Origin of the sequence: Paenibacillus sp. PAMC 26794, from assembly GCF_000316035.1 — a bacterium.
In the GTDB taxonomy this organism is placed as follows: domain Bacteria; phylum Bacillota; class Bacilli; order Paenibacillales; family Paenibacillaceae; genus Paenibacillus.
Genome location: NZ_ANHX01000078.1, coordinates 1 through 42370 on the forward strand (window position 1 = coordinate 1; position 42370 = coordinate 42370).

A 42370-nucleotide genomic window follows, 5' to 3' on the forward strand; every position below is an offset into this window, starting at 1 on the left:
GCCTGGCTCGCCAGGGTCCAAGCCGCGCCAGGCGCGTGCGCCCAAGGCGAGCGGCGAAGACGCTGCCCGCGGTACATCCGGGCAGCGACCCGCGCATGCCAGCCGCAGTCACGGGGCTGGCACGGATGGCCGCCCCCGCCGCCAGACCCCGTCGGTCCCGGTGGCCATCGACCCGGAAGATCCGGCTTCGCTCCGGACCAACCGGCAAGGCATGGTACGGATGAGGGGCAAGACGGACAAGGGTAGACGTTGGCATCAAGAAGTGGACATGGAGCTTGCGGCCACGCTGGTCAAGGAAAAAGCAGCTGTGGTGGTCAATCGGTACACGATTCGCCGATTGTTCAGCAACAAGGATTTCAAGCGGTATATTTTGACCCGGGATCACTACACTTGTTACTTCTGTGGATCGTATGGAGATACGATTGACCATCTATTGCCGCGTGCCAAAGGTGGACATACCACCCCGCTCAACTGTGTCTGCGCCTGTAATCTGTGCAACCAGTCCAAAGCAGCGATGGATGCCGAAGAGTTCATGCGTTCCGGTATTCCCGAATGGAATGCTGCCCATCAGGCAGAATTGATTGAACTGGCCATGCAGGAAGCGCAACTGGAAGAAGGATAAATGCCCCCGAAGATGGAATTGGGGTTTTGATATAAAGAGCACACCAAGACCACAGAGGTCGAGGTGTGCTTTTTTGATTTAATTCTGATTTGGGTGGGAGGTGAGTTCGCTGTGCAATAATTTCTTCAAATTGACAACGGTGTTCATCGAAGATGTACGTTATACTGGGAGGGAGTTGCTAAAGAAGCTTCATCATCCATATGAATGATGAAATGTATAGTGAACATCAAACCTAAGAACTTAGACTGTATAGATTGGATGGATGCAGATGACCCCGGCAGCATTGGACATTATGTCATATATTACGGAAGAAAATATTCGTTTCTGGCTGGAGAAGTTTCGCTCCCTGGGCCCGTTACCGGGAATTTTGCTTACGTTTATGAAATCATTTGTACCGCCACTTCCAACGCTATTAATTGTAGGCGTGAACGGTGCGGTATACGGTCTGTGGGCAGGGTTTTTATATTCATGGATCGGTATGGTCCTCGGTTGTACCGTTACGTTCCTGATCGTACGTGAGATTGGGAAATCCGCTTTTGTAGAGCGATGGGCACGAAAACCTCGTGTGCAACTCAGCATGGTATGGATTCGAAGGAATGCATTCAGTTATGTTTTTCTGCTGAGTATCTTCCCGGTAGGTCCGTTCGTCATTATTAATGTGGCGGCAGGTATCGCACGAATGCGATTATTATCCTTCTTGCTTGCGGTGGGCTGTGGTAAAGCGATCATGATCTTCTCAGTTACGTATATCGGTTCCAATGTGGAACAATTTCTGGAGCACCCTGTACGCTGGGTAGGCGTATTACTGTTTATTGCGGTATCCCTGTGGGCAAGCCGCAAACTGGAGCGACACTTTACACGGTCATCGTCAGATGGTGAAGAGCTGAATAATCTGAATCAACCCTCTGGAAAATCGATTTCTTCATAAATATAAGAACTATCAGTGCGCAGAATTGATTCTGACAATATTGACGTTGGCAGGAAGGAGGACCCAGCATGAATGATAATATCTATGCATTCAGCCGAACGATAAATCGTATGAGTGAAGATGAACTTCGTTCAGTACTGCGTGTGCTCTATCTGAAATCAGCACAAGTGGTCAAGCGGCAGGAAGAGCAAGGCGAAAAGGTGGATTTTGCGGAAGTGGTACAGTCCCTGTTTCGGAATATGGATACCCCTTTTGATCTGGGGCGTCTAGAACAACAAGCTCTTGCCGAGGTCGACAAGCCAAATGAAATTCATATCACGTTTGGAGAATCACCTCTAGGTAGTCTGAAAATGGGGATGAGTACATTACCTGATCAGGAAAAACGGAGTTTTTTCTCTATGGATGATAATTATGCGGTAGGGCCGTTAGGTGATCTCACCCGGCGTGCAGACTTGCAACGTAGGCATCTCTGGCTGACCGAACGAATGTGTCTCAATGACCGTCAGGCATATGGCTTGCATGAACTGGAATCATTATTTGATCTCAAAGCCACAATACAGTCCTTTGATTCCAAGACGTCGATCATTATCTGGTATGCGAATAATGCACATGAGAATACAGGACTGCTCTATGCCATGCATTTATTACGGAGCAGCGAGAACCCCATATATCTTATCGAAACGAGTGGCTTATATCAGCAATTATTCAATAGACCTGACGTTCAATACGATGTGCTTCACACAGGCGAGATTCTTTCGGAAAAGCTTCTGGTGATGTGGCACGTTTGCTCTGAGCAAGAGCCATTGTCCAAGCAAGAACGCCTCCAGCTGGAACAGGATTGGCTGGAACTTTCGGTACAGCCTGGGCTATTACGTATGATGGAGAATGGCGTGATTCGGAGTCTGCCTGAAGATGCGTTGGACGAGTACATTATGCAGAAGGTAAGGGAACTGACACCGAACTGGGAGCAGGGCACGTATATCCGAGCAGCTCGTATTGTAGGTGAAGTGATTGGTACGAGCAGCCAGCATATAAGTGATGCGTTCGTGGAGTATCGTCTACGACAACTGGTGCTGCAAGGCCAACTTGAAATGGATGGAAAGCCACTTGCCATGAGGTATTACAGTGTTCGGCTTGCCGAGCGCTGAAAGGGACTAAGGCTGAAACGCACAGATAGAAAACAAGCGATGAGATCGCAAAGTCTGAAATAAGACGGAAGATATGAACAGTTCCTTGCGCATACAGGAATATAATCACGAAGTGTCTCCGATACCAGCTGTTCAGACTTAACACTTAAATAGACTGTACTCCGGCATAATTCTCCTACATGTCCGGGAAACAGTCTATTTGTTTCTCGTTAAGTACTGAACCAGCTTCGCTTGTGCATTGTCCAATAACATTCTTCTTTATGATCTTCATTTGTATTATGACTTCTTCCCATTCCAAATTTCCATGAGTGGCCCGTTCTGTCCATAGACCGGATCAGTCCGCGGAATCGGAACCTCTCGGATTTCCTGAAGAGTCTTGTGTCGCTCGCCTTCTTCACCTGTGTGTGTGTTGTAACTCATACCGCCCGGATAGGCACCGGCAATACGAAAATCAGTGCTGGACTCCAGACGTTTATGCCCTGTTCCAGCGGGAAGCACGACAACGTCGCCTGTTTGAAGGTAAACTTTCGGTCCATTTTCTCCGCCTAAAATCAGTTTCACGAATCCACTCACCACAGCAAGAGCCTCATGAGCATTACTATGATAATGATGATAATTGAACACACCATTCAACCAGCTATTTCCCCATCCATTACGGTTCAGCAACGATTCTGCGTGAAGGGCCTCTTCAGCCCATACGTTCTTATACAAAAGCACAGGCAGGGTCGGATGATTGGGAATTACACCGTCATCCTGAAGGAATAACGTCTCTATATTTTTTTTCCGTTCATTCATCTCATCTCACCTCTTCTATAACTTACCCGGGAACCACAAGTGTGAACAAAAATATGTAAAATGATAGAACATGTACCATCTTAAGGTCACAGTCGGCACGAAAAACTCTAAAACACGAGAAATGCAAATTATCGATATGGCAAGATACGTAGTTCCAGCAATTTAATATACACAAAAAAAGCCAGGGAAGGGTGTATTGAGTAACACCTTCCTTGGCTTTTTTGCGCCTCCGTCTCATCTTCGGATAGCTTCCGAACACGGACGGTTAGGCTATTTTTAAACGATCTATTGCACGAAATCTTCGTGCTTTCTGACTTTTGAATCAAAAGGCTCTAGTGATCTCTTTTAACGTCGGCAATTTTATCCTGTACAGCACCTTTGGCTTTGTCTTTTTTACCCTCAGCCTGAAGGGATCTGTTGTTGGTTGCATTACCGATCTGATCCTTCACTTCGCCTTTGGCCTTGTTTACGCCTGCTTTGATTTTATCGCTAGTTGAATTACTCATATCGAACATCTCCTTCGTTTCTGGTGTAGTCCTTATTAACCGGGATGTCCGCATTCTAAACGTTCATTATTTCATGGCGGTCAGAACTTTGTTCTGGATATTCTGTCAGAAATGATCTGTACGAAGAGTCAGTATAAGTATAGGCATTGCATAATCGCGTGCTTCATTAAAGGAATGAGAGGATGTTATGATATGAGCAATTATATTGGAAATGGTGCGTATTGTTACGCTAATTCAGCTTCAATGCTGCTGTCGTCCATTGGAGAAAAGGTTGACCCGAGTGTCCTTGAAGCTATAGGTGGCTTTTCCCTAGGAGCTTTCCGCACGCAGGAAGACCTTCTATTTTTTGATGACTGTACATCTAGTCCTGATCTGGCCATCAGCAAGGCGATGAGCATTCTGGGATTTAGTGTGCGCGAAAGTGTGCAAGCACGGGGTACAGAGATGCCTGTAGATGAGCTAAAGGAGGCTTTGAAGCAGGGCCCTGTGATGATGGGGCCGCTGGATATGGGCAAACTCGTCTACAATCCCAACTCTCCCAATCTGGGTGGTTGCGATCATTATGTAGTGGCGCTCAATATGAGGGGCGATGAAATATGCCTGCATGACCCGGCTGGCTTTCCGAATGTCTTCCTGACACTCGATAAACTTGAGGAAGCATGGAAGTCTGAATTCCCATGGAGTAGCGGTGTGTATCGACGATGGTGGAGTCCTGAACGCATTGAACATCCTGATCTGGAGGAGATTAACCGCCGGGCTTTTACTTGGTTCAAATCAACCCTTACAGAACAGACCCATGATATTGCTGCACAGGAAGGACGAACCGGAGCTTCAGCCATTCTGCATAAGGCGGAACAGGTTCGTGCTGGAGCAATCGATGGTAATGAGTGGGCTCATTATGTGTATTTTGCTCTGCCAGTAGGCGCGCGTCGTGCCCATGATTATGGTTTGTTTTTTAACACAATCCATCCTGACCTTTCTGCTTTGAAATATGCACAATCCCGCCAATTCGGGGAATGCCAATCCCGTCTTGTCTCTCGGAACTGGGAGGCTGCTGCGACAATCATGGTGGCACTCGCAGAGACGGAAGCCATGATCGAAGCTTCTATTTTGAAGATGGAGTAATGAAAGTGAAGCAACGTTATAAGAAAGGGAGATATACATGGATGGATTAACCAACAATCGCCATATCAGGCTAGGGGAAGATGAGACATTAGAGGATCGGCAAAAGGAGCCGGATATCGCGCTTATCCAGCGAGCCCAAACTGGGGATACAGAGGCCTTTGGAGAGTTGATTCACCGTTACCGTGGGCAATTGTTTCGTTATGTGCGAGCACTTACGTATGATTCTTATCTCGCAGAAGACATTTTACAGGATGGGCTTATTCGTGCGTTCATTCATATGGGACAGCTTCAGAATGCTGAGCGTTTTATGGCCTGGATGCAGCGCATTGTGCGTAATCAGGCGTACTCACATATGCAGCGCCAAGAGCAGCAGCGGGAACAACATTTTTCTTCGTTCTTTGCATTTGGATTTGGAGCCGATGATGCCTCATGGAGCGATCAAGACTCGCTCGACATGACGCTGAATCATCTTTTGAACGACACCAATCGGAGATCGCAGGAGACAGACTATGATCCGTATCAAGCTGTTGCTCAGCAGGAAATGAGGAACAATCTCCACAGGCTGTTGGGTTGTCTAAATGAAAGAGAACAACAGGTCTTCACATCATATTGGATGGAGCAGCTGTCACCGCAAGAAATGGCCTACAAATTCAACCTGACAAGTGCCAATGTGTATCAAATTCTGTCCCGTTCACGTAAAAAAGTGTCTCAGCTTCATATTCATTTATCTGTAGAAGAAATGCTGACAGAGTGGAATTCACTCGGGCAAAATCGAGTGACTCTGGAGGAACCCCTTTCGTTTCGGGCTCCCCAAACCTGGAACTCGGCAGCAGCATCCATTCACGAGATGTTAGGTTATATCGGTCCATCTCCGTCTCTCCCCATGATTATGGGGATGAGTGGACTTTCTTTTCGTTTGACCACCCTGCCTCAGGACATACATATCGCTGGACCCACCGCCTATAACTTCAAAGAGGTGCTTACAAGAGGATTGCAACATATGGGTTATCGTTCCCATGCGGTTGAGGCTTTGGCGAGCGAAGCGGGACTCAATGCCAATCTGGTCGATCCTTCGATGCTAGAGGAGAAAGCGAAGGGGAAAAGGTTGCTTAATCCAAGACTTGTTCAGGCACTCTCCCTGATACGTTACTCCATTCATCGGGGAATTCCGGCCGTCGTGTGGGACCTGAATATTCCCGAATTCGGGTTGATATATGGCTATGATGACGCAGCCCGGACCCTACACGGTACCGATTTCACTAAATCAGGAACAATTCCCTATGATCATGTAGGCCGGGGTGTGAATCAGGAAGTATTTGTACTGGCAGCCGAATCAGATGGCATGATACGAGAAATGAACTTGCGCGCGGCACTGACAGCTGTGTTGGCTCATTATCGTGGAGAGGACCCGTATACCTTGCCGAACACAGTCAGTGGTGTGGCTGCCTATGCAGTCTGGAGAGAAGCCCTAGAATATAGACGGGTAGAACCAAACGGTCACGCCTATAACATTGCGGTTTTGTGGGATGCAAGACGTTATGCAAGTGAGTTTTTCAAAGAACTTTCTCTAAAGTGGGCTTCGACTGCCTGCTATTCCAGCTTGATTCCATTCTGTCTTCAGGCAGAAGAGTTATATCGAAACATGTCCCAAAAGTTAAATACACTCGTGGCATTATTTCCTTTTCCAGATGGAGGACTTCCTAATGAGAAGCTTCATGCCGATCAGGCTATCTCGATACTTCTGGAAGTGGAGGAATTGGAGCGAGCCGCCGTCGTTGCAATAAAAGCATTGCTTGAAGAAATGGATCAGCATTCCCCAGAAATAGTTATGGTGTGACCTAATTGTAACGATCAGATCGGGCAAACAGTGAAAACATATATCAGGGAGGCAGGACGATCCGTCAGGCCTTCTTTCTGTCTTTTTTGCATTCGTGCTGCAAGAGGTTCATACTTGAAATAGAAAAGATGTCTCAATGATGGAATAAGGCTGAGCCCAACGCTGCATAATAACGACAGTGACCAATTTCGTTGCATGAAAATTGTGATATTGGAAAACAATTCCTGAAATTTTGGATAAACGAATCCTTCCTTGTGTACATATCGCACATCTGGTCATATGTGATCTTGTCTTAATACCACATGTGGTAGGAATACGGATCTTGGACAGGAGGATCGACGGCGTTAGCTTGCCTTCATGGGTTGACAAAAAAATCGATTTTGTTACAATGTTCACAATATCTTCACAAGTGTAAAAAATTTCTTTTTCATGTTCATGTGTAAGAGGTGTAATATAAGGGTATAGAGTTCGGTTTCGGCCTGCTTGTCGTTTTGTGCGTCAACACATGTTGTCCGCAATAGATCCAAGATACAATGCATGATATGGGAGTGGCCCTGAGCTACGCTCATCCTATTGTGTGAAATTTGGTACATTTAGATGTATTCGATGTATTTTGTGGTTCGGCTCTGCTTGACAGGCATCATGAAAGTCGCGGACTTCTATCCCAAAGTAAAGGAGGACTTTCTCTTATGTCACAATCGCCTACTCAACAAGAGGTGCCAGTTACAGAAGGTGCCAACGTTTCCGAGCGCCAGTCCTTGGACGTTCTGGATCAACTGATGAAGCCTGAGGTACAGGAGTCTTTAACCGTTCTGGTGGAGAACCTGCCTAAATTGGCTGAAATGGTTACTGCTATGACAAAAGCTTATGACTTTGCACAAAGTGTAGCAACAGACAAAGTTCTGATCAGCGACACAATGAGCGCAATGGGCGAGTTCGCTAAGCCTGTTGTAGACAAAGCTAAAGGTGTAGCTTCTGCTGCTATCGAAGCCAATGACCGTGCGCAAACAGAGCAAACTTCAGTTGGCTTGTTCGCTATGCTGAAAATGCTTAAAGATCCAAACGTACAACAATCGCTTCGTTTTGCTCAATCTTTCTTGAGCATCTTGAACGAGCGTCAACAACCGAAACGTTAAGACTTAGAAGAACGGAGGATGGATATGTCGAAGCAAATTTTGATCTTGGGTGGAGGATACGGCGGTCTGTTGACTGCATTGACTGCGCGTCAATACTTGTCTCCGGAAGAAGCGACAATTACTGTCGTGAACCGTTACCCTACACACCAAATTATCACGGAACTGCACCGTCTTGCAGCGGGAAGCATTGCTGAACAAGCAGTTGCTCTTCCACTCGAAAAATTGCTGCGTGGCAAAAACGTGAACTTGAAAATCGATACGGTGGATACAATCAAGCCGGACGAGAAAAAAGTTCTGATGACCAGCGGCTCCACATACTCTTACGATGCACTTGTCGTTGCCTTGGGCAGCGAAACGGCATTCTTCGGAATTCCGGGATTGCAAGAGTACAGCTTCACGCTCAAATCGGTTAGCGATGCAAACCGTATTCGTGCACACGTTGAAGCGCGTCTTGATGCTTACAAACAGTCCGGCAACAAAGCAGACGCTACGTTTGTTATTGGTGGCGGCGGCTTGACTGGTATTGAGCTTGTTGGCGAATTCGCTGACCTGCTTCCTGCAGTATGTCAAGAAAAAGGGATCGATTTCAAAGAAGTATCCCTGCACACGGTTGAGGCAGGTCCTTCCATCCTGGCAGGATTCCCGCCAGAGCTGGTTGAGCGTGCTAAATCAAGTCTTGAGAAACGTGGCGTTAACTTCATCGTTGGCGTAGCGATTACTGAGATGAAAGAAAACGAAGTTCTGCTGAAAGACGGCAGCTCCATCCCTACGAGCACGCTCGTATGGACAGGTGGCGTACAAGGCAACGCGGTTGTTGCTAACAGCGGAATTGAAGTGGATCGTGGCCGTGCGAAAGTTACGGAAGTTCTGCAATCTACTTCTCACAAAGACGTGTTTGTTGCTGGTGACAGCGCAGTGGTCTTCCCTAGCGAAGGCGCTCGCCCGTACCCTCCAACAGCACAATTGGCTTGGCAAATGGGTGAAACCATCGGTCACAACTTGGGCGTAATGTTCAAAGGTGGCGCAATGGAATCCTTCACACCAGTATTCTCCGGTACGCTGGGAAGTCTGGGTCGTAAAGATGCTGTCGGCATGATCGGTGGCAACCAGACTCGTCTGAAAGGTCTGCCTGCAACCATGATGAAAGAAGCAAGTAACATCCGTTACCTGGCTCATATTCACGGTTTGTTCGCACTGGCTTATTAATCTTAATGCCATTCAAGGGCGCCCTTTTGGGCGTCTTTTTTGGTTGTAACTTTTATAGAGAATTGCAGATATCCAGATGTAAATGGGCGCGGCAGAAGTGGTCGATGTGAGGTGGCGTATAAACCACCTAGGGTATATGGCATATTAATGGGACAACGGAAGACTTCACATTTCATAGATGTACTGAACGGGCATGGACATGAAGCCGGCGCTTAGAAGCGCCGGCTTTCGTTTAAATTATAGGATGAGCATCTTTAAATAAAAGGAACGGGGAGCCGCAACAAACGGTCCGTTCAACTGAGAGGAGAAATGACGTATGAACGTTTTAGTTATAGGAGCAAATGGACAAATCGGTAAGTTTGTGGTGGAGCAGCTGGTACAGGAAGGCAAACATAAAGTAACGGCCATGATCCGCAAACCGGAGCAGGCGGACGCACTGAAGGAACTCGGTGCCGATGTAGTGATCGGTGATCTGGAGGGTAGTGTTCAGGACTTGGCTGAGGCAATGAAGGATCATAATGCCATTGTGTTTACGGCGGGTTCTGGCGGATCTACCGGTCAGGACAAAACACTGCTTATTGATCTCGACGGTGCGGTCAAGACGATGGAAGCCGCAGAGCAGCAAGGAATCTCCAGATATATTCTGGTCAGTGCGTATGGAGCAGATCAACGAGAGAAATGGTCAGAGTCCATTAAGCCTTATTACGTGGCGAAACATTATGCGGATCGTGCGTTGTTTGCAAGTGATCTGAATTACACGATTATACGTCCAGGTGGTCTCAAGAATGAACCGGGCACAGGCAAGATTGCAGTTGGAACCGATCTGGAGCCAGGAAGCATCCCACGTGAAGATGTAGCTCGTGTCATCGTGGCTTCTTTGCAGGAAGAGAAGACTTACCGAATGGCCTTTGATCTGATTGCCGGGGAGCATCCGGTTGAAGATGCCTTGGGCAAATTGTAGATGTTATTGTAAGATAACGGGAGAATGAAATGATGGGGATGAGGGGGAGCGCTGCATGAACGAAGCCGTGCTGGTCATAGAGGATGAGCCCAAAATAGCACGTCTGCTGGAACTGGAGCTACAGTATGAGGGATATCAGGTAGGCAAGGCTGGTAGTGGAACAGAAGGACTGGAGAAGTATGCAGAAGGACAGTGGGATCTGATTCTGCTGGATGTAATGTTGCCTGGTCTGAGTGGAATTGAAGTGTTGCGGCGAGTTCGGGCCAAAGATGCTACAGTACCGATCATTATGCTCACTGCCAAAGATTCTGTAGAAGACAAAGTATCCGGCCTGGATCTCGGAGCCAATGACTACATCACTAAGCCGTTCCAGATTGAAGAGCTGCTTGCCCGAGTTCGGGCTGCATTGCGGCTTAGTGCAGTGGCGTCTGTTGTTTCTTCCGCTTCTTCGTCTACACCTGCTGACACGGGGAATAACTCTTCTGGGCATCAGGATGAAGCTGAGGCGGGCTGGTTGACGGCTGCCGGGTTGAAACTAAATGAAGGAACGCGAGAGGTATCCCGAGATGGTGTGGCCATTGAGCTTACTCCACGTGAGTTCGACCTGCTCGTGTATCTGCTGCAGAATCAACGTCAGGTGCTCAGTCGTGACCAGATTGTGCAGGCCGTGTGGGGATACGATTATTATGGAGATACCAATGTGGTGGATGTGTACATCCGTTATGTGCGCAAAAAGGTGGATAACGGATTCACACCGCCCTTAATACATACCGTACGGGGCGTTGGATACGTCCTGAAGGAACAGTTATGAGCCTGCGCAGTAAAATCTACGGATATTCGTCTGTATTATTTGCTGTGCTGTTAATCGCGGTGAACCTGTCGGTCTACATCGTGTTTGAGCGGATGTCGATTGATAACGAGGTTAATCGGGTGGAAGCGGAAGCAGAGTCTATTGTCAAAGGAGTGCGTCAGTCTGCCGGCTCCATTCCGCCGGATGACTTGTTGCGGGCCTACGCGCCTGTGAACGGCATGCTTCGGATTGTTAATGAAGACGGCACCAGTTCCCCGGTGACGACAACAGCAGCTTCCGAGCAGTTGAGCAAGCTGCCTTATAAGTACGAAAGTGAGAAGAAATCGGAGTATACCCAAGTTGAGCAGATTGGTTATGTGTGGGTATCAGTCCCGGTCATCTGGCCTGATGGCGAGGTGGTGAATGTACAGGTCACCGAGAGCATTGCAGAGACGGAGAATCGTCTGTCTGTACTGCGAACTGTGCTTGTGGCGGTCACGATTGTTGCTCTCATTCCAGCCATTATCTCCAGCCGAATTCTGGCGAACCGGATGACCAGACCGATTCAGCAGATGACACGTACGATGACTGACATCCAGTCCAGCGGCCAATTCAAGCGTCTTCCACTGGAGGAAGGATCGAAGGATGAACTGAAAACGATGGGACAGACGTTCAACCGGATGATGGATCTGCTCGAATCCAACTTTGAACGACAGGAGCGATTTGTATCGGATGCATCTCATGAGCTCAAAACACCGCTGACCATTATTGAGAGTTATGCCAGTCTGCTACAGCGGCGAGGAAAAGAGCGGCCCGAGGTATTTGATGAAGCGGTGGAGGCTATTCTGTCCGAATCGGTTCGTATGCGAGAGATGACCGAGCAACTGTTACTGCTCGCGAAGCAGCCAGAGCAGTGGAATGTACAGTTGGAGCGTGTGGATATCACAAGACTGGCTACAGACTCCACACGTGCGTTTCGCGAAGCCTATCACCGTGAAGTCCGGTGTGTAGATCCAGGTCCAATCTGGGCGATCAGCGATGAGAGCAAGCTGAAGCAGCTGTTGTTTATTTTGCTGGATAATGCCCGGAAGTATAGTGAAGATGCAATTGAAGTCAGGCTGGAAGCCAAGGGGCAAGAGTGCCGAATTCGGATCGTGGATACCGGGATTGGTATGCGGGAGGAAGAGCTGGAGAAGGTATTTGACCGATTCTACAGGGTTGATCCGGCCAGGACACGCAGCTTAGGCGCAAGCGGTTCGGGTCTGGGATTGTCACTTGCCAAAGAGCTTGCAGGAGCAGTGGGAGCACGGATCGAACTGACCAGCACCGAGGGTGAAGGCACCGAGGCTTCGATTATTTTGCCTTTATCCGTTCAGAACGGACCGCTCTCATGAAATTCTCATTCTTCTCTTATATACTGATAAGCATCAGATCAACTGGGGATGATAAGAGAGTGCATAGGGGGAAACGTGATGACAGAGCATGAGCAGCGACCACCGGAGATGAAACGGCATGAACAGACGAACAGTGGATGGGCGAAATCGCGAAAATCACTCTGGTGGGGTTCAGGGCTTCTCGTTGTGCTAATTGTGGCAGCTGTTGTGTGGTGGAAGCCGTGGCAATCGACTGGTGCGGTACTTACTGCAGATGCGGCAGCCCAATCTATACTGGATCAATATCCGGGTGAGATTGTGAATTCCACGTTGAAGGACGGGACGTACATCATGCAGCTCCGCTCGGAGACCGGACTATATGACGTGCAGGTGGATGCCGTGACGGCTACCGTCAATTCCATCAAACGGCTGGAGTCGAACCCGCAAGCGGAAGAGAAGACGTTATGGAGCCGCGAGCAGATCAAGACGGCGTTGTTAAAACAACAAACAGATAACCAATTGGTCTCGCTTGAACTTGTGGAGCAGCAAGGCAGTCCGGTATACACCGCGGTAGTGAAGGCAAAGGATAACAGCCGTCAAGAACTCACGATTGATCCATATACGGGAGAGACGATAGCTTCCAAAACAATAGCAGCCCCGACAACTGAACCAACCAAGAATGATCCCAAACCTCAGTTTCTAAGCGAGAAACAAGCCAAGCAGAAGGCACTTGCGGAGATCCCGGGGGAAGTAGATGACATCGAACTGCGTGGAACCAACAGCGGGAATCCATATTATCTGGTTGAAATTGATCTGGAGGATGGCCGGGAAGCCATTGTGCAGGTGAATGCCATCTCGGGAGCGATTCGTTCGGTGACTTGGGATGAGGACGATGATTAACATGTTGCAAGGAACACATTAAATATAGTGTTAAATTGCTTTAGAGAGATGATTCCTAATTTAGGGGTCATCTTTTTCATTTCTTTTAGATTACATACATAATGAACACTCATTAAATGAGCATTCTCTTCATTTTCTCATCAAATTCTAATCTAACTCTCGCTGATCTCTCATTCCTGCAGGTTATTCTATAAATGTAGACGAGAACGAAAACAACAACAACGAGGAGATGGATGATGATGATGAACAAACATAAACTTTGGATTGGTAGCTTGTCAGCAGCAGTATTACTTGGTGGATCAGCCGTAGCGGCTAGCGGGAATGTGAACGGACAATCGGTGCAAACTACACCAACGTCAACAACACAATCTGCAACACAGAATCAGAACAGCACAGGTAAAATGCTGAATGCATCACAAGCGAAAGCGTTGGCGTTAAAAGCAGCTGATGGTAAAGTGGATGACGTGGATCTGGAGCGTAGAAACGGCCAAACGTTCTATGAAGTTGAGATCGACAGAAAAGGAACCCATGATGTTGTTGTTCGTCTGGATGCTTATACAGGCAAAATTCTTGCGGTCGTGGATGATGAAGACTACGATGATGACGATGATTATAAAGGTACTGTAACAGGCAACACATCTAACACCTCTGCTTCCAAGGAGGTCAAATTGACGGCATCCCAAGCTTCAAACATTGCGTTGAAACAAGTGACGGGTGGTAAAGTAACCAAAGTCGAGCTGGATCATGATGATGGTCGCTATGTGTATGAGATCGAGCTGAGAACCGCTCAAGGTGAAGCAGATGTAGATATCGATGCCAACACAGGTAAAGTGTTATCGTTCGACCAGGATTTTGACGACCAAGATTAAGCAATAAGGGCGAGTATATGCCGATAAAACATCATATAAAAACCTGCCTATGAACAGCCGCACACAGCTAGGGATCGTTACATCATGGAGGGGCAGGGCAGGTATAGCAGAGGACGCTTCGGGGGAAGCGTCTTTTTGCTGTTTATGGAGAGAGCGGAGTATGAAATTGTACATCTTCCGCCGGATTGTTCACTATTCGAGCAGGAACGTGGCGGATACAATCGGAATCAGGGAGGTGAACGCCCAGCCAGTAATACCAGGAATTCTATTGCTGAAATGCATCATCGATCGGAGGCAGATAAGACATATCGATTTTATTTTATGTAAGCGCTTCATAAAAAACATGGAGGTGCATTACGATATGGCTATGAACGATGGATGGTTGAAAAAGAATACACATTCACATCGCTTTACCCGCCGCTTAAGTTATCTGCTTGCTTTGGTTTTGGCGCTGCAATCAATAGGTATGCTGCTCGCACCCGGACCGAATGCTTCAGCTGCTCCGCTCAGTGTAACGAACGGGGTACAGTTCAAGGATACCAATGGCAATGTCGTTCATGCTCATGGGGGCGGGATGATCAAGGCAAATGGGTATTATTACTGGTTTGGGGAGAACCGTAATACGAATGGAACGTTCAAGGCCGTATCCGTGTATCGTTCATCGGATCTGAAGAACTGGGAGTATCGCAATGATGTCCTCACCAGCAGCTCGGCAGCCGAGCTAAATATCTCCAACATTGAACGCCCGAAAGTCATCTATAACAGTGCGACAGGCAAATATGTGCTGTGGATGCATAAAGAGAATGGTCTGGATTATGGCGAGGCCCGAGTGGCTGTAGCTACTTCGAATACGGTTGATGGCAATTACACGTATGTGGGCAGTTATCGTCCACTTGGGTATGATTCCAGAGATATGACGGTATACAACGATAACGGAACCGCTTATCTGATCTCCGCGACCCGAGTGAATGCAGATCTGAATATATATAAGCTGACCCCGGATTTCCTGGGTGTAGAATCGCTTGTCACAACACTGTGGCCCGGACAATATCGTGAAGCACCTGCTCTATTCAAAAAAGACGGCGTCTACTTCCTGATCACCTCGGGTGCCACCGGCTGGAATCCGAATCAGGCCAAATATGCGACCGCCTCCAGCATTACAGGCACATGGAGCGGTCTCAGCAACTTCGGAGACAGCACAACGTATGGTTCTCAATCTACCTATGTTGTTCCAGTAGAAGGTTCGCAGACTACCTCCTATCTCTACATGGGTGATCGCTGGGCTGGTGCATGGAGCGGACCTGTGCAGGATTCCAAGTATGTCTGGCTGCCACTTTCATTCCCAAGTGCAACCAGTCTGGCGATGAACTGGGCCAGCAGTATTACGATTGATACAGCAACAGGGACCGTGACCGGTGTGAATACACCGGATGTATGGGACCCGAATGCTTCATATCAGCTGATCAGTCGTAAAAGTAACAAGTTGCTGAATGTCATTGGGGGTTCTTCCGCCAACGGTGCGGATCTGGAGCAGCGAGCAGATGGGGGAACAACCAGTCAACAGTGGCAGATTACCGATGCGGGCGGCGGTTATGTCAAAATCATCAACCGTTCCAGTGGCAAGCTGATCGGTGTGGAGAATGGTGCCACGACCGATGGGGCTGTCATTGAACAGTGGAATGATGGTGGTTGGGCCAGCCAGCAGTGGCAGCTCGTCAGTGTAGGCGGTGGGTATTATAAACTGAAGAACCGCAGTACAGGCAAGGTCTTGGACATCTCCGGTCAATCCTTGGTAGATGGGGCTGCGGCCATCCAGTGGACGGATAATGGGGGTACGAATCAGCATTTTCAGATTGTTAAGGTGCAGTAAGACTTTTTAGATATTAGAAAATAAGGTTCAGCATAAAGTGGAAGCCCTTGTCTCCTACCATAAGGTGGGACAGGGGCTTTGTGATGTGTTCACGCTTGTTACGTGATGCTTTTACTCGAAGGGGATATCCAGCTGATGTCTGATATCGTGACCTATTTCCGATCATTACCATCCCAATCTGTGGTAAACTAGTATAATTGTAGAAAAAGATAGAGACAGGAGCTGGATAACGAAGTGAGTGAACAACAAGTGCTATCAATTGAAAGCTTGCGTATGAGATACAACGGACGTTATGTGCTGAACGGCATCGATCTGGAAGTAAATCGCGGTGAGATGATTGGATATATTGGTCCGAACGGGGCTGGCAAAAGTACGACGGTTAAGATTTTACTCGGGCTGGTTGAAGGATATGTAGGCACGGTGCGAATCTTTGGTAAAGATATTGCGGATGGCGATGTAGAGTATAAACGCAGAATCGGCTATGTTCCGGAGGTGGCGGAATTGTACGAACAATTAACGCCTGCGGAGTATCTGACTTTTACGGGAGAGTTATACGGTATGTCCTATGAGGATGCGGATTACAAAGCCAAGCTATTGATGGATTGTTTTGGAATGGAAAAATCATATCATTCCCGCATTGCATCCTTTTCCAAAGGTATGCGTCAGAAAGTGCTGTTGATCTCTGCGCTGCTGCATGACCCGGATCTGTTGTTCCTGGATGAACCACTCAGCGGACTGGACGCTAATAGTGTGATGGTGGTCAAAGAGATTTTGTCACAATTGTCGGCCAAAGGCACAACCATCTTCTATTCTTCACACATCATGGATGTGGTGGAGAAGATCAGCAGTCGAATTGTACTGATCGCTGAAGGACGCGTGGTAGCAGACGGAACGTTCAAGCAGCTCCAACAGCAATCCATGGAAGGTTCAGTGTCATTGGAGGAAGTCTTCAATCAATTGACAGGCTTCCATGAGCACAAAGCCATTGCGGAGCGATTTGTATCGATTGTGCAGGAGGTGTACTGATATGGAGGAATCCTCCGACTTCCGCACACTCAAGATTCTGGATCGCTTTCGTCCGATCATCGCCAGAACGGGGGCAGATTATGATGTGCTGCGCCTGATCTTGCGAGTGAAATTCCAGATGGATCAACGCAGAGTACCTACTATTTTATCCAACAATTCAGGGAAAAAGGAGCGCAAGGAAGGTAATCAGTTTCTTCGTTCCCTGTGGTTGTATGGATTAATGGGGCTGATGATGGTTCCTTTCATCGTCTGGGATACGGGGCATTTCATGCTTCAGATGGGACTTGTGTTTGGCATCTTAATGTTTATGATCATGACGTCCATGATCTCGGATTTTTCCTCTGTGCTGCTGGACATCCGGGATCGCAATATCATTATGACCAAGCCCGTTAATGGACGAACGGTGGGTATGGCCCGAGCCATCCATGCGGGCGTATATCTGCTATTGCTGACGGGTTCATTAACCGGTATACCGCTAATTGCCGCGTTAGTGACGCATGGGATCGGATTCTTTCTGATCTTCCTCGTTGATTTAATTTTGATCAATATGCTGATTCTGGTGACAACGTCCCTGATCTATCTGTTCATGATGAAGTTTCTGGATGGTGAGAAGCTGAAGGATATGATCAATATGGTGCAGATTCTGCTTTCGGTGGGGATTGCGATCGGTTATCAGCTGGTCATCCGTTCGTTCAGCATTATTGATTTTGGTATGGTATTTACCCCGGCTTGGTGGCAGTTGCTGTTACCTCCGTTATGGTATGCGGCCGCCTATGAATGGTTATTTGCAGGGGGCGGGAATGTGTGGATCTATACGTTCACAGCACTGGCAGTCTTGGTTCCTGTGGTGAGTATGATCGTATATGTGAAGCTTATGCCTTCCTTTGAATTGTATTTGGAGAAAATGGCACATTCGGGTCAGTCCTCTGGACGCAGACGTGGAAGATGGGATCGGTTGATCTCCAAGGTGGTCAGTCGTTCCAGAGAGGAGCAGGCTTGCTTCCGTCTGTCAGCCAGCATGATGCGTAATGAAAGGGAATTCAAGCTGAAGGTGTATCCATCGCTTGGTTTATCATTTGTTTTACCTTATGTATTTTGGTTTACCGAATTGCAATCCTCCACCTGGGTGGAGTTTAGGCAAAGTTCGTTTGTATACACCTTTTACATCGTGCTTATGCTGGTTGTAACGGTTGTGGTCATGCTGAAATTTTCGGGACAATACAAGGCATTCTGGACCTTTCGTGCTGCACCGATGGCCAATGATAGCGCGTTATATAAAGGCGCTCTGAAGGCGTTCTTGTGCAACATGTTCCTGCCTATATTTCTGGCAAATGCCATTTTGTTCACCTGGACATTTGGATTACGGATACTGCCGGATATTGCGATAATTATGCTTACAGCTACTGCGCTTGTCCCACTGGCAGGCAAATTGTTGCTGCGTAAGCCGCCGTTCTCCCAATCCTTCAGTATGGCGCAACAAAGTGATGGCTGGTATGTATTCGCCGCCCTCCCTGTGCTCGCTATGTTATGGGGAGTCCATGTCTTTTTCCGTTCAGTGTCGGGGGGGATCTGGATCTACGGTGCAATTCTGATTGTGGCAAATGTGTTGCTGTGGACGCTGTTGTATCGAGAGAAGAAGACGTCGAAGAAGAGGTCGGTGGCAGTTTGAGAAGTTGCAGTAGTAGTGAAGAATAAAAGAGTAAAAGAAGGACTGAAGTAAAGTAGTAAAAGAAGGAAAGAAAAAGAGGGTGGATTACGTTGAGAGGGACGGTTTACAAGAAAACTCAATGTAAATCCGTACAGAGAGCGATTGGAAAAAAATGAGCCAAAGGGTCAACGTTCTAGAGAAGTAATAGATTAGAGTACAGTGCATCAGAGAAGCAAGAATTAAACACCGAAGAATGAAGAGCCAAGAGCCAAGAGCCAAGAGCCAAGAGTCAAGAGTCAAGAGCCAAGAATGAAGAACGAAGAGCTAAGAACTAAGAACTAAGAACCAAAACGATAAGGGATTAGAGCTTAGAAGAGTTAAGAGTGCTAAGAAGATCTAAGAAGAGCTTAAAGGAGCTAACCGGGACTTAGTCTAGGCTAGCTCTTTTTGATAGGTGATGCTACCCCCAAAGAAACCTTCGCCGCAGCGCTAACGAACCTGAGACAACCTATTCAGGGTCAAAATCTGAAATACAAATTCTAACGAACCTCAGGAACGCTATCCTTCGGAAAAGTAGTTATTTAGCTTTAAAAAGGACCAAACTAGGCACAATAAAGTGTCTGAGATTCGTTAGATTTTAGATCCATGCTAAAAGGGGCTAATAACGTGTATCAGGTTCGTTAGAATGAAGTAAAGCAGTGGAGGTTCCCCAGAAGGGAGAACCCTATCTCCAATGGCTTGCTCGGAGGATGGATTCCGCCAGCCGATCGGCTGCATCCGCCGTGGAGATCGCAGATTGCGTAGCTTCTGCGTATACCTTACTCAGCGTGCCTGCAATCCCCGCCACTTTTTGGCGGATCAGGTCAGGCCCGGCGCCTTCCAGCTCGTAGGCGGTGGAGATGATTCCGCCTGCGTTGAGCACATAATCAGGCGCGTACAGGATGCCGCGCGCCTGCATGCGGCCTGCAACCAGCTGTCGTTCACTCAGCTGGTTGTTGGCCGCCCCGGCAACGATGGAGCAGCGCAGCTCCTCCACCGTTGCCGGGGTCAGTACGCCCCCCAGGGCACAGGGGGCGAACACCTTGCAGTCAGCGGCGTGAATATGGGCCGGATCAGCCGAGATGGCGCCGCTGAACTGCACAAGGGCACGTTGTACACGCTCCGGTACAACGTCTGCCACAATGAGCCGTGCCCCGGCTGCATGCAGGTAACGGCACAGGGCATACCCGACCTTGCCCAGTCCCTGGACGGCAACGGGAATGCCCTGCAAAGATGCAATGCCTTGCTGGCGCAGCGAGGTCACAATGCCGATGTGTACGCCGTAGGCGGTCATCTCGGCAGTGAAGTCATCCTGCGCCCCAAGCGAACCCGTGGTGTCCGTCACATGTGCGGTCTCCAGTCGGATCTGGTCCATGTCTGTCGCCGTGGTACCCAGATCAAGACCGGTCACGTATCGCCCGTTCAGCCGCTCCAGACAACGTCCCAGTGCACGAAAGCGCTGCGCCCGCTTGGATACGTCCGTATCCAGGCTTTTATCTTGTTGATAAATCATCTCATCAGCGGCGACTTTCCGTTCTGTGGCAGCGCCTTTTTGTTGCTCTACCCCTAGATCTCCAGCGACCTGCTCAACACTTTGAGATCCGCAACCATCCTCATCCGGTTTTGCATTCTTCACAAAAGGCACATTCCATATGACCACTTTCCCGCCACCATACGGCAGTCCGGAGATTGCATTTTTGTACGTCATGCCTTTGGCAAGCTTAACAGCATCCCGAATAGCTTCTTCCTCGGAAGCATACGTCCAGTAACGGCATCCGCCCAGCGCAGGTCCAAGGGCCGTATTATGAATGGCAATGACTGCCCTCAATCCACTATCTGCATCATGGCAAAAAATGAGTTCCTCCATGCCTTCCCGCTCCATCTCCTGCCATAGCTGCATGACGGCACCCCCTTTTTGTTTTGACCCATCCATCCTGGTTCTGACCCGTTATCTAGTGCGATCGTGCTTGGCTTTATGATGATACAGCATATTCACAGACCCCCGTTTTCGCCCCTGGGACCTCCGCCGGGTTGATAATCGGTACAAACGGTTCTATAATGGCAGTTCCGGCATGCCAGAGAGCAAGAAAATGCCTACGGATTTACATCCAACCGTTTAGAATGAGGGTATAACGTCCAATGATGGAGATAGAGCGAACGTACAGGAAGCATAGATGAAACGAAATCGTCGAGTATATGCAGCAAAGGGCCAATTCCGTTGTGAAGGCCAGGAAAGAGGGATTGTGATTGTTTAAAATATTGGTATTTATCTTTTTGATCCAGATTGTATACGTATCGGCTTATACACTCCGGATGATTCTGACACTCAAAGGCCAGAAATATATCGCTGCACTGATCAGCATGGGTGAGATTGTGATCTATGTGCTCGGTCTGAATCTGGTACTCAAGTATCTGACCCAGCCTTCTGCCTTAATCGTGTATGCTGTGGGATACGGACTTGGTGTGTTGCTCGGAGCCTGGATTGAAGAAAAGATTGCACTCGGTTACGTTACCGTTAAAGTCATCTGTAACCAGATGGGTAGCAATGTCGCGAATGCCCTCCGGGATAAAGGGTTCGGTGTTACTGCATGGGTGGGTAGTGGACGTGACGGGGATCGGCTCGTGATGGAGATTCTGGCAAAACGTAAAAACCAGAAATTGCTCTACCAGACCATTCTCGATCTGGACCCCAAAGCATTTGTCATTACCGTGGAACCCAAACAGTTCCATGGCGGCTTCTGGACACGTTCCATCAAAAAGTAGAATTGAGCAGGTCTGCAGCAGATGCAGTCCTGCTTTTTTGGTTTCATTTTATCCGACACCTTCTTGTTGCCTCGATGTATTCCTGAAACCTCACTTCCCAAGTTAACTCTGTACGATTCAAGGTTGCTTATGGTACAATCCCTTGCTGTCCCAGCCATTCCCGCCTACATATGAGATAGGGATTATTGTTGTAATCGCTTTCAACATTTATATTGAGAACATGTCCTTCGTAACCTGGCATGGCAGCGATGGACGAATGTCATCATCATATATTGGGAGGAATGGAATCGATGAAAACTAAATTTCGAAGCTTGTGCAGCACAGCCTTGGCTATAACGTTGGGGCTAACAATATTGTCCGGACCAGCAAGTGTGCAGGCAGCGGGCAACGCGGACTACAATCTCACAGGCTTCTCCCTAGGTAACGCGGGCGGCGGTATCATTAGCGAATCGAACACAGCCACGTATAAGAAAGTGTATAATGCGACCGATCTGGCACTGGCTCTGAAAAAGAACTCCGGTGTCAAAGTCGTTGAGATCATGAACGATCTGAATCTGGGATGGAATGAAATTCCGAGCGCAGCGCAGACTTCTCCTTTTGCCAAGCATAATGATGCGCTGACGCATCCCGTATTAAAACAGACAGGTGTCAGCAAGCTCACGATTGACGGTTTCAATGGACTCACGATTTTCTCCGCTAACGGCTCCAAAATCAAACACGCTGCGATCAGCGTGAAACGAAGCTCCAACGTCATCATCCGCAACCTGGAATTCGATGAGTTATGGGAATGGGATGAATCCACCAAAGGTGATTACGACAAGAACGATTGGGATTACATCACCCTGGAGGAGAACAGCAACGTATGGATTGATCACTGCACATTCAATAAAGCCTATGACGGACTCGTCGATTCGAAAAAAGGAACCAGCGGCGTGACCATCTCCTGGTCCCTCTTCAAAGGGGATGACGGCAGCTCGAACAGCTGGGTTACCCAGCAGATTAACGAATTGGAAGCAAACAAGGCTTCCTATCCCATGTACAACTACCTGCGCAGCAGTGCTGTAGGTCTCAGCAAAGCCGATATTATCGCCATCTCTGGACCACAAAAGAAAGGACATCTGGTCGGTTCAACCAGCCTGGAGTCGGCTAACGCCAATCTGTCCATGACGCTGCACCATAACTTGTACAAAGATATTCAGGATCGGATGCCACGCCTGCGTGGAGGCAACGCACATGCATATAACATCGTGATGGATGCAACAGGGGCACGTGCTGCTAAAGCTAAAATTACAACGGCGATGGCAACAGCGATTGCGTCCAAAGGTTATAAGTTCGATATCATTGGCAATGGGGCAATCTCTACGGAAAGTGGGGCGGTATTGGTTGAGAAATCAGTCATTAAGGACGTGCTGTACCCTGTTCGTAACAATCAGACCGATCCGGCAGATCCAACCTATACCGGCAAAATTAGAGTGACCGATACCATGTATTCTTTGGATGGCAGCTCATTCCGTGGCAGCAGTGATACGTCTGGCAGCCCGCTGGCGCCAATCCCGGCCATGGTAAAATCATTCTCCTGGAACGGTTTTTCGTCACTCCCTTACAGCTACACCACGGATGATCCATCCACTTTGAATGCACGCCTCACGGCTTCCAATGGCGCAGGTTCAGGTAAACTGACCTGGTCCAAGGACAATTGGTTGAAGACGAGTTATTAGGTGTATATGATTTCGACCCTTAGCATAATAGCAAAGAGTGCTCCAGCAGCCTTCATGGCCGGGAGCACTCTTTTTATTAATTCAATTATCAGAAGCATAACCCCTCATTGAGGCACGCTGTCCTCCGTAAGAGTAGGCGCAACACTTACCGACTCACGATAGATGATATTACCTTTCACGTGTACACGGCCGAAACTGCGGTTTGGGTTGTTGATCTTTTTGAGCATCGACTGAACTGCGGTACGCGCCATCTGTTCCACATCCACTTCAACGGTTGTCAGCTTGGGATCGGAGAGCGTGGCATAGATATCATTATCAAAACCAACAACAGAGCATTGATCAGGTACCTGAATATCCATGGAAGTCAGTTTCTGAACCAATAGATGAGCGACCTGATCACAGTTGCATACAAAGGCGGTTGGCAGCTGTTCCGGCAGATCAATCTCAATAAACGTACCCCGTTCATCCCGATCATTCAGAACCAGATCCGGATTCATCGGCAAGCGATGTTCCAGCAAGGATTTGTAGTACCCGAGGAATCGGTCCTGGATGCTGCTCGTGGAATACAAGTTCCCTACATAAGCAATGTTACGGTGGCCCTGCTGAACCAAATAGTTCGTCAGCTCATAGGCAGCGTAAAAGTTATCGGTAACGACGGAATCGATGTCCGAATGTTCATCGTAGAAGTCGAGAAACATTTTGGGAACCTCCATCGATCGCACCAGTTCAATATACTCTTTGCTGATCTGTCCGAGCACGATGAAACCATCGACCTTGTTGTCACTGTACAGCTTGGGCAACGTTAATTCTTCCTCATCCTCCACATTCAGAATGTGCAGAATGCCGTAGTAGCCCTGTTCCTCCAGATGTTTGGTGATGCGCTGGAACACGCGTACATAGAACGACTGCGTAGGCCCGGTAAAACGCTCCGGGATAATTACGCCAATATTATGGGTTAAGCCTTCCTTCATCGAACGGGCAGCGGCATTATACCGATAGCCCATTTGGGCAGCAAGCACTTTAATTTTTTCCTTTAATTCGCCACTCACACCATCTTTATCATTCAATGCTTTCGAGACGGTCACACTGCTGACCCCGAGCCTGTCGGCGATATCCCGCATGGTGATATTATTCTTCAGTATGGTCGCCTCCTTCAAGCCGGTATAGGCACAATGTGCTGTCATTATGATGAGTGCTTTCTCCGCACATAATAACAATCCATATCAGTATACATCGTTACCAACTTGGAATAAAGCAATTCTGGCTGTTGTTTCGCTATTTTCAGCATATTTTAGGCTTGCTTGAAAGGTTGTTCTACCGATGTTACGTTAATTGTTTCTTTAAAAGCTTCTCATTCTGTTCTATCAGCTGACCCCGCTGGCTGGCACAATCCAGGGAACGATATGGATCAGCCGGTGTATTGAACGTATAATCGACCAGTTTCTCCAGAGTCGTTGTTGCTACATGACAGCGGGTATCACTGGATGCGTAATAGATAAAGACTTCTTCTTTTTCATTGACTACAGCACCATTGCAGAAAATAACATTGGACACATCGCCTACACGCTCGTCGTCATAAGGGGCAATGAAGTGGCCGCCCGGCTTGGCAATAATACGCACCGGATCATTCAGATCGGTGGCGAAGGTGTATAACACATAACGCAGGCCTGCCGCGGTGTTCCGAACTCCGTGAGCAATGTGAATCCAGCCCCGATCCGTCTTGAGCGGAGCAGGGCCTTGACCGTTTTTGACCTCATAGACCGTATGATATTGCCGTTCGTCGATAATCGTCTCTTCATGAATGACAGGGTTTAAGATATCCTCACACAGACCAAAGGCGATTCCGCCGCCGCTGCCTGTTGAGATGAATCCGTCTTGTGGACGGGTGTAGAAGGCATACTTTCCATCCACGAATTCCGGGTGTAATACGACATTGCGCTGTTGAGGGGAATTCGTTGTGATGTTGGGCAACCGTTCCCAGCTTGTGAGATCTCCTGTACGAACCAGTCCTGCCTGTGCAACTGCGCTGGATGTATCAAATGCAGGAGCCTCAGGGTCTTTGCGTTCCGAGCAATAGATGCCATAGATCCAACCATCTTCATGTTGAACGAGGCGCATATCATACTGATTGGTTTCATCCGCATCGATATCTTCCCAGACCAATGGTTTACCCGTGAAACGGAATCCGTCGATACCATTGTCGCTCTCGGCGAGCGCAAAGATTGATTTGCGATCCAATCCTTCCGTACGGATGACCATGACGTATTTGCCATTGAAATAGATGGCTCCTGGGTTCAGTGTAGCGTTAATGCCCAGGCGTTCCATGAAATGCGGGTTCGTCGTCTCATCCAGATCGAATCTCCAATGCAGCGGTACATGATGGCGAGTGATAACCGGATACTGGTACCGATCATATACGCCATTGTAGAAGGAAGAGTTGATCTCATTGGGGCGAGTAAGCAATTGCTCCTGTTTCTCCAATAACTCTTTGTATTTCGGGTGTATCATTCTGATCCCATCCTCTCGATTAGTTCAATACAGAATCTGCTATTGTGATACGGGCATTTCCACGGTCCAGCAATCTCGCTCTGATCCGGTGTACCGTTTCCATCAACCGACCAGTACCATTCCCCACCAGCGCGCTGATCAATGATGTTTTCTTTGTTATAGGTCCACAAGCGTTCCACTCTCTCCAGAAACAATGGATCACCTGTACGCTGATACGCGTTATAGAAGCCGACCATCGCCTCAGCTTGAACCCACCAAATGCGTTTCTCATCGATATGTTCACCTTCTTGTTCATTGAGCAGGGAACCATCGGCATTCACGGCCACATTGGAGATGTTATAGGCAATATCCGTTACCATCGCCGCATACTCCGGATGTTGTTCCATCCCTAGAACTTTCAGTGCTTCGTCGATCAGCCAGCTGGCTTCAATGTCATGTCCGAACGAGCGCAGGTCAATGATGGATTCCCACTGTTTGTTGAAAAATACCCCGAGAAACTTGGTGTCTTGGTCATACACCCGTTCATATAGAATTCCGAGCAGGCGTTCCAGCGCCGCCTTCACTTGTTGATCCGGCCACACGCGATAGAGCGTGGTGTAGGCCTCTAACACATGGATGTGCGTATTCATTGTGTAATCCGCAATCACCCCGTTTTCGCTCAGCATTTCATTGGGTTGTTCCTTCCATGTGCGATCAAATTGTTCCTTGTACGCAGGTAGTTCGGCATCCAGACCTTTGTCCTCGATTAGAGTAAAAAGCGTTTTCGCAAGTTCCAATGCAGAAGCATCCCCGGTAGCACGATAGTACTCACTGAGTGAATACACGCCGAATGATTGCGTATACACATGTTTGCTCGTGTCCAACGCTTCCCCTCTGTAATCTACCATCCAGTACATACCGCCATATTCGGTATCCATCACATGGTCTGCGAGAAAACGATAGGCGTGCTCCGCGTGATCGCGCCATCTTTCGTTTCCGGTAACCCGATACGCCGCTGCAAAAGACCATAATTGCCGTGCCGTGGCGATCCCGCCTTTGGGTGCCTGTGGATTCACCTGAAGATCATTGCCAACCCAGCCGTAGAATCCACCGTGGGTTGTATCTTTAAGGTTGGACCAGAAGGGTAAAATCTGATTCTCCCAATGCGCCTTAATCTCAGATTGGAGTTGGGGTGATTTTGTATTCATAAGTGAGCGCTCCTTCAGAATGTTACATCAATCTCATTTAGTTAAGTTAACGATAACTTTATTAGATAATATTAGTGCCCTAAAAAACAGATGTCAACGAAATGCATCGCAATTTTTCTTGTTAAGTTATAAATAAATGAATTGACAGGTAAGCGTTACCATAATAGAATTCATCTTGTAACCTTAACGATAACTTAATTAACTTAAGAGAGGGGTCGAAACAATTGAGAAAAAACAAAGGTTGGATGATGTTGCTGACGATGCTGCTCATCACTTCACTACTTGCTGCATGTTCATCCGGAGGTGGATCTTCGCAGGCAGGGGAGGAGATCAGTACAGATCCGGCAGATATCAAAGGTGAAATAACTGTTCTGACGCAACGTACAGATATTGTGGATACCATATTCAAAGACTACGCTGCGGAGTTCAATAAGGAATACCCGGATGTCAAAGTGAACTTCCAGGCACTGGCCGACTATGAAGGGCAAGTGAAAATCCGTATGAGCACCAAGGATTATGGTGACGTTCTGATGATCCCGACCAGTGTTCCGATCGCGGATATCCCGGACTTTTTCGAGCCGCTTGGCACGTACGATGAACTGAAAGACAAATACACCGCTATTGAGGAACGTATGGTGGATGGCCAGGTATATGGTATTCCTACGGTCATCACGTTCTCGGGAATTATCTATAACAAACAGGTCTTCAAAGACGCAGGTATTACCGAATTGCCAAAAACACCGGAGCAATTCCAGGCTGCGCTTCAGTTGATCAAAGACAATACTGACGCGGTTCCGCTCTACACCAACTATGCATCTGGCTGGGCATTAACCCAATGGGAAGCAGACCTGCCAACGGTTGCAGGTAGCATAGATTACGTGAATGTGGACCAACCAAACACAGATGATAACTTTGTGCCTGGTCAGCCGCACTATGAACTGTACAAAGTGCTCTATGATGCAGCCAAGAACGGTCTAATCGAGAAAGATCCAACAACAACCGACTGGGAAAGCTCCAAAGCTGATCTTGCCAAAGGCAAAATTGCCACGATGGCACTTGGCTCTTGGGCCATCACACAGATCCAAGGCATGACAGATACTCCAGACGACATTGGATTCCTTCCTTTTCCTACGAATGCAAGCGAGGTTGTGGTACCACTCTCCGCAGACTATAACATCGGCATGAACGTCAACAGTGAGAACAAACCTGCTGCCAAAGCCTGGATTGACTGGTTCCTGGCGAAATCGAACTACGCAGTTGAACAGGGCGGCGGTATGGATGCAGACAAGAATGCTGAATTGCCACCGATTTTGGATCAATATAAAGATGTGAAATTCTCCACGCTTACACCTGCCAAAGAAGGTCAGGAAGGTCTGGTCGACAAGATTGATAACGAAGGCGAAATCGGTCTCTGGCAGCCTGACTTCAAGAAACGCATTATCGAAGCAGGTATTGGGAACCGCAAAGAATCGTATGACGACATCATGAAAGATCTGAACGACAAGTGGGCGAAAGCACGCGCAGAACTCGCGAAGTAAGCAAACTACGCCCGATACATTGGATCTGTAAAGTCGCTACATGTTGACTGACCACCGTTGACATGCAGCGAAGCACTGACGTTGGCTGAGGCAGAGGGGATTCTGCCATTGATCTGGCATTTTGCATCTAGATAAAGGATGAAGGATGTAAGATGCCACCCTTGGTGGTTGATTATCCAGCCATATGTGCAATTGGACGGGAGTCTTTCGATATATAGGCGGGTGAACCGCTTGGAGGTGTGGAGAGCATGAAGTACTTAAAACTTTCGAATTGGGGCTACTCAGCGCAACGCATATTTATCATCTGTGCCTTCTCAATTATTCCGCTGGCGTTGCTGTTTACATTTGCATACTTGCCAGTCATCAACATGTTCAAATACAGTTTCACCGATTGGAACGGATACAGCAAAAGGTTCGATTATGTTGGGTTTGAGAACTATACACGCATATTCAGTGATCCCGAATACTTCAAAGTATTTATTGTCAGCTTGTATTACTTCGTGGCTACGTTCTTACAGATGGGCTTGGCGCTTTACTTTGCCACCATTCTGAGTTTCAAAGTTCGAGGCAAAAACTTCTTCAAAGGCATACTGTTTTTTCCTTATTTGCTGAATGGGGTAGCCATCGGTTTTATCTTCCTCTTTTTCTTCAAACCAGACGGTACACTCGATATGCTCATGCATGCTGTAGGGCTGGGACAATACACGCAGCTCTGGCTCGGAAATCCGAATATTATCAACGTGTCACTCGCAGGTGCATCGGTATGGAGATACATGGGCTTCAACTTTATCATTTTCCTGGGTGCAATCTCCTCCATTCCGAAGGATGTGTATGAAGCATCCGATATTGATGGTGCCAATCGCTGGCAGCAATTCCGCCACATCATCCTGCCAAGCATTACACGCATCCTGCAGCTCAACCTGATCTTGGCGATTAGCGGCGCAATTAGTGCGTTCGATATTCCATATATCATGACCGATGGTTCCAACGGCAGTATGACATTTGTAATCCAGACGGTTCATTTGGCGTTTAAATACGGCAAGCTGGGACTGGCATCCGCCATGGCTGTGGTGCTGCTCTTGATCGTTATTCTTGTTACGCTTGTGCAGCGCGTCACCATGAAAGGGGAGGAATAAACGTGACACAATTCAAATACACCCTTGCGAGCGTGGTTAAATATGCTTCCCTGGTGCTTGCGGCGTTTATCGCACTGTTACCCATCGTGGTCATCCTGTTTGCATCTCTCAAAACGAATGCGGAATACGCTACCAGCAGCCCGCTTGCCCCGCCAGCCAACTGGCTGAACTTTGCGAACTATGCTAAGGCTTTTGTGGATGGCAACATGCTGGTCGGTTTCAAAAACACCATTATTATCTTGTTCATCTCCATTATAGGGGCGACCTTAACGGGTTCCATGATCGCATATGTGCTGGATCGGTTCAAATTCAAAGGCAAGAAAATCATGGTCGCGGCGTTCCTGCTCGCTACCCTGATTCCAAGTGTTACGACGCAGGTCGCCACATTCCAGATCATCAACGCGCTCGACCTGTTTAACACACGTTGGGCGGCCATCGTGATGTACCTGGGTACAGATATCATCGCGATTTATATCTTCCTGCAGTTCCTTGGCTCTATCTCCAGTGCATTGGACGAATCCGCTATGCTGGACGGTGCGTCGTACTTCACGATCTACTGGAAAATCATTCTGCCACTGCTGAAACCGGCCATTGTAACGGTCATTATCGTGAAGGGTGTGAACATCTATAACGACTTCTACACACCGTTCCTGTACATGCCAAAGACCGATCTACAGGTCATATCCACCGCCTTGTTCAAATTTAAGGGACCGTTCGGGTCGCAGTGGGAGGTCATCAGCGCCGGCATCATGATCGCCATTATTCCAACCATGATCATCTTCCTGTTGTTACAAAAGTACATCTACAATGGCTTCGCGCAAGGCTCCGTTAAATAAAACCCGAAGGGAGAATGAAAAATGTCAGTTGCCGAAACGAAAAACGTACACATTGTTGGGGACGCTTTGCCGAATATGCCATGGGAAGCCAAACCGGAGGGAACGGAAGGCCCGGTATGGAGACACTCGGCGAATCCGGTGGTTCCGCGTAACCCGGTCAAAGGCGTTGCTCGCATTTTCAACAGTGCTGTTGTACCGTATGAAGGAAAATTCATTGGTGTATTCCGCGCCGAAACCGTTAATGGCCGTCCGCACCTGCACATGGGGGCGAGTGAGGACGGTTTGGAGTGGACGATTGAAGAAGAGCGTATTGCATTTGTAGATGAAAATGGCGATCCGTTTATGCCCAACTATGCGTATGACCCGCGTCTGGTCAAAGTCGAGGACACGTATTACATCATCTGGTGTACAGACTTCTACGGTGCAGCACTCGGTCTAGCGAAGACGGATGACTTCAAAACATTTGTCCGCCTCGAAAATCCAATGCTGCCGTTCAACCGTAATGGCGTATTGTTCCCGCGTAAAATCAACGATAACTATGTGATGTTGTCCAGACCGAGCGACAGTGGACATACCCCATTCGGAGACATTTTCCTGAGTGAAAGCCCGGATCTGGTGTATTGGGGCAAGCATCGTCATGTGATGAGCAAGGGCGGCCAAGGTTGGTGGCAATCGGTCAAAATTGGCGGCGGGCCCGCTCCGATCGAAACGTCCGAAGGCTGGCTGATGTTCTACCACGGCGTAACTGGAACCTGTAACGGTTTTGTCTATAGCATGGGGGCGGTCATTCTGGATCTGGATGAGCCGTCCAAAGTAAAATATCGTTCCTCCAACTTTGTACTGACACCGGAAAAATGGTACGAAGAACAAGGCTTCGTTGATAACGTCATCTTCCCGTGTGCAACACTGCATGATGCCGAGACCGGACGTATCGCTATCTATTACGGCGCCGCCGACACGTATGTGGGCGTGGCTTACACAACCATCGAAGAGATCGTGAACTATGTGATCGAGACGGATGAAGTTATTGCCGGAGATCATGAAGAGGGCAAGCTGTAATGCATATGGATTATATCAAGGGATTTACATTTGGCTGGATGAGTGGCAGGGGTGACTTCCGTAAGCCGGAAGCCAAAGAATCCTTGCGCCTGATGGCTGAACGTACAGGCAGTTCACATGTTATTTTTGCACTGGCGGCACATCAGGATCATCCGCAGGCAATAGAAGTGAAGTATCGGGGTGCACATTTGGTGGAGGATGATGAACTGATCGACATGATTCGTTATGCCCGTACACTCGGGCTGCGTATCATTCTGAAACCAACCGTTAACTGCACCGACGGCACATGGCGTGCACACATTAATTTTTTTGATATCGATGTGCCTTGTGAGCCGAAGTGGAAGGATTGGTTCCGCAGCTATACGGCATTTCAGAAGCATTATGCAGTGATTGCAGAGCAGGAAAAGTGTGAGATGTTCATCGTAGGCTGTGAGATGGTGCAATCCGAGCGTCGGGATGAAGAGTGGCGCGAGGTGATCGCCGGTGTGCGTGAAGTGTACACAGGACTGGTGTCATACAACACGGATAAATATCAGGAAGGTCATGTGAAATGGTGGGATGCCGTTGACGTCATCTCTTCCAGTGGTTATTATCCCATCGGAGATTGGGAGGCGCAACTGGATCGTATTGAACAGGTGATTGCTCCCTATGGTAAACCCTTTTTCTTCGCGGAAGCAGGCTGTCCCAGCCGCAGCGGATCAGCCCAGGTTCCAAACGATTGGGGACTGGAAGGCGAAGTGAATACGGAGGAACAAGAGCGTTTCTATGAGGCGATGTTCCGGCATGTCAGTCAGCGTGACTGGGTACGTGGATTCGGTCTGTGGGATTGGAGCGCACATCTACACACGGAGAAGGAGGCGCTGACCGATGACGGATATGGAGTTTATGGCAAGCCAGCGGAGCAGGTGATCCGTCGGTTCTATGAGGGCATCGCTGTAGAAGTTTAAACGAGAAACAAGAAGGCGTATGAAGATGGATTTCAGTGATATATTTGCATATGTACTTTCGTGATTTCCATGCTGTGAGCAAGGAATAGCAGATTATTGTGGAACTTATTTTTTCAGTTGTGATTCATATTCAGGTCGAGAGGCTCTTCCTCCTATAGGAAGGGCTTTTTTGGCTATTTTAATAACAACACATACTATGTCGAATTTTGTTGACAAAAGGAGGGCTCCTGCCTATTCTTAATGGATGAATATGATAATCATTATCATAAAATAGAGAAAAGGGGTTCAACATCCATGTCTGTTCAACATCGCAAATCTTCGGCCCTCACGCTGGCAACTATGCTCTTGTTGTTATTCGTTATTGTGGGTTGCAGCAATACAGGAAGTGGAGATGAATCCTCATCTGCTGCTTCGGATCAAACATCTACGAAGTCGATTACGATGTCATGGCCACGTGATATCGGTACAATGAATCCGCATACGTACAATCCTTCGCAATTATTTGCCCAATCCATGCTCTATGAGCCACTGATCAGTTACCAGAAGGACGGAAAACTGGAACCTGCTCTGGCAGAATCATGGACCATCTCCGATGACGGCAAGGTATATACATTCAAGCTTCGCCAAGGTGTGAAATTCTCAGATGGTACGCCATTTAATGCTGAGATTGTGAAAAAGAATTTTGACGCTGTTATGAAAAATAAAGATACACATAGCTGGCTGGGCATTGTAGGTGTGCTCGACAAGACAGAGGTTGTGGATGACCATACTTTCCGATTGACACTCACAGAGCCATATTATCCGGTTCTTCAGGACTTGTCTGTGGTCCGTCCGTTCCGCTTCCTGGGTGAAGCCGGATTCCCGGATGACGGAGATACATCCCAAGGCATCAAAGAGCCGGTTGGAACGGGCCCGTGGATGCTGGCTGAATACAAGCAGGACGAATATGCTGTTTTCAAACGCAACCCGAATTATTGGGGAACAGCACCAAAGGTGGATCAGATTACGGTCAAAATCATTCCTGACGGTGAAACTCGTGTCCTTGCTTTTGAAAAAGGCGATCTCGATTTGATCTATGGTGAAGGTATGATCAGTCTGGATGCGTTCCAGGAGCTGCGTGACAATGATAAATATGTGACCCAATTGTCTGATCCGGTGGGTACTCGCAGCTTGCTGCTGAACTCTTCCAATCCAAAGCTGTCCGATGTCAGAGTGCGGATGGCGCTCCAGCAAGGGTTTAACAAAAAGGCGATGGTGGAAGGCGTGACTTCCGGTTTGGAAGAACCAGCCGATACCGTATTGTCCAAAAACTATCCGTACACCAATGTAGACCTGGAACCGATCACGTATGACGTGGAGAAATCCAAAGCTTTACTGGATGAAGCGGGTTGGAAACTGCCTGCAGGTGGTACAGTTCGTGAGAAAGACGGGCAGCAGCTTGATTTTGAGATGATTTTTGACAAGACCGATCCGATTCAGAAAGCGATGGCTGAGACCATTCAGGCAGAATGGAGCGAGCTTGGGGTTAAGGTAAACCTCACTGGACTGGAACTTACGGTACAGATCAAACGTTTGAAAGCCAATGATTTCGACCTGTATTTCTGGTACAACTATGGCGCTCCATATGATCCACATTCCTTCATTAATGTTGTAGCAAGCCCTGGATTCGGGATTTCCGAGACCCTGAGTGCGTTGCCGATGAAAAAGGAACTGGACGATCAGGTGCATGCAGCCCTGTCATCCACAGACGAGACGAAACGCCAAGAGTTATATGGCTCTATCCTGAAAACACTTCAGGAGCAATCGGCGATCGTACCGATCTCTTATATTAAGAAAACGGCTGTATATCAGAAGAAAATCTCCAACTTTATTTTTCCGGCGAACCGTGACGAGAATCCGTTTGTAGGAATCGAATTGGGCAATCAATAAGTCGTATTTACTTTAATTTCGGAAGCGGTAAGGCCTTGGCAAGGTCATGTAGCTTGATAAAAGGGGGAACGTTTGGTGATCAGTTATATCGGTAAACGAATGATCGCAATCATTCCTATCGTTTTTATCGCTACACTTGTTACCTTTGCGCTTATTCATATTTCACCGGTTGATCCAGCCGAGGCTTATCTGACAGCCGCTCATATCTATCCCACACCTGAGCTGCTTGCGCAAAAGCGGCATGAATTCGGTCTGGATCAGCCTTTGTTAACCCAATATGCGCATACGATCCAGAAGATTACCAAGCTCGACTTCGGCACTTCGTATCTCACCAATAAACCCGTATGGGATGAAGTGAAACTAAGGCTTCCCGCTACGGCTGAGCTAGCCTTCTGGAGTATGTTGTTATCCGCTTTGGTGAGTATTCCATTGGGAATACTGGCCGCAGTGTACAAAAACAGCTGGATTGACATGATCAGCAGGGCGATTTCCTATTTTGGCGCGTCGATCCCGCAATTTTGGCTCGGTTACCTGTTGATTTTTTTCTTCTCGGTGAAACTGGACTGGCTACCTGTGGAGGGGCGTGGATCGTGGGAGAATCTGGTTCTGCCTACGATTACTCTCTCCTTGATTCTTATTGCGGTCTACACCCGATTGTTACGTTCCAGTGTACTGGAGCAATTGCAGGAGACATATGTACAGTACGCGAGAACACGCGGGATTCGCGAACGAGTCATAATGCTCAAGCATGTCCTGAAAATCGCCATATCGCCCCTTATTACGGGGATGGGGATGAGTATGGGCAAGCTGCTCACAGGCACCATTATTGTAGAGCAGGTATTTTCCTGGCCTGGGTTCGGACGTTATTTTGTCGATGCGATATTTAATCGGGATATTCCCGTTATTCAATGTTATGTCTTCCTGGCGGCCTGCCTGTTCATCGTATGCAATCTGCTCGTTGATCTGGTGCAGCTCGTTATGGACCCACGGATTTCCGCGAAAGGACGGGCAGAACATTGATATACAAATGGCGTGCGGTATTTAAAGGGCAGAGAGCCATCCAGATATGCTCGGTGATCATATTGCTTTTCTTCGTGATCGCGTTATTAGCCCCATGGATTGCTCCTCATGACCCGGTGAAGGTGAATCTGTTGCAGAAGCTGGCGAGTCCATCGCTTGAGCATTGGCTCGGAACGGATCATCTGGGACGCGACAATCTCACCAGGCTGATGTATGGCGCGCGGGTGTCGCTTGGTTTTGCTACCCTGATCTTCCTATCATCTTTGCTCATTGGTGTCATTGTAGGTTCAATCTCCGGTTACCTTGGTGGCTGGGTGGACAGTCTGCTGATGCGCTTGTGTGAAGGCATTATGGCGTTTCCGAATCTGGTGCTGGTGCTGGGTATAGTAGGAATCTTTGGTCCAGGTCTGATGCAGGTGCTCCTAGCACTCATGATGGTACAGTGGGTGTATTATGCACGTATCTGCCGGAACATGGTCGTTAGTCTGAAAGAACGGAACTTCATCGCAGCGGCGCGGATTAGCGGCTCGTCTTCGTGGACGATTATCCGCAGACATATCATCCCCAATGTGCAGCGTCCCATTGTTGTGATGGGCACACTGGAGATGGGCTGGGCGATTATGGATATATCTGCTCTGTCCTTCCTGGGACTCGGTATTCAACCACCGAATGCAGAATGGGGCGCTATGATTCATGAAGGAACGGGGTATATCCGCAGTCATCCGGAGTTAATGATCTACCCGGGTGTATTGATTCTACTCGTAGTCATTACGTTCAACATCTTGGGAGAGGCGTTATCCGAGCGTTATGGCATTGCAAAAAGGTAGTGGTTCGGAATCGAAGGCATATGAGGGGTGAACGTAACGATGGATGATGCAGCGAAGGTACTCGAAGTTCGTGGTCTGCAAGTGAATCTAAGAACAGCGGAGGGTTCAGTCCCGTTACTGGAGCCCATTGATTTTGAATTAAAAAAAGGTCGTGTCTTCGGTCTCGTCGGTGAGAGTGGCAGTGGTAAGACCGTTACATGTAACGCGTTGCTCCATCTGCTTGATCCGCGCAGGATGGAAGTGTCGGGCAGCATCCGCCTGAATGGACGGGAGCTTGGCTCGTTGTCAGGTGAGGAGATGCGGCGCATCCGTGGCAAGGAAATCGGATTTATTATGCAGAATCCGATGAATGCTTTTACACCCGTGTATACGATTGGATCTCAATTCATTGAAACCTTGCGTACGCATACGGGAATGTCCAAAGCAGCTGCCAGGGAACGGGCCATTGCTGCGTTGGCAGTTATGAACTTACCCGAACCAGCTAAACTGATGAAGCGATATCCCTTCCAACTGAGTGGCGGTATGTTGCAGCGTGTGATGATCGCCATATCGATGTGCCTGCGACCGGCTTTGGTTATTGCTGATGAACCAACGACGGCACTGGATGTCGTGAATCAGTTCAAGGTGCTTCAGGAATTGGATCGGCTACGTACGGAGTATGGCACATCCATCTTGCTCATCTCCCACGATCTGGGCGTGATCTCGCAAATGGCGGATGAAGTCGCGGTCATGCAGAAGGGGCGAATTGTGGAGCAGGCGGATGTGTACCAACTGTTCGATCACCCGCAGCATGAGTATACACGGATGTTGTTAAATGCCAGACCCAGTATGTATTTAGGACGATAGCGAATGACAGATGAGTTGAATTGTTCAGTGAGTGTATGTGTAGAGCGGGAATACACTGTGTTTTGAGTGGGTAGGCGTAGGGGTGGAATGAACATGGTGATGTGTAATTTCAGCTTCTTCGGAGATTGCTTCTGCCAAGTACAAAAGAGGAGGGTGACCTGATGCTTCAGGTACGTGGAGTAAGCCATAGCTATGGCAAACGCAATTGGCTGGATCGTTCGGGAGCGCGTCCTCCTGTGCTGGCAGACATCTCGCTTACGATTGAACAGGGTGTGTGTTTGGGACTGCTGGGTACGAGTGGGGCAGGTAAAAGTACCTTGGGTAAAATCATCCTTGGTCTGGAGAAGCCCAGTCAGGGTCAGGTTTTATTTCAAGGTCAGGATATCTACCGATCTAGCAAACCCGTGCTCAAGGGATTACGGCGTGATCTGCAGGTCGTGTTCCAGGACTGTTATTCGGCTGTGAATCCACTCATGACTGCCGCGCAGATCATCGGGGAGCCGCTGGATAATTACGAGCGATTGTCGGCAAAAGAACAACTTCGTGTGATTGGACAACTGCTTGAGCAGGTTGGACTTAAACCTGAGGATGGGAGCAAGCTTCCGCACCAGTTCAGCGGTGGCCAACTACAGAGGGTCAACATCGCACGAGCTATCGCGCTCAAACCGAAGTTAATCGTACTGGACGAATCGATCAGCAGCCTGGATATGGTGCACCAGACGCAAATCCTATCCTTATTGGCGGAGCTCAGAGCATCTTATGGGTTGTCTTACCTCTTTATCACACATGATATTCGGGCTGCCATGACGATCTGTGACCGCATTGCGGTAATGGATCAGGGGAAGCTGGTCTATAGCGGTGATGCCGGCGATTCGGTAATGCAGTCGGATCATCCGGCTGTACAGCAGTTGGTATCGTCCATTTTGCCTGAGCATCCATCAGGTCGTATTTCGTTTAAATGAAATTTATAGTGAAGGAGGCTCCTTACCATGTTGATGGTAAGAAGCCTCCTTTTTCACATTTCATTCATCAGTTGAGCGTTATCTTAATTGCCCCGATCTGCACGCTCCATACGATATGTATACTTCACAAGCTCAATCTGTTGCTGCTTGAAATCTGCAATCCATTCTCCTAAAATGTTCTGGAAACGATCCATCTTTCTTCGCAATTCTTCCGCAGATTTACCTTTCCAATCTCCTATACTCTCATCAATGGACTTTACATGACGTTTGTTAGCTTCAAGCATATCCATTAAATCATTGATTTCCTTCTCGGCATTCATCAAATCCACTAATTCTACAACAATGCTCCGTGACATATGTTTCGTCGCTCCTTTTTAACCCTCGTCGGCTTGTCTGAAATCTTCCGCTTTTTGATTAATATACTCTGCAATGACATGTGCTTCTTCTTCATACCAGCGGCTAAATTTGTGCAAATCACTTGTTAACCGATCCACGATAGGTTCAAGAGAGCGGCTATCACTGGACTCAATAAGTCTGAGAATGGCATTGGTTGCTGTGGGGAGGCTAGATTGAAATTCATTTACATGCTGCTGCATTTTTTGTCCAGCTCTTTGAAGATTCTCTAGTGAGAGTTGGATGGTAACCCCGGCACCGGCAGCAGCCATTTGTCCAAGAGGTCCTAGGTTGGCACCATACTTTTCAATTAATTTATTTACAGTATCCTTCATTTTTTCATTGGCAAGCAGGGTATTTATGTATTCCGTGTATCTTGGATTTCCACCAATCACTTCACCATCTCGTGTATAAAGTGTATTTGTAATAAAGCCATTCTTGTCAAACTCGAAGTTCTCAAGACCGTGCGCCTTTTCTCCACCGAAAGAATTGAATAATTTTTCCCCCATGCCTTGAGTGCCTATTGGCATTGTAGTAGATACAAAAGTGATATTCTTCCAAAAAGGTGTGAAAATACCCGAAGGAGCACCGCTTGATTTGGATATTATAGGTATAGTGATTTGAACATATCTATTATTTGCTTCCTCGTACGTCTTATTAATCATGATTGTATTAGCTGCATGCCGCGTCGATGAATTGAAAAAACCTGCTCCAACACCATCTCCTGGGTTGACATAAGCTGTGTTTTTCTTATCATATTCTCCGGCATCTATTTTCTTTAGGATATCATCGGAGACAACTGCTCGAATGCTGGCTGGGTTGTATGTAGTAGATGACAGGTTGTTATGTATAGCTGTATATTGCGCAAGTGCTCCACCCAATGAGTGACCGGTTGTAGAAATTTCCGCAGTAGGATAAGCCTCTTTCACTTCACGATATAGCTTCTCAGCTTGATAGAACTGATTGTTCTCATAATTGCTTTTTGTTGCATGATATTTTGGTGATGATTCTGACAGAATGTCAGGGTTGTTTTCGACAGTCTTTCTAAGGGTTTTGTACCGTCCCCCGACAACATCAATGCCATCAGTTGCAATGTCTGGGACTTTACCCCATGATAGATCAGGTTCAGTTCCACGGTAAGCTATAACGACTTGATTATCTTTATCGTTGCGAAACACTACCGCATCAAATCCTGATTTGTTCGTATCGTTGAGAGTTGAATTAGGCAGATTGGTTCGTATCCAATCCTCGCGAAATTTTGTATCTTTTGTACTGAATTCTCTATCATATGATTCTTCCGACATGGCGTGTAAAAGCTCATCATTTAAGAAACTCACTGTATTTACCTTCCTATCTAGGTTATTATTGAAATAATACATATTATTCCTGATAGAATCAAGGGGTGACTCTCATTAAAATCAAGTCTAAAGTCCTACTGGTTTTTTTATCTATAGTAGTTTTGTTTATTTGTTTTTTAATTGTTAAGAATTACTTGACTGATAAACAAATTGTTGAGAAAGCTACGGTTATAGGCGAGAAGTACTTTATAGATAATTATGGTGTGGAGGTTGAATTTGTCGACTCACAAGTTATGGCTTCTTATATTACAACTAGAGTGGTGCTATACGGATATATTGTAGGTAAAGAAGAAGATAAGATTAAAATTAGTTTGGATTACCGTGATTTTGAAGTTACAGGAACCGGTATTCCTTTAGATCTTAAAAAGATTGGTGAATAGAAGAACAAATTTTACTTATTGAAGAATGTAAGCTTGTTTGATATCAGATAAGTCCTAAACTGAAGATAGTATTGCCAGGTTTTTTTGATATTTAGGATTTGTTAGACCTAAGCAAAGAAAAAGATACTGGGAAGTGAAAGTGAGAAGAAGTACATATGAAAAGCAGAGGGATTTAGAAAATGAAGAAACTTTTATTAACTGTATTAGCGAGTATATTGACTGTAAGCATGATAGGTTCGGGAAACGAGACAGTTGCAGCTGCAAGTAATCCGAAGCAAGTAGAGGTATTGCTGAATACCGTAAAAATGAAGTTTCCTGATGCGAAGCCATTCCAGGATGGCCAAGGTAGCGTTATGGTTCCAATCCGGTTTGTTTCGGAAGCCCTAGGCGCAAAGGTGATATACTCGAAGGCTGGCAAAGTTTCCAAGGTTGGGATCGTCAGCAAAGATCATAAAGTGGACATGACGATCGGGCAGACTTCAGCCCTCGTTGATGGGCAGAAGAAGGACTATGGCTCGCAAATTATTCTGAAGCAAAATCGGACTTTCGTTCCCCTACGTCTGGTGAGTGAAGGGCTTGGCCAAAAGGTTGAGTGGGACAAGATTGGTCGTTGGGTCTGGATCGGGAACAAAAACTTCCGGAGCACAGATGATAAGGCGTTTAAGTTAACCAAGTTAAGTGATTTTAAAGCATATACACAAAGCATTGAATATTTTAAAAACTTGAAGAAAGAAACTTACCCTGGCGTGAAGATTATTAAAGAGAGTGATTTACCGATTCAACTAGGGAATAGTCAAGTGGTGTACAGCATTAATTTGGTAAAAGGTCCTGGACGTAGCGGCGATGTGGTACAGATTAGAAGTAGTGTCAGAGGAAATCCCATAACGTTCCTAGTAAAAGATAGTTTTGCAAAGGGACGTTCGGTGCTAGATGCGGCTTTTATAAATAATGATGATAAAACAGGAATGAATAACTATCCAGTAGTAAGTAGCTTGGATCTTTTTCAAAATGGAAAATTCGTAGAGAATTATGATTACACGAAGTTCAAATTTTCTTCAGCAGATTATATTCTCTTGAGAGATGGTGATTTGGACGAGTACGCTGTGGCCATCATCAATCCATTCAAGTAAGGGGAAAAGATTGATGAAAAAGACCATCAGTTCAATACTCAGTTTCAGTTTGATAATCATTTTGTCCTCTGTGCTCGTCCTATTTACTTATCATCTCGGTAAAGCTGAAGCAACTGTTTAGTTGATGCCTCTGAAAGGATTCAACAGAACCTTTTCGAGTATACCGAGAGCAGCCCATAGTCAGCGACTTGTACCGATTGTGTGGGATCTTCAAATGAGTATTAAGCAGTTGGATGAATGGCACCTGGAGCATACGTCGGAACTAGTGGACTACATTAATCAAAAGGGAGAAGATTTTTATACAAGTAGATTCCGGAGCACAGTGAAAATTTACATAGTAGTAAAAGAGCCTAAACGAACTAAATCTAACTAATCGGAGAGTGGAACAATTGAAAAAATAATGTTATCCATATCTCTCTATTAATGTAAATACAATTGAACCAATAAATTCAATGGATCCGAACCATTTCATTATGAAACGTGAATCCCTGTTTAAATAATGCAGAAGGTGGCGGTATTGCTCCATTGTATGAGGAGTGCTTGATATCAGATGAGTTCTAAATTAAAAGTTTTATTGACCATTTTAGTGATCTTAGTTTTATCGGTGAGTGGATGTACAATTGCATATCAGATTGAGAATAATATTATCATCAAAAAGGCTACTCCTATAGGAATAGAATATTTTAAAAGTGAGTATGATGTCACGGTTGAATTTACAGATTCTCAAGTTTTTGATGGTTATGTTTATCCAAAGGTTAATTTATATGGTTATGTTAACAACGATATCAATGAGAAGGTTTCTATTTCAATTAACTATAATACTTATGAGGTAGAAAACGTAGGTGGTCCAAAGTGGCTGTTTCAATTAGAATAAATTTTTTGGATCCAAAGGGTCATATGTAATAAATGGAAGAAATCAGTGCCCTTTTTGAAGCTTAAGAAAATTAAAGTGATTAATTGAGATGTTGATTAGAGCATATGGTACTCAATAAGTAACCAATAAATTTGAATTGTTCAAATAAAAAGTTACTAAAACCTTACATACGGAGAGTGG

Annotated in this window: 38 protein-coding genes; 30 read left to right on the plus strand and 8 right to left on the minus strand. The window is 47.2% G+C overall.

Going from position 1 to position 42370, the window contains the following annotated elements:
* The 3 genes from D829_RS32665 to D829_RS0125015 form a co-directional block, all read left to right on the plus strand.
* Window positions 1–622: HNH endonuclease (locus D829_RS32665; RefSeq protein ID WP_017691651.1), on the plus strand; the 622-nt coding region annotated here is incomplete at its 5' end.
* 262 nt (window positions 623–884) lie between these two features.
* Entirely contained in the window at window positions 885–1550 is a 666-nt protein-coding gene (locus tag D829_RS0125010) for a TVP38/TMEM64 family protein (RefSeq protein WP_026081403.1), read from the plus strand.
* 68 nt (window positions 1551–1618) lie between these two features.
* A complete protein-coding gene (locus D829_RS0125015) occupies window positions 1619–2698 on the plus strand; it encodes a DUF1835 domain-containing protein (RefSeq protein WP_017691653.1) in 1080 nt (359 codons plus the stop codon).
* A 276-nt stretch (window positions 2699–2974) separates the two neighbouring features.
* Here the strand turns inward: D829_RS0125015 and D829_RS0125020 are convergent, their stop codons facing one another.
* Together D829_RS0125020 and D829_RS33110 are read right to left on the minus strand one after the other, a co-directional pair.
* On the minus strand, window positions 2975–3493 hold the full coding sequence (locus tag D829_RS0125020; RefSeq protein ID WP_017691654.1) for a cupin domain-containing protein: 519 nt from the start codon (window positions 3491–3493) through the stop codon (window positions 2975–2977).
* 332 nt (window positions 3494–3825) lie between these two features.
* Window positions 3826–3999, minus strand: coding sequence for a CsbD family protein (locus D829_RS33110; RefSeq protein WP_017691655.1), 174 nt, complete (start codon window positions 3997–3999; stop codon window positions 3826–3828).
* 192 nt (window positions 4000–4191) lie between these two features.
* Here D829_RS33110 and D829_RS31870 point away from each other — a divergent pair, with 192 nt between their 5' ends.
* From D829_RS31870 to D829_RS0125090, 12 genes are all read left to right on the plus strand, one after another.
* Window positions 4192–5124 (plus strand): hypothetical protein, encoded by a 933-nt coding sequence (locus D829_RS31870; protein WP_017691656.1) that lies wholly within the window; start codon window positions 4192–4194, stop codon window positions 5122–5124.
* A gap of 37 nt (window positions 5125–5161) precedes the next feature.
* Complete coding sequence (locus D829_RS0125035) at window positions 5162–6961, plus strand: sigma-70 family RNA polymerase sigma factor (protein WP_017691657.1); 1800 nt, start codon at window positions 5162–5164, stop codon at window positions 6959–6961.
* Window positions 6962–7650: 689 nt separating this feature from the next.
* Window positions 7651–8097 carry a DUF1641 domain-containing protein gene (locus tag D829_RS0125040; protein WP_017691658.1) on the plus strand — a complete coding sequence of 149 codons (447 nt, stop codon included), beginning with the start codon at window positions 7651–7653 and terminating at the stop codon, window positions 8095–8097.
* 24 nt (window positions 8098–8121) lie between these two features.
* On the plus strand, window positions 8122–9303 hold the full coding sequence (locus D829_RS0125045; RefSeq protein WP_017691659.1) for an NAD(P)/FAD-dependent oxidoreductase: 1182 nt from the start codon (window positions 8122–8124) through the stop codon (window positions 9301–9303).
* A gap of 316 nt (window positions 9304–9619) precedes the next feature.
* Window positions 9620–10264 (plus strand): SDR family oxidoreductase, encoded by a 645-nt coding sequence (locus D829_RS0125050; protein WP_017691660.1) that lies wholly within the window; start codon window positions 9620–9622, stop codon window positions 10262–10264.
* A gap of 55 nt (window positions 10265–10319) precedes the next feature.
* Window positions 10320–11075 (plus strand): response regulator transcription factor, encoded by a 756-nt coding sequence (locus D829_RS0125055; protein ID WP_017691661.1) that lies wholly within the window; start codon window positions 10320–10322, stop codon window positions 11073–11075.
* Window positions 11072–12448: an ATP-binding protein gene (locus tag D829_RS0125060; RefSeq protein WP_017691662.1), complete on the plus strand. Its 1377-nt coding sequence runs from the start codon at window positions 11072–11074 to the stop codon at window positions 12446–12448. The genes D829_RS0125055 and D829_RS0125060 overlap by 4 nt, the downstream gene beginning before the upstream one ends.
* 78 nt (window positions 12449–12526) lie before the next feature.
* Window positions 12527–13327: a PepSY domain-containing protein gene (locus D829_RS0125065; protein WP_017691663.1), complete on the plus strand. Its 801-nt coding sequence runs from the start codon at window positions 12527–12529 to the stop codon at window positions 13325–13327.
* 239 nt (window positions 13328–13566) lie between these two features.
* Window positions 13567–14196, plus strand: coding sequence for a PepSY domain-containing protein (locus tag D829_RS31875; protein WP_036662257.1), 630 nt, complete (start codon window positions 13567–13569; stop codon window positions 14194–14196).
* A gap of 361 nt (window positions 14197–14557) precedes the next feature.
* Window positions 14558–16066 carry an RICIN domain-containing protein gene (locus D829_RS0125080; protein WP_017691666.1) on the plus strand — a complete coding sequence of 503 codons (1509 nt, stop codon included), beginning with the start codon at window positions 14558–14560 and terminating at the stop codon, window positions 16064–16066.
* A gap of 234 nt (window positions 16067–16300) precedes the next feature.
* Window positions 16301–17092, plus strand: coding sequence for an ABC transporter ATP-binding protein (locus D829_RS0125085; protein ID WP_017691667.1), 792 nt, complete (start codon window positions 16301–16303; stop codon window positions 17090–17092).
* Window position 17093: 1 nt separating this feature from the next.
* Complete coding sequence (locus D829_RS0125090; protein WP_017691668.1) at window positions 17094–18761, plus strand: hypothetical protein; 1668 nt, start codon at window positions 17094–17096, stop codon at window positions 18759–18761.
* A 703-nt stretch (window positions 18762–19464) separates the two neighbouring features.
* Here D829_RS0125090 and D829_RS34325 read toward each other — a convergent pair.
* Window positions 19465–20679, minus strand: coding sequence for a Glu/Leu/Phe/Val dehydrogenase dimerization domain-containing protein (locus D829_RS34325; RefSeq protein ID WP_017691669.1), 1215 nt, complete (start codon window positions 20677–20679; stop codon window positions 19465–19467).
* A 347-nt stretch (window positions 20680–21026) separates the two neighbouring features.
* On the opposite strand from D829_RS34325, the gene D829_RS0125100 reads away from it, so the two are divergent.
* Window positions 21027–21542, plus strand: coding sequence for a DUF2179 domain-containing protein (locus tag D829_RS0125100; RefSeq protein ID WP_017691670.1), 516 nt, complete (start codon window positions 21027–21029; stop codon window positions 21540–21542).
* A 290-nt stretch (window positions 21543–21832) separates the two neighbouring features.
* Entirely contained in the window at window positions 21833–23260 is a 1428-nt protein-coding gene (locus D829_RS0125105; RefSeq protein WP_017691671.1) for a hypothetical protein, read from the plus strand.
* Window positions 23261–23364: 104 nt separating this feature from the next.
* Here D829_RS0125105 and D829_RS0125115 read toward each other — a convergent pair whose 3' ends face one another.
* From D829_RS0125115 to D829_RS0125125, 3 genes are all read right to left on the minus strand, one after another.
* On the minus strand, window positions 23365–24444 hold the full coding sequence (locus D829_RS0125115; RefSeq protein WP_017691673.1) for a substrate-binding domain-containing protein: 1080 nt from the start codon (window positions 24442–24444) through the stop codon (window positions 23365–23367).
* 139 nt (window positions 24445–24583) lie between these two features.
* Window positions 24584–25768 carry a glycosidase gene (locus D829_RS0125120; RefSeq protein ID WP_017691674.1) on the minus strand — a complete coding sequence of 395 codons (1185 nt, stop codon included), beginning with the start codon at window positions 25766–25768 and terminating at the stop codon, window positions 24584–24586.
* Complete coding sequence (locus tag D829_RS0125125) at window positions 25765–26955, minus strand: AGE family epimerase/isomerase (RefSeq protein WP_017691675.1); 1191 nt, start codon at window positions 26953–26955, stop codon at window positions 25765–25767. Before D829_RS0125125 ends, D829_RS0125120 begins: the two co-directional genes overlap by 4 nt.
* A 224-nt stretch (window positions 26956–27179) precedes the next feature.
* On the opposite strand from D829_RS0125125, the gene D829_RS0125130 reads away from it, so the two are divergent.
* From D829_RS0125130 to nikE, 10 genes are all read left to right on the plus strand, one after another.
* The gene (locus D829_RS0125130) at window positions 27180–28493 is read left to right on the plus strand and encodes an extracellular solute-binding protein (RefSeq protein ID WP_017691676.1); all 1314 of its coding nucleotides are present in this window, start codon (window positions 27180–27182) and stop codon (window positions 28491–28493) included.
* Between the two features lie 248 nt (window positions 28494–28741).
* Window positions 28742–29629: a sugar ABC transporter permease gene (locus D829_RS0125135; protein WP_017691677.1), complete on the plus strand. Its 888-nt coding sequence runs from the start codon at window positions 28742–28744 to the stop codon at window positions 29627–29629.
* A gap of 2 nt (window positions 29630–29631) precedes the next feature.
* On the plus strand, window positions 29632–30465 hold the full coding sequence (locus tag D829_RS0125140) for a carbohydrate ABC transporter permease (RefSeq protein WP_017691678.1): 834 nt from the start codon (window positions 29632–29634) through the stop codon (window positions 30463–30465).
* A 21-nt stretch (window positions 30466–30486) separates the two neighbouring features.
* Entirely contained in the window at window positions 30487–31524 is a 1038-nt protein-coding gene (locus D829_RS0125145; RefSeq protein WP_017691679.1) for a glycoside hydrolase family 130 protein, read from the plus strand.
* 5 nt (window positions 31525–31529) lie between these two features.
* Window positions 31530–32471: a hypothetical protein gene (locus tag D829_RS0125150; RefSeq protein ID WP_026081405.1), complete on the plus strand. Its 942-nt coding sequence runs from the start codon at window positions 31530–31532 to the stop codon at window positions 32469–32471.
* A 294-nt stretch (window positions 32472–32765) separates the two neighbouring features.
* Window positions 32766–34400: a nickel ABC transporter substrate-binding protein gene (nikA, locus tag D829_RS0125155; RefSeq protein WP_026081406.1), complete on the plus strand. Its 1635-nt coding sequence runs from the start codon at window positions 32766–32768 to the stop codon at window positions 34398–34400.
* Between the two features lie 75 nt (window positions 34401–34475).
* Window positions 34476–35420, plus strand: coding sequence for a nickel ABC transporter permease subunit NikB (gene nikB / locus D829_RS0125160; RefSeq protein ID WP_017691682.1), 945 nt, complete (start codon window positions 34476–34478; stop codon window positions 35418–35420).
* Window positions 35417–36247, plus strand: coding sequence for a nickel ABC transporter permease subunit NikC (nikC, locus tag D829_RS0125165; RefSeq protein WP_017691683.1), 831 nt, complete (start codon window positions 35417–35419; stop codon window positions 36245–36247). Before nikB ends, nikC begins: the two co-directional genes overlap by 4 nt.
* A gap of 39 nt (window positions 36248–36286) precedes the next feature.
* Window positions 36287–37093: a nickel import ATP-binding protein NikD gene (gene nikD / locus D829_RS0125170; RefSeq protein WP_017691684.1), complete on the plus strand. Its 807-nt coding sequence runs from the start codon at window positions 36287–36289 to the stop codon at window positions 37091–37093.
* A gap of 161 nt (window positions 37094–37254) precedes the next feature.
* Complete coding sequence (gene nikE / locus D829_RS0125175) at window positions 37255–38055, plus strand: nickel import ATP-binding protein NikE (protein ID WP_017691685.1); 801 nt, start codon at window positions 37255–37257, stop codon at window positions 38053–38055.
* Window positions 38056–38138: 83 nt separating this feature from the next.
* On the opposite strand, the gene D829_RS0125180 is transcribed toward nikE, so the two are convergent.
* Entirely contained in the window at window positions 38139–38411 is a 273-nt protein-coding gene (locus D829_RS0125180; RefSeq protein ID WP_017691686.1) for a hypothetical protein, read from the minus strand.
* A gap of 18 nt (window positions 38412–38429) precedes the next feature.
* Entirely contained in the window at window positions 38430–39785 is a 1356-nt protein-coding gene (locus D829_RS0125185; RefSeq protein ID WP_017691687.1) for a hypothetical protein, read from the minus strand.
* Between the two features lie 155 nt (window positions 39786–39940).
* Here D829_RS0125185 and D829_RS0125190 point away from each other — a divergent pair, with 155 nt between their 5' ends.
* The 3 genes from D829_RS0125190 (at window position 39941) to D829_RS0125200 (ending at window position 42190) form a co-directional block, all read left to right on the plus strand.
* Entirely contained in the window at window positions 39941–40186 is a 246-nt protein-coding gene (locus tag D829_RS0125190) for a hypothetical protein (protein WP_152417141.1), read from the plus strand.
* A 179-nt stretch (window positions 40187–40365) separates the two neighbouring features.
* A complete protein-coding gene (locus tag D829_RS0125195) occupies window positions 40366–41316 on the plus strand; it encodes a copper amine oxidase N-terminal domain-containing protein (protein ID WP_017691689.1) in 951 nt (316 codons plus the stop codon).
* A gap of 550 nt (window positions 41317–41866) precedes the next feature.
* The gene (locus D829_RS0125200) at window positions 41867–42190 is read left to right on the plus strand and encodes a hypothetical protein (protein WP_017691690.1); all 324 of its coding nucleotides are present in this window, start codon (window positions 41867–41869) and stop codon (window positions 42188–42190) included.
* Window positions 42191–42370: the final 180 nt, after the last annotated feature.

Excerpts from the sequence above, each read along its gene's own strand:
- D829_RS0125010 (WP_026081403.1), top strand. The coding sequence starts at position 885 with ATGCAGATGACCCCGGCAGCATTGGACATTATGTCATATATTACGGAA.
- D829_RS0125015 (WP_017691653.1), top strand. The coding sequence starts at position 1,619 with ATGAATGATAATATCTATGCATTCAGCCGAACGATAAATCGTATGAGT.
- D829_RS0125020 (WP_017691654.1), bottom strand. The coding sequence starts at position 3,493 with ATGAATGAACGGAAAAAAAATATAGAGACGTTATTCCTTCAGGATGAC.
- D829_RS33110 (WP_017691655.1), bottom strand. The coding sequence starts at position 3,999 with ATGAGTAATTCAACTAGCGATAAAATCAAAGCAGGCGTAAACAAGGCC.
- D829_RS31870 (WP_017691656.1), top strand. The coding sequence starts at position 4,192 with ATGAGCAATTATATTGGAAATGGTGCGTATTGTTACGCTAATTCAGCT.
- D829_RS0125035 (WP_017691657.1), top strand. The coding sequence starts at position 5,162 with ATGGATGGATTAACCAACAATCGCCATATCAGGCTAGGGGAAGATGAG.
- D829_RS0125040 (WP_017691658.1), top strand. The coding sequence starts at position 7,651 with ATGTCACAATCGCCTACTCAACAAGAGGTGCCAGTTACAGAAGGTGCC.
- D829_RS0125045 (WP_017691659.1), top strand. The coding sequence starts at position 8,122 with ATGTCGAAGCAAATTTTGATCTTGGGTGGAGGATACGGCGGTCTGTTG.
- D829_RS0125050 (WP_017691660.1), top strand. The coding sequence starts at position 9,620 with ATGAACGTTTTAGTTATAGGAGCAAATGGACAAATCGGTAAGTTTGTG.
- D829_RS0125055 (WP_017691661.1), top strand. The coding sequence starts at position 10,320 with ATGAACGAAGCCGTGCTGGTCATAGAGGATGAGCCCAAAATAGCACGT.
- D829_RS0125060 (WP_017691662.1), top strand. The coding sequence starts at position 11,072 with ATGAGCCTGCGCAGTAAAATCTACGGATATTCGTCTGTATTATTTGCT.
- D829_RS0125065 (WP_017691663.1), top strand. The coding sequence starts at position 12,527 with ATGACAGAGCATGAGCAGCGACCACCGGAGATGAAACGGCATGAACAG.
- D829_RS31875 (WP_036662257.1), top strand. The coding sequence starts at position 13,567 with ATGATGAACAAACATAAACTTTGGATTGGTAGCTTGTCAGCAGCAGTA.
- D829_RS0125080 (WP_017691666.1), top strand. The coding sequence starts at position 14,558 with ATGGCTATGAACGATGGATGGTTGAAAAAGAATACACATTCACATCGC.
- D829_RS0125090 (WP_017691668.1), top strand. The coding sequence starts at position 17,094 with ATGGAGGAATCCTCCGACTTCCGCACACTCAAGATTCTGGATCGCTTT.
- D829_RS34325 (WP_017691669.1), bottom strand. The coding sequence starts at position 20,679 with ATGCAGCTATGGCAGGAGATGGAGCGGGAAGGCATGGAGGAACTCATT.
- D829_RS0125105 (WP_017691671.1), top strand. The coding sequence starts at position 21,833 with ATGAAAACTAAATTTCGAAGCTTGTGCAGCACAGCCTTGGCTATAACG.
- D829_RS0125115 (WP_017691673.1), bottom strand. The coding sequence starts at position 24,444 with ATGACAGCACATTGTGCCTATACCGGCTTGAAGGAGGCGACCATACTG.
- D829_RS0125120 (WP_017691674.1), bottom strand. The coding sequence starts at position 25,768 with ATGATACACCCGAAATACAAAGAGTTATTGGAGAAACAGGAGCAATTG.
- D829_RS0125125 (WP_017691675.1), bottom strand. The coding sequence starts at position 26,955 with ATGAATACAAAATCACCCCAACTCCAATCTGAGATTAAGGCGCATTGG.
- D829_RS0125135 (WP_017691677.1), top strand. The coding sequence starts at position 28,742 with ATGAAGTACTTAAAACTTTCGAATTGGGGCTACTCAGCGCAACGCATA.
- D829_RS0125145 (WP_017691679.1), top strand. The coding sequence starts at position 30,487 with ATGTCAGTTGCCGAAACGAAAAACGTACACATTGTTGGGGACGCTTTG.
- D829_RS0125150 (WP_026081405.1), top strand. The coding sequence starts at position 31,530 with ATGGATTATATCAAGGGATTTACATTTGGCTGGATGAGTGGCAGGGGT.
- nikA (WP_026081406.1), top strand. The coding sequence starts at position 32,766 with ATGTCTGTTCAACATCGCAAATCTTCGGCCCTCACGCTGGCAACTATG.
- nikD (WP_017691684.1), top strand. The coding sequence starts at position 36,287 with ATGGATGATGCAGCGAAGGTACTCGAAGTTCGTGGTCTGCAAGTGAAT.
- nikE (WP_017691685.1), top strand. The coding sequence starts at position 37,255 with ATGCTTCAGGTACGTGGAGTAAGCCATAGCTATGGCAAACGCAATTGG.
- D829_RS0125180 (WP_017691686.1), bottom strand. The coding sequence starts at position 38,411 with ATGTCACGGAGCATTGTTGTAGAATTAGTGGATTTGATGAATGCCGAG.
- D829_RS0125195 (WP_017691689.1), top strand. The coding sequence starts at position 40,366 with ATGAAGAAACTTTTATTAACTGTATTAGCGAGTATATTGACTGTAAGC.
- D829_RS0125200 (WP_017691690.1), top strand. The coding sequence starts at position 41,867 with ATGAGTTCTAAATTAAAAGTTTTATTGACCATTTTAGTGATCTTAGTT.